Below are 56,743 nucleotides of genomic sequence, written 5' to 3' on the forward strand. Positions count from 1 at the left end.
CGCGTGGGGGCGCGGGCGGCGCGGGGCGCCCGGTGTCAGACGGCGAGCCGGCGTTCCAGGAACGCCACGCCCTGGTCGACGGCGAGCAGGCGCCAGGACTGCTTGGCCATGTCGTTGAGGGCGGACTCCCAGGCGCCGTCCCCCGCGTCGGGGGACAGGGAGGCGAGCAGGATGGTCGCGTACTCGTACCCGGTCCGTGCGGCGACGGCGGCCCATTCGGCGGCGCCGGCGCGGTCCGCCTGGACGGCGCGGGCGGCCCTGGCGAAGTGGTCGCGGCTCTGCTCGTCGAGCCGCAGGGCGTCGGCCAGCAGGCGTACGGTGTCCTGCCGCGGCCGTTCGACGCGCCCGTGTTCGAGGTCGCGGATGGCGCGCACGCTCAGCGCCGAGAAGTCGGCGAGCTGCTGCTGGGTGTACCCCTCCCGGATGCGGTGGAACTGGAGCAGAGATCCGAAGGGGCTGGTTCTGGTGGGCGTGGTCACGGTTCCTGTCCCCCGTCTCGTGCCTCGGTGCCTCGGTGTCTCGGTGTCTCGGTGTCTCGGTGTCTCGGTGCCTCGGTGCCTCGGTGCCTCGGTGCCTAGGTACTTCGGTGCCTAGGTACTTCGGTGTCTCGCGCCTCGGTACTTCGGCGCCTCGGCGCCTCGGTGCCTCGGCGTCTCGCGTTCCGCCGCCAGGGAGGGGCGCTCACTGCCAGCCGGTGGTGTCCTTGCCGGCGGTCGGGTCGGCGGAGGGGGTGGCGGTGGTCTCGTCGGCGACGACCCGCATGCCGGCGCCGGCGGACCCGGCGTGCGCGCCGACCGCGGCGAGGCCGACGGCGGGCACCGCGACGAGGGCGAGAGTGGCGGCGAACTTAGCGACAATGTTGGACATAGCGGACATGAAACGGCCTCCTGACCGACGGTGCGGCGAATGGATCGTGGGGATCTGCCGGGAGGCCGCGTGCGGGCCTCCGGGTCCCGGTGACGTCCGCCCCGTGGAGGGCTTCCGTCTTCCGGTGCCACCACTCTCGGCCCGGCGCCGAGCGTCTGTCAGCTCGCGGACGTGTCCTCATCCGGCAGCCGCATAGTCCGTCCATCGCCACCAGGGTGTTCCAGGAGGCGGTCGAAGTACACCCCCACGAGCGCCGCCGAGCAGCTGGTGATCCGGCTCCTGCGCAGCGCGGGCACGCGCGCGACGCTGCGCCGCGAGACCGCGAGCGCGGACTCCTCGGCGACCAGGAGGGACTCGGCGGTGACGTAGACCCCGACGGTCAGCGCCTGCCCGCCGCACGGGTGGACGCTCACGTGCTCGACACCCTCCGCGGACGTGGCCTGCGCGATGAACTGTGCGGCCAGATCGTCCGGCACCCGGAAGTCGCGGGGCGTGTGCAGGCGCACATGAATGAGATGCATCCTCCGACACTCGGCAAGCAACCCGGCACCGGCAAGCCGGAAAGCTGGACGCTTTCTGCCAGTGCCTGAAATGGCCACCTTCCCCGGCAATGGAACCCTCGGGATTTCTCCGGGAACTGGTGACACCCGGGTATGCGTGCTTGGATGTCCCCCGTTGTCGAACAGCCAACAGCCCGGGGGAGAGCATGGTTTTGGCTGCACTCGGTCTTGACCGGACCTGTGAATCCGTCTACCGCGCACTGCTCGCCCGGCCGCGGTCCGGCCTGGGCGAACTGCGGCGGGAGCTGGGCCTTTCGGACGCGGACCTGCGCGGCGCGCTCGACAAGCTCAGTGAACTGGCCCTGATCCGGACCTCCTCAGAGGCTCCGCACTCCTTTCGGGCCGTGGATCCGGAGATCGGTGTGCAGGCGCTCATCGCACGCCAGCAGGAACGTTTGGCCACCGAGCAGCAGCGCATCGAGCAACTCCGGCTCGCGGCCGCCCATCTGACGGCGGAGTTCTCGCTGGCCCGGCCGCGGCACCTCACCGAGGAGGTCGAACGCCTCGACAGCATCGAGGAGATACGCGACCGCATCAGCATCCTCGTCAAGGACGTCGCCTCGGACGTGATGACGCTGGCGCCGGACGGCGCCCAGACCACGGAGAACATGGAGGCGGCCCATCCCCAGGACCTGGAACTGCTCGGACGCGGGGTGCGGATGCGGACCGTCTATCTGGACAGCGTGCGCAACAGCCCCGCGACGAACGCCTACGCGAAGTGGCTCACCGGGCTGGGCGGCGAGGTGCGTACCGCCCCGTCCCTGCCCATCCGCCTGATGATCCTGGACCACCGCACGGCCATCGTGCCGACCGACGAGGAGGACAGCGGGGCCGGCGCGCTGGTGCTGACCGGGAGCGGCACCCTGACCGCCCTGAGCGCCCTCTTCGAGACCCTCTGGGAGAACGCCGTGCCGCTCGGGACGGCGGCCCGCGACCGCAACGAGCGCGGTCTGACGCCCCAGGAGGCGGAGGCTCTGCGCCTGTTGAGCCGCGGGCTGACCGACGAGGTGGTCGCCAAGCGGCTCGGGGTCTCCCCGCGCACCGCGCGGCGCATCGCGGCCGACCTGATGGAACTCCTGGGTGCCCGCAGCCGCTTCCAGGCCGGTTGCCGGGCCGTGGCGAGAGGGTGGCTCGATGGGGACGAATGACGGTGGAATAAGGGCGGCCGGTTCGTGGCGGCGGAACTTCCGGGCGGATATCGCGGCCCGATCGCGGCGCCCCGGGAATTCCCCCGCGGCCGGAAAGAAACCGGCCATTCCTGCACCCGCCGAGTTCCCTTCGGCCCCTGTAGGGCGGTGTTCTGCCGGTCGGCCGCCGCCGCAACTGCCGCCCGTGGCGCGACCGGGCGCCTAGCCTGCTGCCCTTGTGAGCGGCTGCGAATCCGTCGCGGCCGTGCGTGTCCGTCCAGGTGGTCTCGCGCCGTCCGACGGCGGTGCCCGGGACCGCTCCACAGTGAAGGAGTCGTCATGAAGAACTCGACCAGAACGGCTGCGGCGACCGGGGCCGCGGCCCTGCTCGCCGCCGGATTCCTCGCGGCGGGTGCCGGCGCGGCCGGCGCCGCCCCCGCCAAGGCCGAGCGCATCACCTCGGCGGCGCAGCTGACGGCGAGCATCCAGCAGGCCGCGGCGGCGGAGCTGGCGGACGGCGGCGCGGACCTGAGCACGAACCCCGTCGGCCGGGCCGCCGTGGCCCCCTTCTGACCCACGGAGGGCGGGAACCGTGGACGAGGACGAGGTCCCGACGAGCTGGTGTCCCAGCGGTGAGGCGCACGCGCCCGAGGCGGTCGTCCTCGGGGTGCGGTCCGGGCAGGACGGGGCGGTGGTCTACCTGGCCGACCCCGTGCCCGCGTCGCGGGTGCTGGGCGAGGTGCCCGAGGGGGTGGACCCGCGCCGCATCCTGCGGTTCGCCTCGCACTGCGTCAGCGGCTGCGTGAACCGCAGGGGCGACGACTGCACGCTGGTCGAGCGGGTGCTCGCGAAGCCTCCGGCCGGGGCGGCCGGGGTCCCGCGGTGCCATCTGCGCACCCGGTGCCAGTGGTGGAGCCAGAGCGGCGTCGACGCCTGCCGGCGCTGTCCGGCCGTCTCGACCCGGCACCGGGCCGACGACGAGCTGGCCGAGCTGATCGCGGATCCCGCGACGACCCGCGAGCAGTTGGACGCCTGGATCGCCGCCGAGGCGGGCTGAGTCCGCGGGGCCTTCGCCGGTTCCGCGGCGAAGGCCCACGTCCCGCGCGCGCGGCGCGGGGCGCTCAGCCCTCCCCGGGGAGCTCGAAGGTGCCGTACTCGGGGCGCCCTGCCAGGGCGTAGGAGTTGATGGCCACCCCCTTGCCCGTGACGCTGCCGCCGGTGTGCCGGAAGGCGGTGGGCCGGGCGCCCTCGGGGAACAGGCGGTGGCCGGTGCCGAGCACGACGGGGAACGTCAGCAGGTGCAGGGTGTCCACGAGGTCCAGCGCCAGCAGGGAGCGGACGAGGGCGCCGCTGCCGTGCACCTGGATCTCGCCGTCGGTGCGCTCCTTGAGGGCGCCCACCTCCTTGCCGAGGTCGCCCGCGAGCACCGTGGTGGACTCCCAGGCGGGGTCGGTGAGGGTGGCGGAGGGGACGTACTTCGGCAGGGTGTTCAGCTTGGCGGCGACCGGGTCGGCGGGATCGGTGACCTTCGGCCAGAACGAGGCGAAGATGTCGTACGTGCGGCGCCCGAGGAGGAAGGCGGCCGGACGGGTGAAGACCCCGCCGACGAAGCGGCCGAAGTCCTCGTCGTTGTAGGGGAAGCTCCAGCCGCCGTGCGGGAAGCCGCCGCGGGTGTCCTCCTCCGCGCCGCCGGGCGCCTGGTAGACGCCGTCGAGCGTGACGAAGAGGGTGGAGACGAGCGTGCCCATGGGGAGTGCCTCTTTTCCGGGGTGAGTCCTGCTGTCATCACCTCAGACCCCCCGGGCACCCGCAACTCATCGGTGGCGGGCCGGGGGACGCGGCGTCCGGTGGCCGCCGGTGGCGCGGTGCGGGCCGCGCGGGGACGCACGCGTGACGATGATCGAGGTGGCCTCCGCGGTCGCGCATCTCGCGGGGCGGGGTTCGTCACGGGTGCCGAGTTCACCGTCGACGGCCCTCACGCGGCGTGCGGGCCGTGGGGCGCGCCGGTGCTGTCCCGCCCGTCGCGCCCCACGGGTACCGCGCCCGCGGGGGGCTGTCAGCCGCCGAGCTCCTGGTGGCGGGCGGTGAGCCCGGCCGCGCCCGCCTCCGTCAGCGAGCCGTGCAGCCGCAGCCGGGAGATGCCGCCGTCGGGGAAGATGTCCACGCGCGCGTGCGTGCCGACGGCGGGGACCGGCAGGACGAAGCGGTGGTTGGTGTCGGGCTGGAGGCGGGTGCGTTCGAGGACGGGCGTCCACGCGCCGTCCTCGCCGTCGCGGACCGAGACGGCCGCCCAGCCGGCGCTGTTGCCCTTGAGGTACGCCGTGTCGATCTCGACCGCCCGGATCAGGCACTGCGCGGCCAGCCGGTAGTCGATCCAGTCGTTGCCCCGGTCGCGGCGCCTGCGGGTCTCCCAGCCGTCGTCCATCTTGCGCGAGCGGCCCGGCTGGATGGTGTGGGTGGCGGGCGAGTAGAAGAGGTCGGAGGCGTCCTCGACCCGGCCGCCGTTCTCCAGGGCGACCACGTCGAAGGTGCCGAGGACCTCCAGCCAGCGGGGGTCGGGCACGACCTCGCCGTGGACGCGCAGCCGGGCGATGCCGCCGTCGGGGTGCTGGCTGACCCGCAGATGGGTGAAGCGCGCCTCGGCCGCCACGGCGAACCCGTTCGCGGCGTGGCCGCCGACGGGTGTGCGCGGGACGAGGGTCGTCCACTTGACGTCGTCGGCGAGCAGTTCCTCCGGCGACGGGGCGCCGGCCACCGCCGTGGCCTCGACGGACACGGCCTGCGGGTAGTTGCCGCGGAAGTGGGCGGTGTCGACGACGATCCCGCGGATCACGCCGGGCGTGCCGAGGCGTATCAGCGCCCAGTCGTGGTCCTCGGCGGTCGGCCAGGGGTGGTCGGCGGAGGCGCCGCGCCGCCGGCGGGTCTCCCAGCCGTCCATGATCTTGCCCTTGTGCCCGAAGCGCTCGGGGTCGAACTCGGCCCGCTCGGGCACCAGCAGGTTCTCGCGCTGGGCGAAGAACTCGTCGTTGGCGGCGATGACTCCGGCGCCGAGGCGGCGGTCGGCGAGGTCGGCGTACCGGGTGAAGGGGAAGTCGGCGGTGCGGTAGTCCGCGTAGGGGTCGCCGCCGCTGTAGGGGTGGGCGTCGCCGGTGAACGTGGGGATCGCCGTCACGGTGATCAGGTCTGCCTTTCGGGCTCGATGGGTGGGATTCAGCTGGTGCGGGTGAGCAGCCGCCCCTTCGGGTCGGTGAACTCGCCGCCCGCGACGATGCGTTCGCCGCGCAGCCAGGTGGACTTCACGACGCCGTGCAGCGTCCTGCCCGCGTACGCCGTCACGCGGTTGCGGTGCTGGAGGGCGGCCGGGTCGACGGTGAACGCGGCGTCGGGTGCGAGGACGGCGAAGTCGGCGTCGCGGCCGGGGGCGATGGCGCCCTTGCGGTCGTCGAGTCCGACGAGTTCGGCGGTGCGCGTGGACATCCAGCGCACGACGTCCTCCAGGCCGTGGCCGCGCCTGCGGGCCTCGGTCCACACGGCCGCCAGGCTGAGCTGGAGTCCGGAGATCCCGCCCCAGGCGGTGGCGAAGTCGTCGGTCTTCAGGTCGGCGGTGGAGGGCGAGTGGTCGGTGACCACGCAGTCGATGGTGCCGTCGGCCAGCGCCTGCCAGAGCAGGTCCTGGTTGGCGGCCTCGCGGATCGGCGGGCAGCACTTGAACTCGCTGGCGCCGTCGGGGACTTCCTCGGCGGTGAGGGTGAGGTAGTGCGGGCAGGTCTCGACGCTGATCCGGACGCCCTCGCGCCGGGCCCGCGCGATCAGCGGCAGGGCGTCGCCGGAGGACAGGTGCAGGACGTGCACGCGGGCGTTCAGCCGGGCGGCCTGCGCGATCAGTTGGGCGATCGCGGTGTCCTCGGCGTCGCGCGGGCGCGAGGCGAGGAAGTCGGCGTACCGGGGGCCGCCGTGCCGCGGGGCCGCGTCGAGGTGGCGGGGGTCCTCGGCGTGCACGATGAGCAGGCCGCCGAAGGAGGTGATCTCGGCCAGGGAGCGGGCGAGCCCGTCCTGGTCGAGGTGCGGGAACTCCTCGACGCCGGACGGGGAGAGGAACGCCTTGAAGCCGAGGACGCCGGCCTCGTGCAGGGGGCGCAGGTCCTTGACGTTGCCGGGCAGGGCGCCGCCCCAGAAGCCGACGTCGATGTGGGCCTTGTCGGCGGCGACCTCGCGCTTGACGCGCAGGCCGTCGACGGTGGTGGTCGGCGGGAGGGAGTTGAGGGGCATGTCGACGAGGGTGGTGATGCCGCCGGCCGCCGCGGCGCGGGTGGCGGTCCAGAAGCCCTCCCACTCGGTGCGGCCGGGGTCGTTGACGTGCACGTGCGTGTCGACCAGGCCGGGCAGCAGGACGTCGTCGCCGAGTTCCTCCAGCCGGGCGCCGGGCGGGACGTCGGCGTCGTGGCCGAGTACGGCCGTGATCGTGCCGGCGGAGACGGCGACCGAGGCGGGCCGCGTCCCTTCCGGGGTGATGACGCGCGTGGAGCGCAGCACCAGTTCGGCGTCGGACACCCGTACCCCTCTCTGCCGCCCCGTTGCTTCCGCGAGGCGGAATTCAACTTTCTGTTGAAAGTCTCATCCCCCGCCCCCGCGCCGTCAAGGGCACACTTCTCCCCGGTGCACCCGCCACGGCACCTCTGGACGTTTCCACAAAGCGGAAATACAATTCCGACAGGTAGAACGTAGTGACGCACAAACGGGAAGTCGACCGACCCGCGGGTAGGCTTCTGCCTTCCCACCGGTCCCGAAAGGAACGCGCCGTGCCGACGTCCAGCGCCAGCACCACCGACTCCGCCAGGTCCAGCGGCGGCGGGGTCCAGTCACTAGAGCGCGCCTTCGACCTGCTGGAGCGGATGGCCGACGCGGGCGGCGAGGTCGGCCTGAGCGAGCTGTCCGCCAGCAGCGGGCTGCCGCTGCCCACCATCCACCGTCTCATGCGCACCCTGGTCGCGTGCGGGTACGTCCGCCAGCAGCCCAACCGCCGCTACGCCCTGGGCCCCCGGCTGATCCGCCTCGGCGAGTCCGCCTCCCGGCTGCTGGGCACCTGGGCCCGCCCGTACCTCGCCCGGCTGGTCGAGGAGACCGGCGAGACGGCGAACATGGCCCTGCTGGACGGCGACGAGATCGTCTACGTCGCGCAGGTGCCCTCCAAGCACTCCATGCGGATGTTCACCGAGGTCGGCCGGCGCGTCCTGCCGCACTCCACGGGCGTCGGCAAGGCCCTGCTCGCCGGGTTCCCGCCGCAGGAGGTGCGGGCGCTGCTGGCGCGCACCGGGATGCCGGCCGCCACGGAGCGGACGATCACCACGCCGGACGGCTTCCTCGCGGCGCTGGAGGACGTGCGGCGCACCGGTTACGCGGTCGACGACAACGAACAGGAGGTCGGGGTGCGCTGTCTCGCGGTGCCCGTCCCCGACTCCCCCACCGCCGCCGCCCTCTCGATCTCCGGCCCGGCCGGACGGGTGACCGAGGCGGCCACCGACAAGATCGTGCCGGTGCTCCTCCAGGTCGCCGCCGAACTGTCCGAGGCACTGGCCACCCAGAACAGCGCCTGACCCGCAGGGCGGCCGGCCCGGAAGGGACACGGGCGCCGCCGCCCGTGGCGCGGGCGAGCGGGCGGGGGCATCCGGGCCGGGCGGCCCCCGCCACCGGCCCTCCTCAGCCGCGTCCGCGCGCGGGCGGGCCGAACAATTCGACGGCGTCCCGCACCTGGGTGAGCCCCGGGGACAGCGCGCTCACCGATCCGATGGCCCCGGCGATCAGCAGCAGCGATCTGCGCAGCCGGGGCGGCTCGGGCCGCCCCGAGAGGGCCATCGCCGCGAGCGCCGCCAGTTCGTCCTCGGCGATCCCCCGGTCGGGGAACTCCGAAGGATGCGCGGCGAGTTCGCGGCGCAGCCGGGACACGGCCGTCCGCAGTCGCACCACCCTCGGGTCCTCGTCGCTGCCCGTCACCGGCCTCTGCCTCACGCTCCGCACCACAGCTCTCCCCCTCGCACGCCGTTGTGCGCCCGCGGTCGCGCAACCCCCTCCAAGCACCCCTCGCGGCAACTCGGGCGCCGGGACGCCGGTCAGTAAACGCCACCCGGTATCCGAGCACCACCACGCGGACGCAAATTCAGCCCCGCGGGGGGCGAGCACGCGCGCATGTGTCAGGTATGCAGGAGGCATGACGCAAGAACAGGCGCCCCAGGTGGCCGGAGTGCTCCTCGCGGCCGGGGGCGGTCGACGGCTCGGCGGACGGCCCAAGGCACTGCTCACCCACCGCGGCCGGCCACTGGTCGAGCACGCCGCGGGCGTGCTGCGGGCGGCGGGCTGCGCCCGGGTGCACGTGGTGCTCGGCGCGCGGGCCGAGGCGGTGCGCGCGCGGGCCCGGCTGGACGGCTGCGTCCTGGTGGACAACCCGGACTGGGCCGAGGGGATGGGCTCCTCGCTGCGCGCCGGGCTGCGCTCGCTGGCGGGCACCGGGGCACGGGCGGCGCTGGTGTCGCTCGTCGACCAGCCCGGCATCGGCGCGGCGGCCGTCGCGCGCGTGCTCGGCGCCTTCGAGGACGAGACGTCGCTCGTCTCGGCCGCCTACGACGGGGTACGCGGCCATCCGGTGCTGTTCGGCGCGGCCCACTGGGCGGGGATCGCGGCGGGCGCGACGGGCGACCAGGGGGCACGCGCGTATCTGCGGGCGCACGCCGGGACGCTCACGCTGATCGAGTGCGGGGACCTCGCCGAGCCGTACGACATCGACACACCGGACGATCTGGCCCACCTTGAGTGAGGGGGGTGGCACGGGGAGCCACCTTGCCTCGACCCGGAGAGTCTCGACATCAACAAACCATTGAACTTCCACCATGAGGAAACTAGTATCCACTGATCAGAAGCGCTCGTCCCCTCCACGGGCGCCGTCCGACGTATCCGCGCAGACTGGCACCCGGTGCCGGTCCGGCAGTTCGTCCTCGTAGCCCGCTGAAGGAAGTGACAGCTCATGTCCGCACCAGCGCCGTCCCCGCTGGCCATCGTCGGCGCCGAGCCCCTGCCCCGGCAGGAGGAGGTCCTCACGGACGCGGCCCTCGCCTTCGTGGCCGAGCTGCACCGCCGCTTCACGCCGCGCCGTGACGAACTCCTCGCCCGCCGCGCCGAGCGCCGCGCCGAGATCGCCCGCACGTCCACGCTCGACTTCCTCCCGGAGACGGCCGCCGTGCGCGCGGACGACTCCTGGCGGGTGGCGCCCTGCCCGCCCGCCCTGCTGGACCGCCGTGTCGAGATCACCGGTCCCACCGACCGCAAGATGACCGTCAACGCCCTCAACTCCGGCGCCCGCGTCTGGCTCGCCGACTTCGAGGACGCCTCCGCGCCCACCTGGGAGAACGTCGTCCTCGGCCAGCTCAACCTGAGCGACGCCCACACCCGCGCCATCGACTTCACCGACGCGGCGTCGGGCAAGTCGTACGCCCTCAAGGCCGACGCGGAGCTCGCCACGGTCGTGATGCGCCCGCGCGGCTGGCATCTGAACGAACGCCACCTCCAGCTCGGCGGGGAGCCGGTGCCGGGCGCCCTGGTCGACTTCGGCCTGTACTTCTTCCACAACGCCCGGCGCCTCGTCGACCTCGGCAGGGGACCGTACTTCTACCTGCCGAAGACGGAGTCACACCTGGAGGCCCGCCTGTGGAACGAGGTCTTCGTCTTCGCGCAGGACTACGTCGGCATCCCGCGGGGCACCGTCCGCGCCACCGTCCTGATCGAGACGATCACGGCCGCCTACGAGATGGAGGAGATCCTCTACGAACTGCGCGAGCACGCCTCCGGACTGAACGCGGGCCGCTGGGACTACCTGTTCTCCATCGTGAAGAACTTCCGTGACGGCGGGCCCAGGTTCGTCCTGCCGGACCGCAACGCGGTGACGATGACCGCCCCGTTCATGCGCGCCTACACCGAACTCCTCGTCCGCACCTGCCACAAGCGCGGCGCGCACGCGATCGGCGGCATGGCGGCCTTCATCCCCTCGCGCCGGGACGCCGAGGTGAACAAGGTCGCCTTCGAGAAGGTCCGCGCCGACAAGGACCGCGAGGCCGGCGACGGCTTCGACGGCTCCTGGGTCGCCCACCCCGACCTGGTCCCGATCGCCATGGAGTGCTTCGACAAGGTGCTCGGCGACCGGCCGCACCAGAAGGACCGGCTGCGCGAGGACGTCCGCGTGGCGGCCGCCGACCTCATCGCGATCGACTCCCTCGACGCCCGGCCCACGTACCCCGGGCTGGTCAACGCCGTCCAGGTGGGCATCCGTTACATCGAGGCGTGGCTGCGCGGACTGGGCGCGGTCGCCATCTTCAACCTGATGGAGGACGCGGCCACCGCCGAGATCTCCCGCTCCCAGATCTGGCAGTGGATCAACGCGGGCGTCGCGTTCGAGAACGGCGAACGGGCCACGCCCGAGCTGGCCCGCAAGGTCGCCGCCGAGGAACTGGCCGCGATCCGCGCCGAGATCGGCGAGGAGTCCTTCGCCGCCGGCCACTGGCAGCAGGCGCACGACCTGCTCCTGGAGGTCTCCCTCGACGACGACTACGCGGACTTCCTGACGCTGCCGGCGTACGAGCGGCTCACGGGCTGACGTCAGGGAGCGGGCGTGTCCGGGTGGCCCAGGGATCTGCCCGGGGCCACCCGGACACGCACGGCCCGCTTGACGGCCGTCGGCTCGGGGAACCCCTGCGCGCGGCGGTCCCACACCACCTCGCCGTCCACCCGGACCACGAACACCCCGCCCCTGCACGGCCGCAGGGCCAGTTCGGACAGCTCCGCCTCGAAGGTGGTGAGCAGTTCCTGCGCGAGCCAGGCCGCGCGCGGCAGCCGGCCGCACCGGGTGCAGTACTCGATCTCGACGCGGCCGCTCATCCCAGATGCCCCGACCAGTCCTGTTCCGCGGCCGGCCTGCCGTGCAGGTCGGGGACCTGCCGGAGCCAGGCGGGCCGGCCCCGCTGCGTCCTGGCCGCCCGCTGCGCCTCCTCGGCGGCGATCTCCTCCCGGGTGGGGAAGTCGGTGGGGAGCCACGCCGCGGAGGCCCGCACGCGCGCGTGCAGGTGGGCCACGTAGGCGGCGCGCTGCTCGTCGGGCGCGGTGAAGGCGGGCTCGTCCGCCAGCCAGGCGTCTGGGACCCGCGCCACGATCGAGCGCAGCAGCTCCTCGGTCACCCTCGGCGCCAGCTCGGCGTCCGCGGCGCGCACGTCGGGGGCGTAGTGGCCGAGGGCGTGGTGGCGGAAGTCGTAGGCCCGCTCCGGGTCCGAGCCGTCCCAGCGGTGGTGGAAGACCAGGGCCGCCCCGTGGTCGATCAGCCACAGGCGGGGCGGGACCGTGCCGAGCGTCGGCCAGACCATCAGGTTGGAGCTGTGGACCGTGCGGTCGACGTTCGCCGTCAGGGCGTCCAGCCAGACGATCCGGCCCGCCTCCGGCGATCCCACGGGGAAGGTGCGCGCGACCTCGGGCGTGAAGTCCCGCGCGCCCGGCAGGAAGTCCATGCCGAGGTTGACGCCCGCGCTGGCGGCGTGCAGCTCGCGCACCTCCTGGTGCGGCTCGCCGTCGGCGATGGCGGGATCGAAGTGCACCAGCACCAGTTCGGGGAAGCGCAGCCCCAGGGCGCGGGCCAGCTCACCGACGATCACCTCGGCGACCAGCGCCTTGCGGCCCTGCGCGGAGCCGGTGAACTTCACCACGTAGGTGCCGTCGTCGTCGGCCTCGACGACCGCGGGCACGGAGCCGCCGGACCGCAGCGGGGTCACGTATCGGACAGCAGTCACATCGCGCAGCACACCCGCCAGGGTAAGCCAGGACTCACCCGGCCAGCGGATTCGGCAGGGGCAGGTAGCGGGCGTCGGCGCCGTCCGCGCCGGTCCAGCGCAGCAGCAGGTTGGTCTTGCCGGGCAGGGTGGGCGACGCGAGGAGGGCCGGGATCTCGGGCAGGTCGTGGCGGGCCAGCTCCCGGCGGACGGCCGGCCAGGGGTCCAGGGCCGGGTTGCGGGCGCGCAGGGCGCCGGCGATCTCCAGGAGGTGGTTGACGACCAGGCAGTACACCAGCCGCTCCCAGCCCGCCGCGCGCGACACCTCGCCCAGCAGCTTCACGCCCTCGGCGTCCCGGAAGACCGCCCGCACCGGCATCCCGTCGCCGTCCACCGCGACCAGGGTGTTCTGCAGATGGGCCTCGACGACGACGCCGTGCTCGGCGAAGGCGGCCAGGGCGGGCGGTACGACCCGGGCGAGGTACGCCTCCCACCAGGCCGCGGGGTCTGCGGCGCCGTCGAGCGGACTGCCCTCGAAGCCCTCCGCGAGTCCGGCGGCGAGCAGCGCGGTCGCGCCCGGCGGCACGGCGTCCGCGAGCCCGTCGCGGACGAGGACCGCGAGCGCCTCGAAGGCGAAGCCCGCCGTGCGGTAGCCGCGGTCCCCGAGCCAGGCCGCGCCGCCCGGGGCCGCGAACGCGGCGGCCGCCGCCGCGTCCGTGCGGCGCAGTCGCAGCAGGTCGTGGCGCCACAGCCGGCGGATGTCGTTGGTGATGCGCACGTCCAGGCTGAACTTCAGGAAGAGATCGCGTCCGGGCACGTAGAGGGTGCGCACGGCCGCCGTGGGCCAGGTGTCGAAGGAGGTCGTGCCGAGCCGCACCAGCCGGCCGTCGGCGAACGCCGGGGCCAGTTCGGCGGCCGCGAGCTCCAGCTGCCAGGGGTGCGCGGGCAGCAGCCGGTAGCCGGGCGGGGCCTGCCCCAGCGCGTCCAGGGCGGCGGTGTCGCCCTCCTCGGCGACCAGGTCCTCGCGCAGCCCGAGCAGCGTCAGCGGGAAGCGGGCGTACGCCTCGGGGGCGTAGGGCAGCCAGCTCGCGGCCGGGCCGCCGCCGCGCGCCTTGGGGGCCGGATGGCAGGGGTGGCCGGTGAGCAGGCTCTGCTCCGAGCGCCGGTACGGGTCGTCCGGGAGCGCCGTGCGCGCGCGTGCCGTGAGCAGGGCGGCCAGGGTGTCGCGGCTCGCGGTGATCTCGGCGGGCAGTTCGTGGTTGGACAGACCGGTGTGGCGGCGCAGTTCGTCGGACACGAGCTTGACGGCCTCGGCGTGGCCGAGCCGCCGCCAGGCCCCGGACACCCGCAGCTCGGGCTCGGCGGGCCGGCGCTCGCCGAGGACCCGCAGCAGCCGTCCGGAGCCGCGCAGCCGGTGCACCCGCCGTACGCCGTCGGGCCCGGCCGTGCCGCTCTCCCGGGGCCCGTCGGCCGCGTCGGCCTCCGCCAGGGGGACGGCCGCCTCGCGCAGGAGGCAGTTGAGCAGCGGGGCGAGGGCGAGGGCGTCGGCGCGTTCGGCCACGCCGGCCGCGGTCGGGGGGGTGAGGTGCACGCGATCCATTCGTTCTCTGCGGTCCGTCCGGACAGGAGACGATCAGTATGTCTGTCGCCGGCACCGGTCCGGCGCCGCCCGCATCCGAGGAGTCCGCCCGTGCACCGTCCCTCCAGCGCCGAGACCGAGGTCGCCGCCGAACTGGCCGAGGTGCGTCCCGACCTCGCCGCGCGCTACGCGGCCGCGCTCCCAGGGGCCCGGACGGCCGTGCTGACCAGGCTGTGGCGGGCGCTCGCCCATGAGCCGCTGCCGTGGGTGGCGGGCCGCGAGCGGGGCCGGGACGGTCTCCTGCTGCGTCTTTCGGACGGCCGCCGGCTGTCCGGCCCGCCCGCGGACCCCTACGCCACCGGCGGGTACGTCACCCGCCTGCGGCTGGACGAGGCGTCCTACGGCGATCCCGCCGCGCTGGTGACCGCGCTGTCCGTACCGCACGGCACGTCCTTCGCGGCCGAACTCGGCCACAGCGTCGCCTCGTCGGCGCTGTCGCGGGCCGCGCGGGACCCGCTCCCGCACGAGTGGCCCGTGCACGACTGGGAGTGGGAGCAGCGGATCGTCGACGGCCATCCGTTCCACCCCAACTGCCGCTCCCGGCCCGGGTTCTCGGTCGCCGAGCAACTGGCCTACGGCCCCGAGCACGGGCCGGTGGTGCGGCTCGGGCTGGTGCCGGTGCGGGCCCGCGAGTGCCTGGTGAGCGGCGTCTGGCCGGCGGAACTGCGGGACGGGGAGCGGCTGCTGGTCCCGGTGCACCCCTGGCAGGCCGAGCATGTGCTGAAGCGGCCGCGCGACCCGTTCGAGGCGGGTGTCGACGCGCATCCGCTGATGTCCCTGCGCACGCTCGCCGTGCCCGGCGGGCCGCACCTCAAGACCGCGCTGAGCGCGCGCCTGACCTCGTCGGTCAGGGACATCTCGGTGTACTCCATCGGCATGTCGGCCACGCTGTCGGAGTTCGCGCAGACACTGGCGGCGCGCACGGACGGGCTGCTGCACATCACCCGCACCCTCGGGGCGGCCACCGCCCACTCGCCGGACCTCGCGGCGGTGGTCCGCGAGTCGCCCGCGGTGTACGCGCGCGAGGGCGAGCGGGTGGTGCCGGTGGCCGCGCTCGCCACGACCGCGCTGCCGCGCTCCGCCCCCTGGCTGGCCGCGTTCGCGGGGCTCGCGCTCACCGTGGGGCTGCGGCTGCTGGAACTGGGGGTGGCGCTGGAGGCGCACGGGCAGAACCTGCTCGTGGTGCTGGCGGCGGACGGCTCGCCGGTCCGGCTGGTCTACCGCGACCTCGCCGACATCCGGGTCAGTCCCCAGCGGCTCGCCCGGCACGGCGTCCCGCTGCCGGAGCTGACCGGGCGGATCGTCACCGACGACGAACCGGCCCTGCGCCGCAAGCTGTTCGGCTCCCTGGTGGCCGGGGCGCTCGCGGGCACGGCCGGCTCGGGCGCGGCGCTGCGCGAGGCGCTGGCGGCGGCCGTGCCGCTGCTGCCGCGGACCGCGGATCTGGCGGCGCTGCGCGGGGAGCCGCTGCCCGCGAAGGCGCTCACGCTGATGCGGCTGTCGCCGGACGCGCCCGGCGACCACTGGGCCGCACTGCCCAACCCCCTGCTCACGGAGGTGTTCTGACCTCGTTTGAAGCGGCACACCTCTGGTCAATAGGATCCGCCGATGATCAGAACACAACGGCTGGTGGCCGGGGTCTGCGCCCTGCTCGCCGCGCTCATGGCCGGGATCGCGTTCCCGGCCGGGGCGGTCGCCGACGAGACCGGTGCGAACGCGCCGCAGGTCGACCTCGTCCTCGACGTGAGCGGCTCGATGCGGACGAAGGACATCGACGGGAAGTCGCGGATGGCCGCGGCGAAGCAGGCGTTCAACGAGGTGCTCGACGCGACCCCGCCGGAGGTCCGGCTCGGCATCCGCACACTCGGGGCGAACTATCCGGGCGACGACCGCAAGACGGGCTGCAGGGACACCGCGCAGCTCTACCCGGTCGGCCCGCTCGACCGCACCGAGGCCAAGACGGCCGTCGCCACGCTGACGCCGACCGGCTGGACGCCGATCGGGCCCGCGCTGCTGAAGGCGGCGGACGACCTGGGCGGCGGCACGGGCTCGAAGCGGATCGTGCTGATCAGCGACGGCCAGGACACCTGCGCTCCGCTGGACCCGTGCGAGGTCGCCCGCGACATCGCCGCCAAGGGCATCGGCCTGACCATCGACACCCTGGGCCTGGTGCCCGACGTCACGCTGCGCCGGCAGCTCAGCTGTATCGCCGAGGCCACCGGAGGCACCTTCACCTCCGTCGAACGCACTGACCAACTCACCGACAAGGTGAACCAGTTGGTGGACCGTGCCGCCGATCCCGTGGTGACACCGGTCGCCGCGTCCGGCGCGGACGCGTGCGCGAAGGCGCCGACGCTCAAGTCCGGCCTGTACACCGACCGCGAGGCGTTCGGCGAGCAGCGCTGGTACCGCGTGGACGTGCGTCCCGGCCGGGAACTGCGGGCCGCGGTGAGCGTGTCGGCCGACCGGCCGGTCGATCCCTCGTACGGGGTGCTGCTGCGGGCCGTGACGGCCAAGGGGCGGGAGATCGTGCGCGGCGAGGCCGCGGGCACCGGGCGCACCGACGTGATATCGACCGGTCTGCGCTATCCGAAGGCGGAGTCGGACGACGACACCGCCCCCGCGGAGGCGGTGTGCCTCCAGGTGACGCACTCCTTCTCGGCGGCCTCCGGGGTCGAGGCCGGGCCCGGTCTGCCGCTGGAGCTGACCGTCGACGTCGTGGACGGGCCCTCGCGCCCGGCCGACGTGGCCTCCTTCGGCCTGGGGCGCGGCTGGTGGCTGCTGGGCGCGCTGATCCTGGCCGGCTTCCTCGCCGGTGCCGTCCGGGGCTGGCTCTCGCGCTGGCGCGTCGCGGTCTGGAGGACCAACTGATGGGTACAGCACGTGTGCTGGGCGCGGCGCTGATCGCGCTCGGGCTCGCGGCCGGGCCGGCCGCCGCCGACTCCTCGCCGTCCCCGAGCGCCTCGCAGGACGGGCGGGGGCCGACGCGTGCGGGCACCTCCTTCCGTACGGCGACCGAGATCGAGCAGGGGCAGCGGGCCACCGCGACCGCCTCGACGGGTGACTACCTGTACTGGTCGTTCCCGGCGGACGCCGGGCAGCGGCCCACCGTCAGGGCCACGGTGAAGCTGCCGGGGCGGCACGCGGCGCAGACCTGGCAGCTCGACGTGTACGACGGTCTGCGGCGCCGCCAGGCGTGCCAGTACGGGGCGCAGACGCGCACCGCCGCGCCGGGCGCCTCCTCGGTGGAGCTGGCCTGCGTGCTGCGTACCGTGCGCGCCTGGTCGGAGCCGTGGGCCGACGATCCGCTGCCGGGCACGTACTACGTCCGGCTGACGGCCGTGGGACTGCCCGCCGCGGACCGGGGGCTGCCGGTGGGCGCCGGGGTCCGGGCCGACTCGGCGGACGCCGGCGGCGCGGCGGCGGTGGACGGCTCGCTGGCGGCGCCGCTGGTGCCGGGCGTGGCCGCGAAGTCGGTGCAGGACGAGGGCGGTTCGCCGGACCCGGCGGTGCTCTCCAGCCTGGAGCCCGCGGACGGCTGGACCTCCGGGTGGTGGTCGGACCGCTGGGTGTGGACGGCGGCCGGCGGGCTGCTGGCCGCGCTCGCGGGCATCGGCGGCTACGCGCTGACCCGGGGCGCGGGACGGCCGGGCCGGGTGCCGCCCGGGGCCTGACCGCACACGGGAACGACCCGGTGGGGCCCGCCGTACCGCTCGGGTACGGCGGGCCTCACGGCGTCCGGGCCTCGCGCAGGGCCTCGGCGACGCTCCCGTCGCCGGTCACCCCGATCCGGCCGTCCCGCACCGCGTGCGCCAGGGTGGACTCGCCGCGCGCGAGGGTCTCGCAGGTCCCGGAGTCCGGTGTCAGCCGCGCGTCGGGCTCCCCCGGGGCCGGGCCGTCCCCGTAGGCCGGGCCTTCCTCGGCGCCGACGTGGAGATGGAACTCGCCCTCGTCCAGGCGTACTTCGACCAGCCCCTCGCCCTCCAGGGACCGCAGCAGGGGCAGCGCGAACCAGTGGGCGCGCACCGCGTCGGTGGGCCGCCGCGCGCCGAGCTCGGCCTCGCCCCAGGTGCCGAGCGCCTGGAGAACGGGCAGCAACTCTGTTCCCCTCCGGGTGAGTTCGTACACGAAGGCCGCGCCGGGGGGCGGCAGTCTGCGCCGGGTGGCCAGCCCGTCGCGCTCCATGTCCTTGAGCCGGGAGGCGAGTACGTCGGTGCTGACGCCGGGGAGGTCGGCGTGCAGGTCGGTGTAGCGCCGCGGTCCGCCCAGCAGTTCGCGGACGATCAGCAGGGTCCAGCGGTCGCCGACGAGGTCGAGCGCGCGGGCGGCGGAACAGTACTGGTCGTAGCTTCGGCGAGGTGGCATGCGACGCAGTCTAGACATGTTGTTGGACTTTCCAAGCTCGAACTTGGTAAAACCAAGCAACACACGAACCCGGAGGGGCGAGCGCGCATGGAGTTCCGGCAGTCGAGCAAGCTGAACGAGGTCTGTTACGAGATCCGCGGCCCGGTGATCGAGCACGCGAACGCGCTGGAGGAGGCGGGCCACAGCGTGCTGCGGCTGAACACCGGCAACCCGGCCCTCTTCGGCTTCGAGGCGCCGGAGGAGATCGTCCAGGACATGATCCGGATGCTCCCCCGGGCACACGGCTACACCGACTCCCGCGGTGTCCTCTCCGCCCGCCGCGCGGTCGCCCAGCGCTACCAGGCACTCGGCCTGGAAGTGGACGTCGACGACGTCCTCCTCGGCAACGGTGTCTCCGAACTGGTCTCGATGGCCGTCCAGGCGCTCCTGGAGGACGGTGACGAAGTCCTCATCCCCGCACCGGACTTCCCCCTGTGGACCGCGGTGACCACGCTCGCCGGCGGCAAGGCCGTGCACTACCTGTGCGACGAGCGCTCCGACTGGTACCCGGACCTGGCCGACATGGCGTCGAAGATCACGGACCGGACGAGGGCCGTGGTCCTCATCAACCCGAACAACCCCACCGGCGCGGTCTACCCCGAGGAGATCGTCGAGGGCGTCCTCGACCTCGCGCGCCGGCACGGCCTGATGGTGTTCGCCGACGAGATCTACGACCAGATCCTCTACGACGGCGCCGTGCACCACTCGGCCGCCGCGCTCGCCCCCGACCTCGTGGTCCTGACCTTCTGCGGGCTGTCCAAGACGTACCGGGTGGCGGGCTTCCGCTCGGGCTGGCTGGTGGTCACCGGGCCGCGCGGCCACGCGAAGGACTATCTGGAGGGCCTGACGATGCTCGCCTCCATGCGGCTGTGCGCCAACGCCCCCGCGCAGTACGCCATTCAGGCCGCGCTCGGCGGCCGGCAGTCCATCACCGACCTCACCGCGCCCGGCGGCCGGCTGCTCGAACAGCGCGACGTGGCCTGGGAGAAGCTCAACGAGATCCCCGGGGTGTCGTGCGCGAAGCCGAAGGGCGCGCTGTACGCCTTCCCCCGCCTCGACCCCAAGGTGCACCGCATCCACGACGACGAGCGGTTCGTCCTCGACCTGCTGCTGCGCGAGAAGATCCAGGTCGTGCAGGGCACCGGCTTCAACTGGCCCTCCCCCGACCACTTCCGGATCCTCACCCTGCCGCACGCGGACGACCTGGAGGCCGCGATCGGCCGGATCGGGCGGTTCCTGAGCGGATACCGGCAGTAGTCCGTGATGTTCGCGGATTCACCGTCGTCCGCAGGGGGGATGCCATAGAGTGCGGCCACTGAACCGCGGGACCGGGGGGACGGGGGAATCCCAGGTGAAGGTCGTTCGTGGGCGTGCCTCGCGCACGCCGTCGCTCTTACGCGGCCGGCTCGCGCTGTTCCTCCTGCTCCTGACCGCCGCCGGCAGCCCCTGGGCGCAGCGCCCGCTGCGCGAGTACTTCCTGATCCACTACATCGACGGCGAGCCGACCCGGTCGCTGCTGATGGCCGCGTTCACCCCGGCCTGGGAGTACCGCGCCTTCTACTACGGCGGCGCCGGCTATCTGTTCGGCAACCTCGTCGCCGCGCTGGTGCTGTTCACGGGGATCGCCCTGCTGCCCGCGCTGCTGCCGGCCCGGCTCCCGGTGTGGCTGCGCTGCCTCGCCGCGGGCGTGCTGGTGACCGAGGCGTGCGCCCTGTTCGCGTGGGCGGTGCCCGAGCTGTTCCGGCCCGACGCCCGCTACATCGACTTCTCCGGTGAGGTGCTCGCCGACCTGATGCGCTCGGGCCTGCTCTTCGGCCTCGCCGCCGGTCTGCTGCTGGCGCTGCTGAGCGCCGGGCCCGCCGGACCGTACGCCGCATCCTCCGCCGGGGCCGCGACGGCGCCGGCCCGTCGCAGGAGAGAGGGAGGGCCAGGCATGACGACTGCGCCGGTCCGCACGCCGGTCGGGAGCGAACCGGGCGACGTCACCCGGTACCTGTGCGCCGCGGCCCACCTCGACGAGGACTTCGCCGACCGGGTCGTGGACGAGGTCCTGGCGGACGAGGCGGGCGCGGTGGCCCCCTCCCCCGACGTGGACCTGGTGGCCGTGGTGCGCCACAGCCTGGCGGCCAGGGACCTGCGGCAGCGGCGCGACCTGCGGCTGGCGGCGGCGTTCGCCGCCGTGGCCGTCCTCGCGCCGCTGTGGCTCCTGGCCGTGGCGACGGTCCCGGCGGCCGCGCGGCGCGCCGCCTCGGACGCCCGGTCGGGCCTGGCCACCCGCGGCCACCGCCAGCCCGGGCACAGGGCGCTGGTCGCGGCGGGCGTCTCGGCCGCGCTGGCACTGCTGATCCTCTGCTCCCTCGCCGTCTCCCTCCCGGCCCTGTCCCCGCCCGGCTTCGCCGGCTGGCTGCTCGGCGCCTACCTGGGCGGGGTCCCCGCGGTGCTCGCGGCGGTCGGTGCGACGGCCTTCGCGTACGCGGCGGTCGTCCGGCACGACCTCGACACCGACCTGCTGCTGCGCACGACCATGACCCGGGAGGCGTTCCCGCGCCGACCGCGCCCGTCCGTGCCGCAGCGCAAGTGGATCGCCGAGCGGCTGAAGGCCGTCCGCGAGGCGCAGACCGGCAACGTCACCGTGTACAGCGGCTTCAGCCCGTTCGTCGGCTACGCGAACACCCGTTCCACGTGGTCGGTCGCCGTGCCGCTGCTGCCCGCCGGGGACCCGGCCGGGCAGCGGCGCGACGGTCCGCGGGCGTTCACCGTCCCGGAAATCGTCGACCACGTGCGCGAACGGCTGCGTTCGGTCGCCGCGCGCGGCGTCACCGGCGAGGCGGCCGGGGACGGCGGGGAGGCGCTCGGAGCGCTCGTCGTCGAGGACCGCGTCTTCGCGAGCGGCGTCGCGGTCGGGGACGACGAACGGTTCGTCAAGCCCGCCCGTCCGGCCCCGGCCGCCCGGCTGTCGCCCGAGGAGGTCGAGCGGATCATGCTCAGCCCGACCGGCGCGGTCCGCCACTACCTGTCGGTCCATGTGCCGCTGTGGGGCGGGGACGTGGTGCCCAGCGTCTTCCTGCACTTCTCGACCGCCGGCCGCACCCTGCACCTGCACTGCGACAACCATGCACTCGGCCCGGTGCGGGCCGCCTACCACGCCGTGGACCGCCTGCGCGGCCCCCTCGGCCCCGGGGCCCGGCGCGGGCTCCTGCTGGACGCGATGGCCCGCACGGGCGGGGCGCTCCTCGCCTCCCCGGTCCGGGTGCTGCGGTACGTCCGCTTCGAGACCCGGCACAGCCGGCGCGCGGCGGACGAGCTGAAGGCCAGGGAGCAGGACCCGGTGTACGACCACGGCGCGCGCGTGAGCATCCGGGAGATGGCACTGAGCCCGGACTACCACAACTACTTCCAGGTGGTGGACGCCGGCCGGGTCACCGCCCTCGCGGGACGCCACGCCCTCGCCGCGATCCGCGAGTTCCTCGACGCGCGCGGCTACGACACCACCGACTTCCGCGCCCAGCAGCAGACCATCCTCAACCAGGGGGTCATCCAGCAGGGCGGGACGAGCATCGTCGGCAACCAGGCGATCGGCTCGGGCGCGCACGCCACCCAGCACATCCCCCAGCAGTCCGGTCCGGCGGCCCAGAGCGCCGCCGCCGGCTCCGACACGTAGGAGAGCCCCATGCGCGACGACGACGGACGGCAGGAGCCGCCGGTCAACAACGGCCTCGTGATCAGCGGCGGCACCCACTACGTCGGCAACCAGGCCGTGGGGCGGGGAGCCCAGGCGTTCTCCGGCGCGACCTCCTTCCAGCAGGACCCGGGGCAGGCCGCCCGGACCGCCGAACTCCTCACACTCGTGGAGGAGTTGCTTCGGGAGCACCGCGCGGCGCTCGCCGACCCGGAGGCCACGGTGCGCGAACTGCGGCGGCTGCGCGAGGAACTGGACGAGGAGGAGCCGCAGCCCTCGGTGCTGCGCCGCGCACTGACCCGCCTGAACGACTTCGTGCAGCCCGTGGCACCGCTCGTCGTCGCGGTCGGGCAGCTCGCGCAGTCGGTGCAGGCCCTGCCGGGTCCCTGAGCCCGGCGGGCGGCGGCCGTCCGGCCCAGCCCGCCCTGCGGGCCCCGGCGGGGGTGTGGCAGGGTGCTCGCAGGCGAGCGGGAAGGGTGCGGGCGTGAGTGATCTCTTGCTGGTCAGGCACGGTGAGACGCAGTGGTCGCGGACGGGGCGGCACACCGGCTGGACGGATGTGCCGCTGACCGGGCACGGCCGCGACGAGGCGCGCGCACTGGCGCCGCTGCTCCGCGCGCACCGCATCGGGGCCGCGTTCGTCAGCCCCCTGGAGCGGGCCCGGGAGACGGCCGAGCTGATCGGGGTGCGCGAGGCGCGGACCGACGCCGATCTGCGGGAGTGGGACTACGGCGGCTACGAGGGCGTCACCACCGCCGAGATCCAGCAGGAGCGGCCGGACTGGTTCCTGTTCACCGACGGCGTCGAGCCGGGGCCGCCCGAGCACCCCGGGGAGAGCCCGGAGCAGGTCGGGCGGCGGGCCGACCGGATGCTGGCCAGGGCGGACGCCGCGCTCGGCGGCACCGGGGGCAGTGTGCTGCTGGTGGGCCACGGGCACTTCCTGCGGGTCCTGACCGCCCGGCGGCTCGGGCTGCCCGCCGCCGCCGGGGCGCTGTTCCAGCTCGCCACGGGAACGATGAGCCGGCTGAGCACCGAGCACGGCCGGCCGGTGATCGCCGGCTGGAATGTCAGTCCCGGGCCGTAGCCTTCCCGGCAGACGGCGCGCGTCCCGCCCTGCGGCGGGGCCCGTGCCCCGGCCCGCGGGAGGAGCACACCGTGACGCGACCACCGACCGCCGCCCAGCGGCGGGTCATCGACGCCGCCGACCCGGTCACGGGACGGCTGCGGGGCACACCCGCGCAGCTGACGGCGCTGGTGGCGCGGGGCCTCGCCTTCCGGCACCCGCGGCCCCCGCACGACCACTTCCTGACCCCGGCCGGACACCGCGTCCGGGAGGCGGAGCCCGCCGCCTCTCCCCCGGACACGCCCGCCCCGCCCCCGGAGCCCGCCGCGGGCGGTGTCTTCGCCGCGCGGGTCGGCGGGGAGGAGGGGCCCGCCGGGCCGTCCCGGGCCCGTGAGGTGCACAGCGCCTGGCAGGGCCTGCTGGAGCTGCGCCGGATGACCTCGCCGGACGGCGCCGTGGACCGGCCCTGCGCCTGGGAGCGGGCGCACCTGGTGCGGGCCGCGGCCCTCGCCCTGGAGGCCGCCGGGCACCCGCCGGCCGGGCCGGACCCCGCGGACGGCTACCGGGTGCGGGCCACGCCCCAGCCGGAGGCGGTCGCCGTGTACGAGGCGGACGGCGCGCGGCTGCGGGCCTGCGCGGACACCCTTCGGGAGGCGGGCTGGCAGGTGGGCGAGCACACCGGGCCCCGCACCGCGGCCCGCTATCTGCTGGCCTCCCCGCGCCGGGTGTGAGGGGCGTGCCAGGATCGGGGGCGTGATCGGTGCAGCGGGCACCGGCCGTGCGAAGGAGCACCGGTGAGCGAGCCGTTTTCCGTCCGGATCACCGTCCGCGGCTATGAGACGGACACCCAGGGACACGTCAACCAGAGCGTGTACCTCAACTACGCGGAGCACGCGCGGTGGTCGCTGCTCCAGGCCGCGGGCATCAGCCAGCAGGACCTGGTGGCCCGGGGCGTGGGTCCGGTGGCCCTGGAGACGACGATCCGCTACCGGCGGGAGCTGGTCGCCGGCGACGAGGTCGACGTGACGTGCGTCTTCGAGTGGACCGCGGGCAAGACGTTCCGCATCGTGCAGGTGATGCGCAGGGCCGACGGGACCGTGGCGGCCGAACTGACGGGTCTGGGCGGCCTGCTGGACCTCACCGCGCGCCGGATGGTGGACAGCCCGCAGGACTGCTTCCGGGAACTGGCCTCCGATCCGGGCCTGTTCGGACTCCGACCTGCCGACTCCCCCTCCGCGCAGGGTTGACGGGGCTGCACGCACCCGGCCTCCCGCGCGAATCCCCCTCGACCGGCACAACCATTCGCGGGACCCGCGGGTCACACCATGCAGGAACAACCACCCGCAATCGTCACCAGGGGGAAATATGCGATTGATCCGATCCGCCCTGTCCGTCACGGCCGTGGCGGCGCTGGCCGCCGGGGGTACGGCCGTGCTGGCCTCGCCCGCCTCCGCCGCGCCCAACACCACGGCGCAGAAGGTCTGCGGAAGCGGCTACAAGACGGTGAACTCGATGCCCGTCGGCTCGATGGGCACGGTGTACCTGACGTACAACGCCTCCAACGGCTTCAACTGCGTGACGACCATCCGCAACAGCCCGGGGACGGCCGTCGACATGGCGGCGTGGCTCTACGTCCCGGGCATCGACCAGTACGACCAGGACTACGGCCGGTTCACCTCGTACGCCGGTCCGACCTACGTCTACGGCAAGGGCGAGTGCGTGGACTGGGGCGGCCAGATCAAGAACGTCTACGTGCAGGTGACGGGCTCCAACTGCGGCGCCCTGAAGGAGCGGCGCGCGACCTTCACCCGCTGAACCGGCGCGGCGACGGGTGCGCCCCGGCAGGGCCTTCACGGTCCTGCCGGGGCGTTCCCGCGCACGGGGCGACGGGCGGAATCCGGGATGCGGGAGGCGTCCGCCGGCCGCAACGCTCGCGGTCCCTGGCGGCGCGACACGTCAGAGCCGGCCTCCGGATCTCCGTCGGCCCGGAGGCGGACGGGCCGCCCCCGGCCCCCACTCGACGCTGGGCCCGTGGCGGTCGCCGGGGCCCGGGACGCCGTCGCGCGGGCCAAGTGCCGGCGCGGCAGGGAGGGTTCACCCGTCAAGACGGGGCGAACGTCGCCTGCCGCGGCACTAGAAGGCTCATGACCTGCCGGGAGTTGATCCCGGCCGGGAGTGTGTTCGCGTTCCTGGCCGGGCATCGCGGTGCGCTGTTCCCGGCGGAGATGTTCGCGGACATGTACCCCTCGGCGAACGGGCGGCCGAGCATGCCGCCGCAGATCCTGGCCTCGGCGATCACGCTGCAGGCCCTTAACCTCGCGCTTTCATGAACCGGACTGTCCGATGGGTGGTCAGGAACGCAGAAAGTGCCTCTGACCAGCGAGAATGAGGATTGCCTAGGTCCCTGTTCCCGCCCCGGTCGGAGGCACTTTCCAGGTGAGGAAGCGTATCGGGTTCTATCCGCGTGTCCGCATCGAGGGCGATGGCCGGGCGGTGGTGTCCCAGGCAGGGAGCGTGCTGCTGGTCGAGACTGTCCGCAAAGCCGGCTTGGACACCGCGATATCCGCGGTGCCGGCACCCTGGCGGAAGGCTCGGGCGGTGCACGATCCGGGCAAGATCCTGCTGGATGTGGCCCTCGCGGTCGCACTGGGCGGGGACTGCCTGGCCGACGTGGGAATGCTGCGGGCCGAGCCGGCCGTGTTCGGCCCGGTCGCCCTCCGGCCCGACCGTCTCCCGCCTCATTGACACCCTGGCCGCAGCTGGCCCGAGGGCCCTGACCGCGATCCGGTCAGCACGGGCCGAAGCGCGCGAGCGCGTCTGGAAGTTGACCCGAGCCTCCTCGCCGGACACCGCCGGCCAAGTGATCGTGGACCTGGGGGACGGCCCCAGGGGATGCGGCTGATCGTCCGCAAAGAACGCCCGCACCCCGGCGCTCAGTTGCGGTTCACCGACGCAGACCGACTGCGGCTCACCGCGTTCGCGACCAACACCACCCACGCCCCGATCGCCGCAGTCGAACTGCGACACCGCCAGCGGGCACGCGCCGAGGACCGCGTCCGGGCCGCGCGCGCCCGGCCTGCGCAACCTGCCCCTGCACAAGACGGCACAGAACCAGATCTGGCTGGAGATCGTCCAGCTCGCCCTGGACGTGCCGGCCTGGATGCCCATGCTCGCCCTGACCGGCGAGACCCGCAGGTGGGAACCCCGCCGACTGCGGCTCCGCCTCTTCTCCGCCGCAGCCCAGCTCGTCACGACCGCCCGCCGCCGTCACCTGAGATTCGCACACCACTGGCCCTGGACCGACGTCGTCACGGACGCCACCAAGCGTCTCGACGCGCTCCCGAACCCGGGCTGACCAGCAGATCCACCCATCCGCGCGAGAGAACGTTCCATCCCGGAGCAGTGGAACCCGGCGTTCACCCGACACGACACTCGGGCCACCGGCCTGCCCAACCACAGTCATCGGCAACGAAATGGGCCACCGACTCCGTCGGCGGCCCATCACGAAAGATCGAGGCTGGCCTTTGGGCTATTGCTGGCGATGGAGTGCGATGGTCTTGAGCGGGTGTCTTCCCGGACTACAGCGAACTGGCTGCCCCCTCGGAGTTGCCTCCTTGAGCCAGATGTGTGAACGACGGCGATATTCCCCAGCTGCAGCGCCAGAGAATTCCCCATGGGGATCGGGGATCCCGGCGCTGCGTCTGCGTGACCAGGGGGATGCCGCTCCTCCCCCGGCCGCCCGACAGCCGCCGGATCTTGTGGGTCGTGGCGGGCTGTCAAGGATGAGCGCAGCTCACCGCGGTAGCGGCGCCGTAGGCGCCCTTGACCGGCCGTCAGGGCCCGCGACACTTTCCAGGCGGGCGGCCCGCCCTCGACCTCGCTACGCAATCGAACGCCCACCTGGGGAAAGTGGTGCCGCACCTGGGGAATCACGCGGTCGTCGACACCAGATGAGACCGTCGGTAGTTGGTGCCGTTGCGGGTCAGCTTTCCATGGTGTCCTTGATCTCGTCCCGGAGCCGCTCCTGCTCATTTGTGCTGAGCGAGTCACCCTCGACTACATGGAGGGCCCAGGGCGTATCGCACCAGCCTTCATGGCTCGGGTCTGGGCAGATGGTCTCGACGAAGCGGTCGGTAAGGGCTTCCACCTGCTCCGAGGTGGCCTCCAAGGCGATGACCACTTTCCAGAGCTGAGGCGTTTCATTCATTTCTCAGTCCTTCTGTTCAGAGACAGCGAACGGGATCGGCCGCCGACGGAACGGCGGCCGATCCCTTGCCTATCGGGCGTCAGTCGTCACCCTGATCACGGACCGCATCCGCACCAGCTGCCGTATGTACCACGCCAGACGGAGGAGTAGAACATAACGCCGCCGGTCCAGCGGTTCATCCGGCGCATCCAGTCGGGAGGGTTTGAACCGCCCCGGGTTCGGTAGAGGTCTCAGTTGGTGGTTGTGACCTGGGGTTTCGTGGTTGTCAGGTAGTAGTTGGTCTCGAACTCGACGGGTGGGACGTGGCCTGTCTCACCGTGCAGGCGTCGGTGGCAGTACCGGTCGATCCACTCGGCGGTGGCCAGCTCGACCTGGGAGAGGGTCTTCCAGGGCCGCTGCGGTTTGATCAGCCCGGTTTTGAACAGGCCGATCGTGCTCTCCGTCAGGGCGTTGTCGTATGCGTCGCCGCCGGATCCGATCGAGGCCGCGATGCCGGCCGCGTCCAGGTGCCCGGCCGGCTTGAAACTGGTGTACTGGCTGCCCGCATCACTGTGGTGTGTCAACTCTCCGCGCACGTGCGGGTGTTCATCGCGGTCGCGCTGCCACAGTGCCATCTCCAGAGCGTCCAGCACGAGCTGGGTCTCCTTCGATGCCGCGGCGACCAGCCGGCGATGCGGCGGGAGAAGGTGTCCACGACGAAGGCGGCGTAGACCACTCCGGCCCAGGTCCCGGTGCTCGTCGACGAACGCTACGAGCGCGTGTGTGGCCGGTCGAGCCCGGCCGCGAAGAAACTCGCCGCCGCCTTCAGGATCTCGTTCGCCCGCTTCAGCTCGGCGATCCCCTTCTTCAACGCCTTGAGCTGGGCCGATTCCTCCGTCGTCGTCCCCGGCCGCGTCCCCGCGTCGATCTCGTGCTGCTTCACCCAGTTCCGCAGCGTCTCGCGGGAGCCGATGCCGGGCTTGTCGGTGACCGCCTGCAGGACGGCCGTCTCGTCCGGGTAGTCGTCGCGCACCTCGACGACCATGCGCACCGCGCGCCGGCGGACCTCAAGCGGATTACGGGAAGGTCGTGCCATGACCCGATCCCTTCATGGAATCGAGCCTCCAGTCGACACGGGGCGGTTCAGACATCCGCGACTGGATCGCCCACTGGAACGAAGACCCCAAGCCGTTCACCTGGACCAAGTCCGCCGACGAGATCTTCGAACGTCTCGCCGGCTACCTGAACCGCCTACCGAACCCCAAACCCTAGAAATGTAGCTTTTCTAAGACTCAGGACACTAGAAACGTCCTGAAGATCTTGAAACGGCGCCCGGCTTGCCCTGGTTGACGACGATTGACATCTATCGGCAATCCAGGGCGAGTCGGGCGGCCGGAGCAAGATCTTCAGCGGTCTCCTACCCGTTCGCCGGCCTATGGAGTGGCGGGGGCCCGGTTCGCGCCGCCGATCTCCTCCCCCGCCTCCATCGGATGGGTCACGTCCCGGGCGTCGCTGCCCCTCCCGCCCAGGTGGTTGAAGATCAGGTTCAGCGCGACGGCCGCGAGGCACCCGGTGGAGATGCCGGAGTCCAGCACGATCTTGGCCGTCTCGGGGAAGGAGCGGTAGAACTCCGGCTCCGTGATGGGAACGATGCCCACGGCCAGCGAGACGGCCACGATCAGGACGTTGTTGTCCTTGTCGAGGCCGGCCCGGACCAGGGTCTGGATGCCGCTCGCGGCCACCGAGCCGAACAGGACGATCCCGGCGCCGCCGAGCACCGGCCGCGGCACGACGGCGATGAGCGAGGCGGCCATCGGGAACAGGCCCATCAGCACCAGGAATCCGCCGCCCACGGCGACGACGTAGCGGCTGCGGATCTTCGTCATCGCCACCAGGCCGACGTTCTGGGCGAAGGCGCTGCACATGAAGCCGTTGAAGAGCGGGCTGACCGCGGAGCCGAGGGTGTCGGCGCGCAGGCCCGCCGCGATGGTCTTCTCGTCGGCCGGACGGCCGACGATCTCACCGAGGGCGAGCATGTCGGCGGTCGACTCGGTCATCGAGACCACCATCACCACGCACATCGAGATGATCGCGGCCAGCTGGAACTGCGGGGCGCCGAAGTGGAACGGCGTGGGGAAGCCGATGATGTCGGCGTCGGCGACGGGGCTGAAGTCCGTGACCCCGAACGGGATCGCGACCAGCGTGCCGGCGACCAGGCCGAGCAGCACGGCGATCTGCTTGACGAAGCCGCGGGTGAAGCGGCGCAGGAGCAGCACGATGAGCAGGGTCACCGCGGCGAGGCCGAGGTTGGTCGTCGAACCGTAGTCGGAGGCCGCCGGGCTCGGGCCCTGCGCCCAGCCGAAGGCGACCGGGAGCAGGGATATGCCTATCAGGGTGATGACGGTGCCGGTGACGACCGGCGGGAAGAAGCGGACCGCCTTGCTGAAGAAGGGCGCGACGAGGAAGCCGAGCAGTCCGGCGACGATGACGGCGCCGAAGATGACGGGCAGGGCGTCGGACTTGTCGTCGGTGGAGGCGACGATCGCGGTCATCGGGGCGACGCCCGCGAAGGTGACGCCGTTGACGAAGGGCAGCCGGGCACCGATCTTCCAGATGCCGAGGGTCTGCAGCAGGGTCGCGATGCCGGCCGTGAACAGGCAGGCGCCGGTGAGGAAGGTGAGTTCGCTCGCGGAGAGGCCGATGGCCGCACCGACGATCAGGGGTGGGGCGACGACTCCCGCGTACATGGCAGCCACGTGTTGAAGGCCGGTGGCGGCCATTCTCGGCGCGGGAAGTTTCTCGTCGACGGGGTGGACGGACACAGACGGCTCCTCCGGTCGGGTACGTGCCGGTTCTGGCACGGGTTTCAGGGAGGTGGTGCGCGTGGTCGTGCGGGACCCGGACGGCCCGTTCCCGGAGAAACGGTGACCGCTCCGGGACGCCCGCGTGCGCGGGCGTCCCGGACACGGCCGCCATGGACCCCGCTCGGGTCCACGGCTGCCGACCGGGAGCCGTCCCTCCCGGCCGGAGACCTTGTGGTGCGGTGCCCGCGGCGCGCGCGGCGGGCACGGAGGCGGTCAGCGGGCGGCGATCTCCGCCAGCCGCCGGGCCTGCTCCCGTGTGGAGCGGGCGATCTCGTCCTCGTCGGCCGTGAGCAGCCGGCCGTCCTGCACGATCTGGCGGCCGTTGACGAAGGACGCGGTGACCGGCGCGGCGGCGCCGAACACGAGTGCGGTGACCGGGTCGGCGATGGAGGCGTGGGCGAGGGTGTCCAGCTTCCACAGGACCAGGTCGGCGAGCTTGCCCGGCTCCAGGGAGCCGATCTCGGCCGCGCGGCCGAGGACCTGCGCGCCGCCGAAGGTGCCCAGGCGCAGGGCCTGGCGGGCGTTGAGCGCGGCTTCGCGGTGCGCGCCGAGCCGGTTGATGAGCAGGGCGTTGCGCAGTTCGGTGTGGAGTTCGCCGGACTCGTTGGAGGCCGTGCCGTCGACGCCGAGGCCGACCGGGACACCGGCGGCGAGCATGTCGGGGACGCGGGCGATGCCTGCCGCGAGGCGGGCGTTGGACGAGGGGCAGTGGGCGACGCCGGTCCTCGTGCGGGCGAAGGCGGCGATGTCGGAGTCGTTCATGTGGACGCAGTGCGCCATCCACACGTCCTCGCCGAGCCAGCCGGTGGACTCGAAGTAGTCGGTGGGGCCCATGCCGAACAGCTCGTGGCAGAACTTCTCCTCCTCGACCGTCTCCGAGCCGTGGGTGTGCATCCGCACCCCGAGGCGGCGGGCCAGTTCGGCGCCCTGGCGGAGCAGTTCGGTGGAGATGGAGAACGGGGAGCAGGGGGCGACGGCGACCTGGGTCATCGCGTCGAAGGAGGTGTCGTGGTGGCGCTTCACGGTCTCCTCGGTCGCGGCCAGCGCGCCGTCGAGGCTCTCGACGGCGAAGTCCGGGGGCAGTCCGCCGTCCTTCTCGCTGCGGTCCATGGAGCCGCGGGCCAGCGTGAAGCGCACGCCCATGTCGCGGGCGGCGCCGACGATGGCGCCGGAGAGGTCGCCGGAGCCCCGCGGGTAGACGTAGTGGTGGTCCATGGCGGTGGTGACGCCGCCGCGGGCCATCATCGCCAGGGAGCCCCGCGCGGCCGAGCGCACCATCTCCTCGTCGATGCGCGCCCAGGTCGGGTAGAGGGCGACGAGCCAGTCGAAGAGGTTGTGGTCGGTGGCCAGCCCCCGGGTGATCCACTGGTAGAAGTGGTGATGGGTGTTGACCAGGCCGGGCGTGACCAGGTGGCCGGTGGCGTCGATACGGCGTACGACGTTCTCCAGGCCCTCGGGGGCGTCGCCCGCGCCGAGGGACTCGACGCGGCGGTCCGCGATCACGAGGTGGCCGGCCGCGTACTCGGTGTCGTCGGCGTCCACCGTGGCGATCGAACAGTTCTCGATGACGATGCGCTGGGCTGCTGCCATGGTTCGTCCTTTGCGCTGGTGTGGAGGGGCACGGCAGGACCCGGGTGGTTTGAGTACCGCGGCCGGCTGGCCCGTGCGGGCCGGCCCTCCGGCCGCGGGTGCCGAAGTGGAGCTGCTGGCTTACAGGTTGGTGAGATCCACGGGGATCAGCGCCTCGCAGCCGTCCCGCAGGACGGTGGCCTCGATCAGGCCGTAGGGGCGGTCGGCGGCGTAGTAGACCTCGTTGTCGTTCTTCAGTCCGAACGGCTCCAGGTCGACCAGGAAGTGGTGCTTGTTCGGGAGGGAGAAGCGGACCTCGTCGATCTCGCCGCGGTGGTTGATGATGCGCGAGCCCATCTGGTACAGGGTCTGCTGGAGCGAGAGGGAGTAGGTCTCCGCGAATGCCTGGAGCATGTGCTTCCTGGTCTGCTCGTAGGACTTCTCCCAGTTCGGCATCCGCTGCTCGTCGTCGGTCCAGTTGAACCGCCAGCGGCCGGAGACCTCGGTGGCCAGGATGCGGTCGTGGGCCTCCTTGAGCGTCGTGTACTTGTCCTTGACGTAGCCCCAGAACTCGGAGTTGGTCGAGTTCATCACGACGAGGTCCTTGAGGCCGGATATGACCTCCCAGCTGTCGCCGTCGTAGGTGACCTGGGTCAGCCGGGTCTCCTGGCCCTTGCGGACGAAGGAGTGCCTGACGTCGTCGGCGCCGATGAAGCGCGAGGTGGCGTCGGAGGAGGCGATGCGCTCCCAGGCGTACTCCTCGATGCGGATGCGCGCCCGGTGGATGGGCTCCTGGGAGGTGACGAAGTGCCGGGCGAGGTGGATGCCGAACTGCTCGGCGGAGTCGATGCCGTGCTCCTTGGCGAACGCGAACACCGTGTTCTTGGTGGTGTCGGTCGGCAGGACGTTGGCGTTGGAGCCGGAGTAGTGGACCTCCTCCATGTCGCCGGAGAGGGCGACCGAGACGTTGAGGTCCTTGATGTGGTGGGTGGCGCCGTCCCGCGTGATCCTCACGACTCGGTTCTCGGCCTTGCCGTACTGGTTCTGTCCCAGCATCACAGGGCGGGCAGGGCGGGAAAAGTCGGTCATGTGTCTGCTAGCTCCCTCGGTATACGGAGTAGCCGAACGGGTTGAGCAGCAGCGGCACGTGGTAGTGCTCCCCGGGCCGTACGGCGAAGGTGATCGCCACCTCGGGGAAGAACACGGCACCGCTGTCCCGATTCGCGGGGGCGTCCTGCTGCGCATCGGCTTGCTTCTTCTCGAAGTACGCCTCGACCGCGAAGTCGAGCCGTACGTGGGTGGTCCCCTCCGGCAGCGCCGGGAGGTCCTTGCACCGCCCGTCCGCGTCGGTCGCCGAACCGCCGAGCTCCCGCCACCGCGCGTCCCGGCCCGGTCGGGCAAAGAGGCGGACGGCGACGGACCCGGCGGGGCGGCCGGCGCTGGTGTCCAGGATGTGGGTGGACACGGAGGCGGTGGTGCTGGCGCTCATGGTCAGGCGTCCTCTTCGACGAGTCGGGCGAGCCGGATGCGGTTGATCTTGCCCAGCTCGGTGCGGACGATCTCCCGCTCCCGCTCCGGCGCGTTGCCGATCCGCTCCCGGACGGCGTCGCGCATCTGCTCGCCGGTCCTGCCGGTGGCGCAGATCAGGAAGACGTGGCCGAACCGCTCCTGGTAGGCCAGGTTCAGTGCGAGCATCTCCTCCCTGAGCTCCTCGGAGGCGCCGGCCATGCCGCGCTGCTCCCGCGCGGAGGTGGGGTCGCCCGGCGCGGGGCGGCCGATCGGCGGGTGGCCGGCCATGGCCTCGGCGAGGTCCCCGGCGCTCAGCGCGGCCGTGGCCGCGTCGCTCGCCGCGTAGAGATCGCCGGTCCCGGCGAAGGGCCGGGCGGCGACCAGCAGCCGGGCCCACGCCGTGGAGGCGCACGCCTCGTGGAGGGCGGCGTGGGCCGCGTGCTCCTCCAGAGCGTTGAACCGGGCCAGGCCCGGGGGCGTGGAATTCGACGTCACGGGAGCCTCCGTGGCCGCGAACGGCCTTCGTGCTGAACGGGCGTGCCGATAGCTAAGGCCCTGCGACGACAGACGTCAACACTTTGTTGAAAATTCCCGGTTACGAAATCGGGCGGCCCCCGAGGACCGCCCCGGCCCCAGCGTCAGGCCGGCTCAGGCGCCCTTTTCACGGTTGAGGTAGTTGTAGACGGTGAAGCGGCTCACACCGAGCGCGCTCGCCACGGTCTCCACGCCGTGCCGCACGGAGAAGGCGCCACGCGCCTCCAGCGTCCGTACGACCTCCTGCTTGGCCTTGCGGTCGAGGTCGGCGAGCGGTCTGCCCTTGCGGCGCTCCATGGCCGCGAGGATGTGGTCGAGGGAGTCGGCGAGCTGGGGCAGCCGCACGGCGACGACGTCGGCACCCTCCCAGGAGAGCACGACATCCTCAGGTCCGGCCTCGTCGGGCGGGAGCATCTCGCCGCCCATGGCGTCGACCAGCGGTTTCACGGCCGCGATGAAGGGCTCGTCGCCGCCGCTCACGCCTCGCCCTCCCCTACCACGTTGACCTGGAGGGAGATCCGGGTGGCTCCGGCCGCGAGGCTCCTGCGCAGCAGGGCGTCCACGGCCGTCAGCACGGCGTCGGCGCCGCCCTCGGCGGTGTTGCCGAAGGGGCCGACGTCGACCGCGTCGAGCGCGGCGGCCTCGATGACGTCACGCGCGGCCACCGCGTGCGCGGGCGCCTCGTCGAGGTCGAAGGGCTCGGTCGTGAACTCCACTCTCAATCGCACACGCTCAACCTAACGCGCGGCGGCACCATCCGCCGATCCCTCTTGACAAGCCCGGACACCCGACGGCAATCTTCCAATAAGCAGAAACAAAATTCCGCAATACGGAATCTTGACACGGAAGGGAGCGCCGGCGACATGGGATTCGCAGAGCAGCGCTTCAACGTCAACCTGTCGATCCTCTTCACGGAACTCCCGCTCCTGGAGCGCCCCGCGGCCGCCGCGGCGGCCGGCTTCTCCGCGGTCGAGCTGTGGTGGCCCTGGATCGACTCGCCCACGCCCGAGCGGTCCGCACTCGACGCCCTGAGGAAGGCCGTCGAGGACGCGGGGGTCCGGCTCACCGGGCTCAACTTCTACGCCGGCCGGCTCCCCGGCCCCGACCGCGGCGCCCTGTCGGTGCCCGGCGAGGAGTCGGAGCGGTTCCGCGCCAACGTGGACGTGGCCGCGGACTTCGCGGCCTCCGTCGGCTGCACGGCGCTCAACGCCCTGTACGGCAACCGCGTCGAGGGCGTGGACCCGGCCGAGCAGGACGCGCTCGCGCTGGAGAACCTGGCGCTCGCGGCCCGCGCGGCCGACCGCGCCGGCGCCGTCCTGCTGATCGAGGCCCTGAACGCGCCCGAGTCGCCGCTGTACCCGCTGGTGTCGGCACCGGCCGCCGTCGCGGTCGTCGACCGGGTCAACGAGGCGACGGGACTGGACAACGCCCGGTTCCTGATGGACCTCTACCACCTGTCCATGAACGGCGAGGACCTGCCCGCCGTGATCGAGCGGTACGCCGCGGTGACCGGCCATGTGCAGATCGCCGACAACCCGGGCCGGGGCGCCCCGGGCACCGGCTCGCTTCCTCTGGAAGACCTCCTCGGCCGGCTGGCGAAGGCGGGCTACGACGGCTGGGTCGGCCTGGAGTACAAGCCGGGCGACCGCCCGAGCGCCGCGGCCTTCGACTGGCTGTCCCGCTGACCTCCGCACCCGAAAGGCACCCCCTCATGAGCAACCTCCCCAAGATCGCGTGGATCGGCCTCGGCATCATGGGCTCCCCCATGTCCGAGAACCTGGTCAAGGCGGGCTACGCCGTCACCGGCTACACGCTGGAGCAGGACAAGCTGGACCGCCTGACCGCCGCCGGCGGCACGGCCGCGGGCTCGATCGCCGAGGCCGTCGCCGACGCGGACGTCGTGATCACGATGGTCCCGGCCTCCCCGCAGGTCGAGGCCATCGCCTACGGCCCGGACGGCATCCTGGAGAACGCGCGCTCCGGCGCGCTGCTGATCGACATGTCCTCCATCACCCCGCAGACCTCGGTCGACCTGGCCAGGGCGGCGAAGGACAAGGGCATACGTGTCCTGGACGCCCCCGTCTCCGGCGGCGAGGCCGGCGCGATCGAGGCCGTACTGTCCATCATGGTCGGCGGCGAGCAGGCCGACTTCGACGAGGCCGAGCCGCTCTTCGACGCCCTCGGCCGGACCATCGTGCTGTGCGGCCCGCACGGCTCGGGCCAGACCGTGAAGGCCGCCAACCAGCTGATCGTGGCCGTCAACATCCAGGCGTGCGCCGAGGCCGTGGTCTTCCTGGAGAAGTCCGGCGTGGACCTCGCGGCCGCGCTCGACGTCCTCAACGGCGGCCTCGCCGGCTCGACCGTGCTGACCCGCAAGAAGGACAACTTCCTGAACCGGGACTTCAAGCCGGGCTTCCGCATCGACCTGCACCACAAGGACATGGGCATCGTCACGGACGCCGCCCGCACCGTCGGCGCCGCCCTCCCCGTCGGTGCCGTGGTCGCCCAGCTCGTCGCCTCGCTGCGCGCCCAGGGCGACGGCGGCCTGGACCACTCGGCGCTGCTGCGGGCCGTGGAGCGCCTCTCCGGCGCCCGGGTCTGAGCGGGCCCCGCCCCAGACTTCCGGGTCGCGGCGCCGCTGACATCTGTCCTGTCGCGCCCAGGCGTCGCCGCGGCCCGGAATCCCCCCGCTCCGAAGCAGCCGATTGACTTCAACAAACCGTTGACGCCCAGATCGCCCACTTCTAGGCTCCACGAAGCGGAAACAGTTTTCCGCTGACACCCGCACGGAAGGTCCACGATGTCGAAGCGCGTGCTCACCACCGAGTCCGGCGCCCCGGTCGCCGACAACCAGAACTCCGCCTCCGCCGGCGCCGGCGGCCCGCTCCTGCTCCAGGACCAGCACCTGCTGGAGAAGCTGGCGCGCTTCAACCGCGAGCGCATCCCGGAGCGCGTGGTGCACGCCCGGGGCTCCGGCGCGTACGGCCACTTCGAGGTGACCGACGACGTCACCGGGTTCACGCACGCCGACTTCCTGGGCGAGGTGGGCAGGCGCACCGAGGTGTTCCTGCGGTTCTCCACCGTGGCCGACAGCCTCGGCGGCGCGGACGCGGTCCGCGACCCGCGCGGCTTCGCGGTCAAGTTCTACACCGCCGAGGGCAATTACGACCTCGTCGGCAACAACACCCCGGTGTTCTTCATCAAGGACCCGGTGAAGTTCCCCGACTTCATCCACTCGCAGAAGCGCGACCCGTTCACCGGGCGCCAGGAGCCGGACAACGTCTGGGACTTCTGGGCGCACGCCCCGGAGGCCACGCACCAGATCACCTGGCTGATGGGCGACCGCGGCATCCCGGCGTCGTACCGGCACATGAACGGCTACGGCTCGCACACCTACCGGTGGACGAACGCCGACGGCGAGGCGTTCTTCGTCAAGTACCACTTCAGGACCAACCAGGGCATCCGCTGCCTGAGCGCCGAGCAGGGCGCCGAACTCGCGGGCAGGGACGCCTCCTCGCACCAGACGGACCTGCTCCAGGCCATCGAGCGGGGCGTGCACCCCTCGTGGACGCTCCACGTGCAGATCATGCCGGCGGCCGAGGCGGCCGCGTACCGCTTCAACCCGTTCGACCTGACGAAGGTCTGGCCCCACCAGGACTATCCGCTGCGGCGCGTGGGCCGGCTGGTCCTGGACCGCAACCCCGACAACGTCTTCGCGGAGGTCGAGCAGGCCGCGTTCTCGCCGAACAACTTCGTGCCGGGCATCGGACCCTCCCCCGACAAGATGCTCCAGGGCCGGCTGTTCGCCTACGCGGACGCCCAGCGCTACCGCCTGGGCGTCAACCACACGCAGCTCGCCGTGAACGCCCCGAGGGCCACGACCGCCCAGAACTACGGCCGCGACGGCCTCATGGCGGTCAACGGCCAGGGGCGCGGCGCGAAGAACTACGAGCCGAACTCCTACGGCGGCCCGGTGGAGACCGGACGCCCCCTGTCGGCCCCGCTGGCGGTGGGCGGCCACACCGGCACCCACGAGGCCCCGCCGCACACCAAGGACGACGACTTCTTCCAGGCGGGCGAGCTGTACCGGCTGATGTCGGCCGAGGAGAGGTCCCGGCTGGTCGCCAACATCGCCGGCGGCCTCGCGCAGGTCTCCCGCGACGACGTGATCGAGAGGAACCTCGCCCACTTCCACGCCGCCGACCCCGAGTACGGCAGGCGCGTGGCGGAGGCGGTCCACGCCCTGCGCGAGGACTGAGCGACCGCCAACCCCCATGCTGCGTGCGGCTCCTGACGGGAGGTCATGAGCCGCACGCACCGCCCGCGCCCCGTCACCGGCCGACCCGGATGAGGGGTGGTCGCCCGAGGACGGGCGCGGGCGACGCGAGGACCGCGGCGGCGTGCGAGCCAGTGCGGTGGTGAAGGTCCGGCCTCCTTCTACGACCTGAGGGAAGGAGCCCCGGTTCCGTCGCCGCCGCCGCGGTCCTGACCCCCTCCCGGCCCCGTCCGGCGGCGCGAACGTCCTGTCGCGCCCGGCCTCGCCCCGCCGGACGGCCACAACCGCACAGCCCACCGGCCAGGAGCGCCGGGTACGGACGGTCCCGTACCCGGCGCTCCTCGGCGTCCCGCCGCCCTCCGGGGCGGTCCGGCGTGCGGACCGGGCGCTTTCGCAGCAGGCTGGAAGGCATGGCAGCGCAACCGGCCGGCCGTCCGCGCATCGTCGTGCACGCGCCCGCCCTGGACGGCTCCCGGCGGGTCACCGAGGGCGACGAGACCCTGGGCATCGCCACGCACGCGGACGACGTCGCCGAGATCCTGCGGCTCGCCGACCACTACGTCACGGACCTGGCGCACAGCGGCTTCATCGACTGGCAGGGCGGCGGCCCCGACGACTGGCCCGGCCTGTCGGAGGAGCACGAACGGCCCTGACCGCTCCCTCGACCGCCCGCGGGCACCCCCGGACAACGCAGGAGGGCGGCCCCACCGCCGGGTGGGGCCGCCCTCCTGCGCCGGACGCGGCGCCGGTCAGACCTTCAGCGTCCTGATCGACGTCGGCGCGTGCGCGGGCTCGGTCGCGATCTCCTCGAACTCCACGACGTTGCCGATGTCGTTCGTGGTCGACATGGAGATGTTGGTGACGCGCTCCAGGACGGCCTCCACGACCACCGGGACCCGGTACTCCTGCGCGAGCTTCCTGGCCCGCTCCAGCGCCGCGCCCAGCTCCGCCGGGTCGGTCACCCGGATCGCCTTGCAGCCGAGGCCCTCGGCGACCTTGACGTGGTCCACGCCGTAGACGCCCAGCTCGGGCGAGTTGATGTTCTCGAACTCCAGGTTGACCTGGAAGTCGATGTCGAACGCCCGCTGCGCCTGGCGGATCAGGCCCAGGTAGGAGTTGTTCACCAGGACATGGACGTACGGGATGCGGTGCTGCGCGCCGACCGCCAGCTCCTCGATCATGAACTGGAAGTCGTAGTCGCCGGAGAGCGCCACGACCTGGGCCTCCGGGTCCGCCTTGGCGATCCCCAGCGCGGCCGGGACGGTCCAGCCCAGCGGGCCCGCCTGGCCGCAGTTGATCCAGTGCCGCGGCCTGAAGACGTGCAGCATCTGCGCGCCGGCGATCTGCGAGAGGCCGATGGTGGAGACGTACCGGGTCTCCGGGCCGAAGACCTTGTTCATCTCCTCGTAGACGCGCTGCGGCTTGATCGGGATGTCGTCGAAGTGCGTACGGCGCTGGAGGGTCGCCCTCCGCTCCTGCGCGGACGCCGCCCACGCGGAGCGGTCGGGCAGCCGGCCGGCCGCCCTCAGCTCCCGCGCCACCTCGACGAACAGCTCCAGGGCGGCCTTCGCGTCGGAGGCGATGCCGTAGTCCGGGGCGAAGATCCTGCCGATCTGGGTGGGTTCGACGTCGACGTGGACGAAGGTGCGCCCGGCGGTGTAGACGTCCAGTCTGCCGGTGTGGCGGTTGGCCCAGCGGTTGCCGATGCCGAGGACGAAGTCGGACTCCAGGAAGGTCGCGTTGCCGTAGCGGTGCGAGGTCTGCAGGCCCACCATGCCGGCGTTCAGCTCGTGGTCGTCGGGCAGCACACCCCAGCCCATCAGGGTGGGGATCACCGGGGTGCCGGTCAACTCGGCGAACTCGACGAGCAGTTCGGCCGCGTCGGCGTTGATGACACCGCCGCCGGCGACGATCAGCGGGCGCTCGGAGGCGTTCAGCATCGCGAGCGCCTTCTCGATCTGGGCGCGGCTCGCGGCGGGCTTGTAGACCGGCAGCGGCTGGTAGGTCTCCGGGTCGAACTCGATCTCGGTCAGCTGGACGTCGATCGGCAGGTCGATGAGGACCGGGCCGGGGCGGCCGGAGCGCATCAGGTGGAACGCCTGCTGGAAGACGCCGGGGACCTGCGCGGCCTCCAGGACGGTCACCGCCATCTTGGTGACCGGCTTGGCGATCGAGGCGATGTCGACGGCCTGGAAGTCCTCCTTGTGGATCACGGCGGTCGGCGCCTGGCCCGTGATGCACAGGATCGGGACGGAGTCACCGGACGCGGAGTACAGGCCGGTGATCATGTCGGTGCCCGCGGGGCCCGAGGTGCCGACGCAGACGCCGATGTTGCCCGCGCGGGTGCGGGTGTAGCCCTCGGCCATGTGCGAGGCACCCTCCACATGGCGGGCGAGGGTGTGGTGGATGCCGCCGGACGCCTTGAGCGCCGCGTAGAAGGGGTTGATCGCCGCTCCCGGCACGCCGAACGCGTCGCTGACGCCCTCGCGCTTGAGGATCTCGACTGCCGCGCGGGCAGCGGTCATACGAGCCATGGGGTACTCCTGCTTCGGCCGTCGGATTCGCACTCCCGTCGCGCCCCGCGGTGAGCAATTCCGTGACGATGTCGACTCCGCCTGTGATTTCCACATTGCGGAAATTACTTTCTACTATCTGGAAGCAATGTAGGTCGACGGGCGAAGACCGTCAAGAGGGGGACAACCGGGCGCCGGGTGGAGCACGATGGGACCGCTGTCCGATGCCAGGCGTCCTGGAGTGGGCCATGCCCGAGAGCCTGTCGGTACGCTGCCCGGCCTGCCGCCGCGAGCAGCTCTACGAACCACCCGTCTGCCCCTGCGCGTGCGGCGCGCACCTCGCGCCGCCGCTCGACCCCCACGCGCCCGCCACGCCCGTCACCCACCGCTCCTGGGACGACGAGTGGGTGACCGTGCACTGCGCGGCGTGCGGGCGCGACAGCGAGTGGCCCCGGCCCGAACTGGGCTGCCCCTGCGGCACGGTGCTGCTGCTGCCGATGGCGCGCACCGAGGCCGGGGAGGCGGCCCGGCGCGGGGCGCCCGCCGCGCCCCGCACCTTCGGGCCGGTCACCATCCGCACGGCCCGCGACGCCGTCACGGCCGCCGCCGTCTATCTGCGCCGGCTCGGCTACCGCGACATCCGCCGCGCCGACCAGCGCCCGACCGCGGGCATCGGCATCGCCGCGCACGGCCTGCTCGCCCAGGTCGACCCGACGGTCGGCCCGGCGTCCCCCCGGGACGTGGAGTGCCTGTGGCTGACGGCGATGACGGAGTCCGCCGACTGCGTCTACTTCTCCCTCGCCGGGTACGCGCCCGAGGCCCGCACCACCGCCGACTCCCTCGGCGTCCCCCTGTTCGTCCTGGACCTCACGGGCACTCCGCGCCCGGTCAACGACCTCGCCGCCGACCTGGACGCCACCGGCGCCCGGTAGCGCCCGCGGGCCGGACTCAGACCGGGGCCGCGTACGCCTCGCGCAGCCCCGCCTGGCGCACCTCGGCGGACACGGTCATCAGGAACGGGGCGGGGACGCGCAGCCGGCCCCCGCGGATCGGCGACCCGGCGCTGCGCGCGGAACTGCTGCACGCCTGCGGCCAGTTGGGCGCCTGAGGTCAGTTGGGCACCTGAGGCCAGTCGGGCGCCTGCGGTCCGTTGGCGGCAGGGTCCGCGCGGGGCGGGGTGCGGCTCGCGCGGACCCCGTCGCGCGCCAGCTGGACGTGCTACGCCGCGTCGCCGCCGGGGCGACCGACGCGGCGGTCGCGGCGCGGCCGGGGCTGTGGGCGGAGACGGTCAAGGGCTCTCCGCGCCCGGCCATGCGCGAGCTGGGCGCCCACACGCGGGGAGGCGGTCGCGGCGGCTCGGCGGACGGGATTGCTGCCGTAGCCGCGCGGGCACGACAGGAGAGACACCGGGCCGCGTGGGAGGGCCGCCGCGGTGGTCCGGCGCGGAGCTGTCGCCCGGTGGTCCCGCCCGCGCGGACGAGGTGCCATTCATTCGACCGTTCGCTGAATTTCTCCATGCGGACCCGTTGTTATCCGCCTCACCTTCCCGTAGGTCCGAATTTCAAAGACCCGTTGCCTAATATTGGCCCGAACACGACACACGGAGGGGAGCGGTGACCGTGCGACGGGACTTCAAGGAGCCTCAGAGCTGCCGCCCCGACCAGGTCATCGGCAGGGAGGAGCTGTTCACCGCGGCACGCGGGCAGCTCGGGCGCGGCGGCAGCGTCCTGCTCCACGGCCCTGCCGGAATCGGGAAGTCGACCGTCCTGCGGGCATTGGCCGCGGAATACGGCGGGCAGGCCCGTACGGTCGTGCGCTGCTCCCCCACCGAGTCCGAATCGCACCTCCCCTTCCTGGCCCTGGCCGACCTCCTCGGCCTCGTGCTCGACGGCGTCTCCGACCGGCTCCCGGCCGCCCAGCGCACCGCCCTGGAGTCCGCGCTCACCGGGCGCGGCGAGTCCTCCCTCCAGCGCGACGGCCTCGCCCTGCGCCTCGCGGTGCTGTCCGCGCTGCGCGCCCTCGCCGAGGCGGGCCCCGTCCTCGTCGTCGTCGACGACCTCCAGTGGCTCGACCCGGCCAGCGCCGAACTCCTCGGCTTCGCCGCCCGCCGCCTGGGCGAGACCCCGGTGCGGATGCTGTGCGCGGTGCGCACCGAGGGCGAGGAGTACGACCGCCATCTGCGCGCCTCCCCGCCGGACACCCTCGCCGTGCGGCTCGGCCCGCTCTCGCGCGCCCAGATGTCGGTGCTGCTCGGCCACCGCGGCTACACCGACCTGCCCCGCTCCACGGTCCGCGACATCCACCGCACCAGCGGCGGCAACGCCCTGTTCGCGCTGGAGCTGAGCCGCGCCCTCGCCGAGAACGCCACCCAGCCGCGCCCCGGCGAGCCCCTGCCGGTGCCCACCTCGCTGCGGGCGCTGGTGCTCAACCGCCTGGAGATGCTGTCGGAGGAGGCCCGCCGCACCCTCCTCGTCGCGAGCGCGGGCGCCCGCCCCACGCTCGCCCTGCTGCACGCGGCCGGACGCGGCAACGCCGAGGCCGAGACGGCCCAGGCCGCCGAACTCGGGCTGCTGGCCACCGAACCGGAGGGCCCGGCCGTCCGGTTCGCCCACCCGATGATCTCGGCCGCGCTGTACGCGGAGGCGCCCGCCCAGGAGCGCCGGGCCGCGCACGCCGCCCTGTCCACGGCCGCCTCCGACCCCATCGAGCGCGCCCGGCACCTGGCCCTCGCGACCAGCGGCACCGACCCCGAGGTCGCGGCCCGCCTCGCCGGGGCCGCCGCTCTGGCCCGGGACCGCGGCGCGCCCTCGATGGCCGCGCAGCTGTCCCTGCTGGCCGCCCGGCACACGCCCGCCGAGGGCGGACTCAGCCCGGAGGTGCTGCGTCTGGAGGCCGCCGAGGACGCCATCACCGCGGGCGAACTGGACCTCGCCCGGGACATCGCCCGCGAGGTGCTCTCCCGTACGTCCGTCCCCGCGGACCGGGTGCGGGCGTGGATCGCGGTGATCGAGACGGCGGGCCACGCCATGACGGAGGTCGACGCGATCTTCCCGCAGGCCCTGGCCGACGCGGGCGAGGACCCGAGGCTGCTGGCGCTGGTGCACTACCAGCTGACTTGGCGCGCCCTGCTGGTCAAGGGCGACTTCGACGAGGCGCGCGGGGAGGTCGCCTACGCGGCGGAGCTGGCCGCGCGCGCGGGCGACCGCTACACGGAGCTGATGGCGCTCGCCTTCCAGGCCCAGATCGAGACCCTCATGGGACATCCGGACGCCCCCGCCACCATCCGGCGCGCCCTCCAGGAGCCGCAGGACCCGAGGGTGGCCTGCCACCACAACGGGGCCGGCTACTCGCGCTTCCGGTGGCTGATCATGAGCGACCAGCTGCCCGAGGCCCGCGCCGCGGTGACCGGGCTGCTGCGCGAGGTGCGCCGGCACGGCTGGGTGGAGAGCGAGGTGCACTTCCTGCGGGGGGTGGCCGAGACCGAACTGCACTCCGGGTACTGCGGGCGCGCCCTGGACCTGGCCCGCGAGAGCCTGCGGCTGGCCCGCGACACCGGGATCGGCGAGGTCGCCTCCGCCGTGCTGGCCTCGCTCGCGGAGGCCGCGGGCGGGGAGGTGGACCGGGCGCTGGCGCTGGCCCGCGAGGCGCGGGAGCACGCCGAGGAGGACGGCGACCAGATGTACGTCTCCCGGGCCCTCGCGGCCCTGGGCCACGCCCAGTTGGTGGCCGGGGACGCCCCGGAGGCGGTGCGTTCGCTGCGCCGGGCGCGGGAGGTGGAGCAGGGCCTCGGCATCACCGACCCGGCACGCGGGCGGTGGCACGGCGACCTCGCCGAGGCGCTGGTGCGCAGCGGGGAGCTCGCGGAGGCGCAGGAGCTCATCGACGTCACCCGCGAGCAGGCGCTGCGGCTGGACCGCGAGAGCGTCCTCGCCGTCCTGGACCGGGCGGAGGCGCTGGTGCGCGCGGCGCGCGGTGAACAGGAGGCCGCGCTCGCCCAGTTGACGTCGGCGCAGGACCGGCTCGGCAAACTCGGCTACGGGCTGGAGGAGGCGCGGGCCGCCTTCGCCCTGGCCCGGCTGCGCGCCGGGGCGGCGGGTCCGGCGTCGTTCGACGAGGCGGCCCGGCTGTTCCGGCGCTGCCGGGCACTGCCCTGGCTGCGGCAGGCCGAGGCCGCCGCCGAGGCCCGCGGCGCGCAGCCGGCCGCCGCCCCGGCCCCCGTCCCGCAGGGTCTCGACGGCCTGGACGGGCTCGCGGCGATGGAGCGCCAGGTCGCCGCGCTCGTGATGGAGGGCGCCACGAACCGGGAGATCGCCGGCCGGCTGTTCATCAGCGTCAAGACGGTGGAGGCGACGCTCACCCGCGTGTACCGCAAGCTCGGAATCCGCTCGCGGGTCGACATCGTCAGGCTGGCGGCGGGCCGCCGTACGCCCTGAACCGGGGGGCGCGGAGGCGGCGTGGTGCGCCTGGGGGCGCCCGCGGGGTGAGCGGGGGGCGCCCGGAGACTGGGGTCGCGCTGTTCCGCGGCGGTGGATGACGCGGGTTCACCCGGATTGACCTGCGCCGGGGGTTTGGTGTCCACGACCGAGGGTTTTCCCTGCCCAACTCCCTTAGGGGGTTCCCTCATTGGGCAGGGTGCGTGCGGGACCTACCGTGTGGATGTGCCGTTCGCCCAGGGCACCACGGCAGTCGGTCCCACGGCATCCGTGACCCCCCACCCCTGGCGACCCCCCACCGGCCACCCACCGAGGAGTCTCATGTTCGGGCTCACCCGCTCCAGACGGACCGCGGCCGTCGCGCTGGCGGCCGCCGCTGCCGCCGCCGCGCTGCTCACGGCACCCGCCGCCCAGGCCGACTCCTCGCGGATCGTGGGCGGTACGACGACCACCACGCGCGCCTATCCCTTCATGATGCAGATCACGGACGCCTCCCAGAACCAGTTCTGCGGCGGCACACTGGTCTCCCCGACGAAGGTGGTCACCGCCGCCCACTGCATGGCGGGCGAGTCCGCCTCCGCGGTCCGGGTCGTCGGCGGACGCACCCTCCTCGGCGGGAGCGGCGGCACGGTGGGCCGGGTCGCCGGGATCTGGGTGCACCCCGGCTACCGGACCGCCACCGCGGGCGACGACGTGGCCGTACTGACCCTGTCGGCCCCGATGCCGTACACCCCGGCACCGTACGTCGGCGCCGGGCAGACGGGGGTGTACGCGGCCGGCACCACCGCCCGGATCCTCGGCTGGGGCACGACCTCCGAGGGCGGCGGCTCCTCCGCCCGGCTGCGCACGGCGACCGTGCCCACGGTCGCGGACGCCGACTGCGCGCGCTCCTACGGCTCGGACTTCGTCCGGTCCGACATGGTCTGCGCCGGATACCCCTCCGGCGCCGTCGACACCTGCCAGGGCGACAGCGGCGGCCCCCTGCTCGTCGGGGGCGTCCTGGCGGGGATCACCTCCTGGGGCGAGGGGTGCGCCCAACCCGGCCGGCCGGGTGTCTACACCCGGCTGACCACCTTCTCGGACGAGGTGACCGCACAGGTCGCAATCCGGCCGGGACGGAAGTCGAACCAGGTCTCCTGAGTACACCTCAGGTGCAAGACCGGGGGGCGTTGCGGGCCTCCACGAGCGGCTCGCAGCGCCCCCTTTCCACGCCCGCGTCCCCGGCCGCCGCCCGGCCGCCACCCGTCCGCGACCCCGGCCGCCGCCCGTCCGCCGCCCGTCCGCGACCCCGGTCGCCGCCCGTCCGCCGCGGCTCACCCGGGGAGGAGGGTCCCGAAGCGGACGCCGCGGGAGCCGTCCGGGTGCAGCACCCCCATCACCCGCTCCGCCTCCTCGGCCACCTCCGCGCGCCGAGCCCGGGTCAGTTCGGTGAACGGCTCGACGACCAGGGCGTCGTCGACGACCCGCCACACCCCCGCGAGGAAGCCGTCGACGAGGAGCGGGCAGTAGAAGGTGTTCACCTGCCACGTCCGGCCGTGGCGGGCGGGCGGGACGACCCGGCTGCGGTCGGCGTGGGAGAGCAGCAGGTTGTCGAACTCCGGCAGCAGCCGGGGCGGGGCCGGGGTGTCCGGGTCGGGGCGGGGCGCGTCGGGGAGGTCGAAGAGTTCGACGCCCTTCTCGTCGCGGAAGGTGAGCAGCCGGGGCCGCAGCCGTTCGAAGACGGGCCGCATCCGGGTCAGTCCGGCCCAGGTCTGCAGGTCCTTCACCGACGCCGGCCCGAAGGCGGCCAGATAGCGCAGGACCACGTCGTCCGCGGGAGTGCCGGGGTTCTCCGGGCGGTCCAGCCAGTGTTCGACGGTCGTCAGGGCGACCTGTCCGCTCAGACCCCACTGCCCGCGCGGGGTGACCTGGACCAGGGGCAGCCGGCAGCGGGCGGCGACGGCCAGGGACTGCGGGTCGGCGTCCGGCCATTCGGCGCCCAGGGCCTCACGCAACTGCCTCATGGTGCGCGGCCCGGCCTCGACGAGCGCGCGGGCGAGGTCGGCGAGCCGGTCGAGGTCGACGCCGACGAGTCCCTTGCGGAAGTGGGTGATCTCGCGCTCCCGGGCGGGCTGCACCAGCGGGCGCAGGGAGAGGCCGTCCTCGGCCGAGTGGAGATGGATCGTGGAGCGCAGCGTGACCATCCGCACGACCGCCCGCTCCCCGAGGAGCCGGGACAGCTCCTCGGGGGCGAACCCCTCCAGCCGGGCGGCGAGCGCGTAGTACGGCGGCTTGACCTCCTGGGCCTGGAGCCCGACCAGGTGCTCCACGGCCGCGAGGGCGGTCATCGGGGCCCGGCTCAGCAGCAGCTGCCGGGCCAGGGTGGCCCGGCTGAGGGCACGGGTGCCGAGCACGGGCTGGGGTTCGGTCCGGTTCATCGTGTCAGCCGCCTGCCTTCGTCCCCGCCCCGCCGCCGTCTTCGGCGGGGCCGCCGGGTCCTGCTCCGCACGCTACTGAGGATGGAGGACACCGGCTGTCCGCGATTCCCGGGCTCGGGGGCGTTCTCCTCGCCACTCGTCCCTCCCGGTCCGGGAGCGTACAAGGTGGTCGCGGACTCCCCCGGGCCCCCTCACCAAGGTCACGTGGCGCGGTGAGTGCTGACCGTCCCGAGCGCGGCGTGAGCACGGTCAGGGGCCGGCACGGCCGCTTTCGCCTGCGGGGCGGCGGGGTTGCCCGCGGCACCGGCCTCACGAGACATAGGTGAACTCCCCTTACTCCTGAGCCGTGTCCCCGGTGGCGGGCGGGTCGTGTGCGAAGAGTTCCCCGGCCAGTTCCAGGCAGCGCAGGCGGGCCGGGGAGAAGTCGTAGGGCATCATGCCGACGGCTTCGAACGCGCTCATGGAGCCGGCCTCGCGCCTGCCGGGGCCGGCGTCGCCGTCATCGGCTCCGGGAGGGTGCGCGGTGTCCCAGGCGTCGAAGAGGGCATCGTCGTCCTTGCCCAGGCCGGACTCCTCGATGACGTCATGCAGAGCGAATTCGAAAGCGTGCCGCAAGGCGGCCACTTGAGCCACCCGTGGATCATCGACGGCGACACTGTCGTCGAGTGCCTCCTCGGCGTCATCGACGCGGTCGGACTCCTCCCGCAGACGGGGATGCATCGCCAGGGCGACGAAACGGGTCGCCTGGACGGCCGCGCCGAGAGGTCCGAAGATCCGCTCGGTGACCAGCAGACCGTCCAGGTCCTTCTGGCGCAGGGAGCCCTCCGGCACGCGCTTGAGACGGTCGGTGACGAGGTCGGAGAGCAGGCCCATCCGGCTGCCTTCGCTCCGCATCCGCTGCACGGCGGTCCGCTGCCGCCGCAACTCCGCCTCCTGCCCGGCGAGACTCTCCTCCAGCCGCTCCAGGACGCCCGCGAGGGCTTCGCCGCCGTGGACACCGGAGACGGCCGAACCGGTGGCGAAGGCGTCACGGATGTCGTCCAGGGCGATCCCCGCGTCGGCCGTCCTGCGAATCCACAGCAGACGGATCATGTCCTCGTACCCGTAGCGGCGCCGGCCGTCACCGCCCCGCTCGGGCTCGGGGAGCAGGCCGATCTCGTGGTAGTGGCGAATCGCGCGCGGCGTGACGCCGACGAAGGCCGCCGCGTCACCGATCTTGACCTGGCGGGGTGGCACGAACGAGGAGCGCATGAGCAGGGACCCTTCCTCAGGGCGTCGGAACGTACGTCCACCCGACCACATGCCGCTACGGAAGGTGCAACCCCGCACGCACCCGCCCCGCCCCGTGCCACGGGAGGCGCCCTTGCTCCGCGATGACCGCGGGACCGCCCGCGCCCGCGGCGGCATCCGCGTGAGGGACAGTCAGTCGTACGCAGTGTGGGTGCGCTGCACCGGAGCGGCCCCATGGGCGACGGGCGTCCAGTACGGTGGCCTTCGACCGATCGGGAACGCCCGGCCGTGCTGCGGCGGGCGGGTGCGAGGGCGAGGGCGGGTACCCATGGGCGTGGCGGACGGTCCGGAAGCCTCCTCGCAGCCGACCGTGCGGAACAGCATCGCGGGCGGCACCGTTCACGGGCCGACGGTCATGGCGGGCGCCGTCCATGGCGGAGTCGCGTTCAACTACCACGTCACCAACGCGCCCGTGCTGCGTGGCGGCAAGCCGGACCAGGTGCCGAGGCCGCCGCGCAGATACGTCAACCACGAAAGCGTCCTGACCCGGATCGACGCCCTGTTCCGGACGAGAGCGGCCGACGGCGCGGACGACTGCCCCATCGGCGTGCTCAGCGGGCTGCCCGGGATCGGCAAGTCCGCGACGGCCTCCCAGGTGGCGCACCGAAGCCGCGAGCACTTCCCCGACGGGCAGTTGTTCGTGGACTTCGCGGCCGTGCGCAACGGAGCCGAGGCCGGCGTGTCGGAGGCCCTGGCCATGCTCCTTCGCGCACTCGGGGAGGAGGACGCGGCCATTCCCCGGCTGCCCGCCGAACGCGCGACCCGCTATCGCACCCTGTCCGCGGACAAGCGGCTGCTGGTGGTGCTGGACGACGTCAGCAGGGCCGCACAGGTCACGGCGCTCGTACCGCACGGGCCCGGCAGCGCCGTGCTCGCGACCAGTACGACGCGGCTGAGTGAACTCGTACTGGACGGAGCCGAGTTGATGCACCTGGACGCTCTGGACGGTGACAGTTCCGTGCAGTTGCTCGTCGCGCTCTGCGGTGCGGAGCGGATCGCGGGCGATGCCGCAGCCGCCGCCGAACTGGCGCGACTGTGCGAGGGCATGCCCATCGCGCTGCGGGTCATGGCCACGCGGCTCATGACCCACCGGGGCCTGACAGTGAGGGAGTTGGCCGAGGAACTCGCCGAGGAGCAACGCAGACCGAGCCGTGTTGCCGGGGCCGCCGGTCCCGAGGAACGCGGCGTCATGGCAGCTTTCGACCTCGTCCACCGGGAGCTTCCCGCACCGGCTGCCCACCTCTACCGCGTTCTGGGCTGCCTCCCCGTCCGCGTCTTCGACACGGGGTTGGCGGCGCTCGCCGCGCAGAGCGACGTGCGGGACGCCCGGGTGCAACTGGACGTGCTGCACGAAGCCAGCGTGCTCACCGCGACGGACGACGGCCGGCACCGGTTCCACAGCGTCGTCGCCCGGCACGCGCGGGCGGCGGCCGACGCGGGCGAACCCGTGGGTTTCGAAAGGCTCGTCGTGCGGCGCGCGGTGGGCCACTACCTCGCGCTGGCCCTGCTGGCCGACCTGTCGATCCGCGAGGACCGCTTGCGGATTCTGAGCCCGGACGACGTCCTCGCCGACCCGAGTGGCGAGCGGGCCGCGAACCCCTTCGCCCGCAGCGAGGACCCCGGAGCGGAAGCCCTCAGCTGGCTGGTGGCGGAGCGTCCCAACCTCATGGCGGTCGTGCGGTCGGCAGCGCACTTCGGTCTGCACCGGCAGGTCTGGCAGCTCGCGGAGGTGCTGACCGTGCTCTTCCTGCACCACCGCCATGTCACCGACTGGCGCGAGTGCCTCGAACTCGGCATCGAGGCCGCGGCTCAGGACCGGCATCCGGCCGCCGAGGCCCGGCTGCGCAGCCTGCTCTCCCGCCCGCTGCTCGACTTCGGCCGCGACGAGGCCGCCCACACCGAGCTGGTGGCCGCCGAACGGCTCGCCGTGGAGTCGGGCCACCGCGTCCTCCAGGCTTCGGTCCAGGAATTCCTCGGGCGCTACTGGAGCCGGCGCGATCCGGTGCTGGCTGTTGACGCGTACCGGCAGTCGCTGTCGCTCAACATCGAGGCCGGGGAGGTGCGCGGCGAGGTGCTCGCCGCATACTTCCTCGGCTGCGCGTTGAGCGCGGCCGGCGACCACCGGTCCGCGCTGGACGCGGTCAGTGAGGCCCGGAGCAGGCTGCTCCACCTCGGCGACCGGCGGATGGCCGCGCGGGCACTGGCGGATGTGGGCCGTATCCGTGGCCGTCTGGGCCAACGGGTCGAGGCCCGGGACGCCTTGGCCGAGGCCGCCGCCGAGCTGGCCCGGCAGGAGGCGCTGGAGTACCGGGCGCAGGCCCTGGTGGATCTGGCGGACCTCCAGGATCGGCAGGAGGAGGCGCTGAGCCACCTGCGGGCCGCGCTCACTCTCTTCGAGAAGCTCGGGAGCCCCCGCGCCGCCGAGGTCAGGGCCCGGCTGGCCGGCTGAGTGACGCGTTCAGGCCCGCCCGACCGGCGGACCTGCGCGGCCGGGCGTCGAGCGGAGGGTCAGCTCCTGCCGTCGCGGGCCGAGGCGCACCACCACCGTGGCGGCGTCCAGCTCTGTCCCGTGCCGCAGGAGCCCGTACACGGCGGCCGCCGCGATCGCCGGGTCCGGACGGCTGCCGTCCGAGGGCCGGGCCGTCACGGTGCGGCGGTCCCGCAGGCGGATCAGGCAGGCGTCGTCGACGGCCGCCGCCGTGAGGCGGGCGCCCGGGAAGTCGGCGAGGGTGCGGCGCAGCAGCTCGGCCGCGTCGTCCGAGGCGGCGTGCGGCGCGGTGTGCAGCAGGACCGACGCCCCCTCGCTCAGACGGGTGTCCGGCTCGTCCACGTCGCAGGCGAGGTGCCAGTACCTTCCGTCGCCTTCCTGTCCCTCCCGGGCCACCGGGGCGGGGAGCCGCCGGACGTCCACGGACACTCGCCCGTCCGGGGCTGTCCGGACGGCGGTCTCCACCAGGGTGGAGGTCAGGCGCTCCTCGACCGCGGCGGCGGGGGCGAAAGCCCGAGCGCCGCGCGGTCGGGACGACTCCTTCGGCGGGGCCAGGTCGAGCAGTTCGTAGACGAGCCGGCGCAGTCGCGGCAGGGCAGCGCCGGGTTCGGCGAAGGCCCCTTCGGCGATCGCCGAGAACCGCCCCGGCCGGTGTTCCTCCTGCGCCGCCCGGAGTTGGGGGTCCAGTGGCGCATCCGCGTCGAGCCACCCGGCCGTGGAGCGAAGCGCGTACCCGGCCGTGCCGGGGACCGCCTCCGAACCGAACGCGGCGAGCAGCACCGGCCTGTCGAGCGCCGCGGCGTACAGCGTCACCGAGCCGTTGTCCCCGATCACCACGTCGGCCGCCAGCAGGGTCTGCTGCCAGCCGTCCGTCGGATCGACCAGCAGCAGGCCGGCTTCCCTCGCCGACCGCTGCATCGTGCGTACCTGCCAGGCGCCGTGACCGGACCACACGTTGGGGTGCATGACCAGCGCCACCCGGGCCTCGTCGACCGGGAGCTGTGACAGCAGTCTGGTGGGCAGGTCCGGGATGCGGCCGATCAGCGACTCGCCGCCCCAGGTGGAGGTGACCATGACGAGGCGTTGTTCCGCCCGTACCCCGAGGGCGGAGCGGTAGCGCTGCCTCCAGCGCACGCTGGCCCGCAGCCGGTCGAAGCACGGGTCGCCGACGAGCACGGTTCGGCCGGCCGTCTCCGGGCGTGCGCAGGCCAGTTGGCGCTCCTGGTCGGGGTGCGACACGGCGAGCCACGCCCGCCGGTCCTTCAGCAACCCGTCGGACACCAGTCCTGACAGCCGGGTGCCGGACGTGGCGGAATCCGGCACGAGCTTCTGGAACCCCACTCCGTGGGGCAGGACGAGTACCGGGTACGAACCCTCGGGTACGCCGATGTTCTCACTGGCCGAGATCAGCAGGTCGGGGGTGATCTCGCCCAGGCGGCCCCAGGGGATCGTCCGGCAGCGCAGCGAGCGCAGCAGGTCCAGGACGCCGTCGTTGAAGGCCGAGGAGGGGTCGTAGGCGAAGACAACGGCGACCCGAGCGTCGTCGTGGACGATTTCCGGCACCACGTCGAGCAGCCGCACCAGGGACGTGACGGTGCGCGCCGCCACCACGATGGTGCGCCCGGCGCAGAACGTGCGCCACCGGGGTGCGTCCGGACCGACCGGAACGAGGATGCGCCTGTCGGGCTCCACGGGGCACCTCCGCACGACCAAGTGGACGGCGACAGTCTGTCAGAGAGGCACGGTGCGCGGTTCACGCCGATTTTCCGTCCTCTGCCACCGCGCTCGACCGTGAGATCTGGCACCACGCTACCCCGGGTCGGAGCGCCGCGCGGGCCGTGGCCCGGCCCGGACCGGTCAGTTCGGGCGGTCGCCGCGGACGTGGAACGTGAGGTTCGAGAAGTCCCCGCCCTGGATCACCGTCTCCTGTGTTCCGCCGCTGATCTCGTTGTGCACCTGCGCCTGCGAGGCCGCCTCCTCGGCCGACGGCCGCCACTCGGCCAGGCCCGTGCGGAACTCGGCGTCCAGCGCGGCGCGCATTCCCAGCGCGACGGCCAGGGCCTGCGCCCTGAGGGGGTCGGCGGGCGCCTGCGCGAGCAGTTCCAGTTCGGCCTCCCCCGAGCTGATCTCCACCTCTTCGGGGGCCGCGCTCCGCTGGAACGGGCGCCGCACCATGGTGGTGAGCGCTAGCCACGCCTGGCGTCCGACCTCTCCGCCCACGCCGCCCGCCAGGGCTGCCAGCACTGCCGCCGAGATCGGATCCATGACTCTGCTCCCCGGGTCGTCGTATGACCACACTCTAGAAGCGGCAGGCGAGCCGGCGGGGGCGGTTCGACCGATCAGCAGCTCGGACGCGGACGGCGGGTGCGGACGCGGGCGCGGACGGCGGGTGCGGACGGGGACGCGGACGGCGGGTGCGGACGGGGACGCGGACGGCGGGTGCGGATCCCGCCACACGCGCCGCGGGGCCGACGGCTGCCTGCCCGGCCCTGCCGACCGGTGGCGACCGGGGACATCGGCCGCGCCCGGTGGCCCGGGAGTGCACCGCCTCCGACGCGCCGGGCACCGAAGCCGGTACCGCCTTCCGCGGCTGCCCCGGAGTCGGCCGCGAGCCGGGGAAGTACGCCTGTCCGCAGGTGAGGGCGGTCGCGTCGGCCGAGTACGGCGCTCATGCCGTCTCCGCGGCCGAGGCCGGACCAGCGGCGGTCCCCGCAGGCAGCGGCGGCCATCGGGCCCGGCATCGTCCGCGCCCGGGATCAGGAGGGGTTGCAGAGTGGTGTCCGGCCGGACGCAACGGTACGGGGTCGGCGAAGAGCCCCCCACCCCCACCGCCAGCGCTTGGAAACCTGGTACGCGACAGCGGCGGCCCGCCACGGATACCGGTCGGCTGTCGTACCCAGGACCGCGGCACGCTCGGCGGGGGAAGCGACGGACTGCCTTCCGGATCTGCGCGAGCCTGTCGCCAACGCCCGGACGACTGGGAAACCGACCGGCTCGGCGGATGTCCCCACGCGTGGGGCGCGGGCCGGACGGCCCCGCCGAGGCGCCGCATCGCCACTCGCCACGGCACCCTGCGAGCGCTTGCACCGGCTTGGTTAGGCTGCGCTCACGCACGGGGCGCCATGCGCGCCAGGAGGAGGCAGGGTGAGCGAGGGACGGACCGGATGGCTCCGCGTGCCGGTGGGGCGCGGATCGACCGGATGGGCGACTCGCGGGCACTGCCGGAAAGTGCTGCTGATCGTCCACAACGTGACCTCGGCCACCCGCTTGCTGGACGTGCTGCCGCTGTTCCGTGACGACCTGCGTGTGCAACTCCTCGCGACCTGCACCGGCTCCTCGCCGTTCCAGTCGGGAGTGAACGACTTGCTGACGCGCGTGGGGGTGCCGGTACTGCCCTGGGACCAGGCATTGCGCACTCCGGTCGATCTGGCGCTGGCCGCCAGTTTCGGCGGCGAAATGCAGGACATCCAGGGCGAATTGACAATAATTTCCCATGGAGTTGGCTACAATAAAATACTCCGCCAGCCGGGCAGCCGGGCAGCCGGGCAGCCGGGCAGCCGGGCAGCCGGGCAGCCGGGCAGCCGGGCCGGTTTTCGGGCTTTCCTCCGAGTGGCTGCTGGCAGCGGACGGCGTCCCTGTCGCGGACGTGCTGGTGCTCTCGCATCCCGAACAGATCGAGCGGTTGCGAAACGCCTGCCCGCAAGCAGGCCCGACAGCGGTGCTCGCGGGAGATCCCTGCTTCGACAGGATGCTGGCGGCGCGCCCGTACCGGGAGCGCTTCCGCAGGGCGTTGGGTGTGAGACGCGGGCAGCGGCTGGTGGTGCTCAACTCAACGTGGAACCCCGAGTCGTTGTTCGGGGACGGTGGCGGCGAGGACGTACTGCCCCTTCTCCTGCCGAAGTTGACCGCCGAACTCGCCGCGGACGAGCACCGGACAGCGGCAGTACTGCATCCCAACATCTGGCACGGCCACGGGCCCGGACAAATCCGGTCGTGGCTGGACAGGGCGCAACGCGGCGGCCTGACGCTCGTCGATCCGCTGGAGGGGTGGCAGCAGGCACTGCTGGCGGCGGACGCCGTGCTGGGCGACTTCGGGTCGGTCTCGTACTATGCCGCGGCCCTCGGCATCCCCGTCCTGCTCGGAACCGCGGCACTCACCGGTCTGGCCGCCGATTCACCGGTGGCCGACTTCGTGCGGAAAGCACCGCGGCTGGACCCGCACGCGCCGCTGCGGCCCCAGTTGGACACTCTGCTGGCCGCGCACCAACCGATGCGCGGGCCCGCCGAGTTCACGACTTCCGCCCCGGGTGAGGCGGCCGCCCGGCTGCGCCGCGTCTTCTACGACGTCATGGGGATGCCCGAGCCCCCGGCCCCGGCACTGCTCGACCCGCTGCCACTGCCCTCCTACGACCCACCGGTGCGCACGGCTCCGCTGCGGGTGCTGACGTCCGTGGTGGGTGCGACCGAGGTGTCGGTCACCCGCTACGCCGATCCGCGCCACGAACCGCAGGACCCGGGCGAAGCGCACACGGCGGTGCACGAGGACACCCTGGACCCCGGTCACCTGGCCACCGCCGATGTCATCTTCAGACACGGCTCACCCGACGACCCCAGGCTGGGCCCGCCCGAGTACTGGACCGCCGAGGTGCTGGAACGCCACCCCGGCTGCGCACTCGCCGCGTACGTCACCACCGCAGGCCGCTGCGTGGTGCGGACGAGGGACGGAGCGCTCCTGCACCTCGACGCCGAGGCGCAGGGAGCCGACCCGGCCGTCTACGCCTCCGCGTTGCACGCCTGGCTCGCCCTCGGCAAGGACCCCGCGGACCTGGCGGGCGGACTGACCGTGCGGACCGGCCGGACCGCCCATCGGGTGTCGGTCACCCGGGGGCGGGCCCCGGCTCGTTGACACAGCGATCACGCAGCGCTCGAAGGTGACGGACGTGGTAGCGGGCGTTCTCGCCCGCGAGCGCGTCGATCGCCTCGTCGATCAGCGGCAACGCCTCCGCCTGCCGCCCGGCACCGCGGTACGTCTCCGCCAGATCGGTGAGCGTGCGGGCCGTGTTGTACGGCTCCCTCTCGCGGAAGAACCCGAGAGCCGCCACCAGCAACTCCTCGGCCTCGTCCGGACGATGAAGGCCGTTCAGCGCGCGCCCCCGGTGCCGCTTCAGAAGGGCACGAGCACGGGGCTTGTCACGGTAGCCGTCGTCGCCGGGGCCGATCCGCTCCCAGATGCCGTCCGACTCGACGAACAGGTCGTGGGCATCGGGGAATCCCCACTGCCCCAGCCGCACAAGTCCCAGCGTCTCCACGGCGGTTGCCAGACCCCGCAGGTGTCCCGCCTGCCGCTCGGCCGCCGCAGCCGCCTCCGCCTGGATCCCGGCCTCGTCGAACCGTCGCGACTCGATCAGGGCCATCGCGTGCAGGGTGTGCATGCGCCCCGCCATCCGGGTGCCGGGACAGACGTCGTCAGCGACCCTCGTACCCACCCGAAGCGCCGGGAGGATCTCCTCGTGGCGCCCGTCCTTCAA

At 73.2% G+C, this 56,743-nt stretch carries 50 protein-coding genes and 5 pseudogenes (1 of these 55 cut by a window edge); 29 read left to right on the forward strand and 26 right to left on the reverse strand.

Going from position 1 to position 56,743, the window contains the following annotated elements; all coding sequences use genetic code 11:
• Positions 1–35 precede the first annotated feature (35 nt).
• From SZN_RS43465 to SZN_RS11540, 3 genes are all read right to left on the reverse strand, one after another.
• Positions 36–479, reverse strand: a complete 444-nt coding sequence (locus SZN_RS43465; RefSeq protein WP_007494491.1) for a helix-turn-helix domain-containing protein — start codon at positions 477–479, stop codon at positions 36–38.
• A 202-nt stretch (positions 480–681) separates the two neighbouring features.
• The gene (locus tag SZN_RS11535; RefSeq protein ID WP_007494493.1) at positions 682–867 is read right to left on the reverse strand and encodes a hypothetical protein; all 186 of its coding nucleotides are present in this window, start codon (positions 865–867) and stop codon (positions 682–684) included.
• 158 nt (positions 868–1,025) lie between these two features.
• Positions 1,026–1,388 (reverse strand): hypothetical protein, encoded by a 363-nt coding sequence (locus SZN_RS11540; RefSeq protein ID WP_139063547.1) that lies wholly within the window; start codon positions 1,386–1,388, stop codon positions 1,026–1,028.
• Positions 1,389–1,573: 185 nt separating this feature from the next.
• Between SZN_RS11540 and SZN_RS11545 the strand changes: the two genes are divergently transcribed.
• The 3 genes from SZN_RS11545 (at position 1,574) to SZN_RS11555 (ending at position 3,611) form a co-directional block, all read left to right on the forward strand.
• Entirely contained in the window at positions 1,574–2,575 is a 1,002-nt protein-coding gene (locus SZN_RS11545; RefSeq protein ID WP_043730055.1) for a helix-turn-helix transcriptional regulator, read from the forward strand.
• 318 nt (positions 2,576–2,893) lie between these two features.
• Positions 2,894–3,127, forward strand: coding sequence for a hypothetical protein (locus SZN_RS11550; protein ID WP_007494499.1), 234 nt, complete (start codon positions 2,894–2,896; stop codon positions 3,125–3,127).
• A gap of 19 nt (positions 3,128–3,146) precedes the next feature.
• Positions 3,147–3,611: a hypothetical protein gene (locus SZN_RS11555; protein ID WP_007494501.1), complete on the forward strand. Its 465-nt coding sequence runs from the start codon at positions 3,147–3,149 to the stop codon at positions 3,609–3,611.
• Positions 3,612–3,675: 64 nt separating this feature from the next.
• Here the strand turns inward: SZN_RS11555 and SZN_RS11560 are convergent, their stop codons facing one another.
• From SZN_RS11560 to allB, 3 genes are all read right to left on the reverse strand, one after another.
• On the reverse strand, positions 3,676–4,302 hold the full coding sequence (locus SZN_RS11560) for a dihydrofolate reductase family protein (RefSeq protein ID WP_007494503.1): 627 nt from the start codon (positions 4,300–4,302) through the stop codon (positions 3,676–3,678).
• A gap of 308 nt (positions 4,303–4,610) precedes the next feature.
• Positions 4,611–5,726, reverse strand: coding sequence for an allantoicase (alc, locus tag SZN_RS11565; protein ID WP_007494506.1), 1,116 nt, complete (start codon positions 5,724–5,726; stop codon positions 4,611–4,613).
• 38 nt (positions 5,727–5,764) lie between these two features.
• Complete coding sequence (gene allB / locus SZN_RS11570) at positions 5,765–7,105, reverse strand: allantoinase AllB (protein ID WP_007494508.1); 1,341 nt, start codon at positions 7,103–7,105, stop codon at positions 5,765–5,767.
• Positions 7,106–7,353: 248 nt separating this feature from the next.
• Here allB and SZN_RS11575 point away from each other — a divergent pair, with 248 nt between their 5' ends.
• Positions 7,354–8,148: an IclR family transcriptional regulator gene (locus SZN_RS11575; RefSeq protein ID WP_007494510.1), complete on the forward strand. Its 795-nt coding sequence runs from the start codon at positions 7,354–7,356 to the stop codon at positions 8,146–8,148.
• A gap of 103 nt (positions 8,149–8,251) precedes the next feature.
• On the opposite strand, the gene SZN_RS11580 is transcribed toward SZN_RS11575, so the two are convergent.
• Positions 8,252–8,572, reverse strand: a complete 321-nt coding sequence (locus SZN_RS11580; RefSeq protein ID WP_043730059.1) for a DUF5955 family protein — start codon at positions 8,570–8,572, stop codon at positions 8,252–8,254.
• A 187-nt stretch (positions 8,573–8,759) separates the two neighbouring features.
• Between SZN_RS11580 and SZN_RS11585 the strand changes: the two genes are divergently transcribed.
• The gene (locus tag SZN_RS11585; protein WP_007494514.1) at positions 8,760–9,362 is read left to right on the forward strand and encodes a nucleotidyltransferase family protein; all 603 of its coding nucleotides are present in this window, start codon (positions 8,760–8,762) and stop codon (positions 9,360–9,362) included.
• A gap of 207 nt (positions 9,363–9,569) precedes the next feature.
• Entirely contained in the window at positions 9,570–11,192 is a 1,623-nt protein-coding gene (aceB, locus tag SZN_RS11590; protein ID WP_007494516.1) for a malate synthase A, read from the forward strand.
• Positions 11,193–11,194: 2 nt separating this feature from the next.
• On the opposite strand, the gene SZN_RS11595 is transcribed toward aceB, so the two are convergent.
• Genes SZN_RS11595 through SZN_RS37650 form a run of 3 tightly spaced genes read right to left on the reverse strand, consistent with a single transcriptional unit; the run spans position 11,195 to position 13,951 of the window.
• Complete coding sequence (locus SZN_RS11595; protein WP_007494519.1) at positions 11,195–11,473, reverse strand: Rdx family protein; 279 nt, start codon at positions 11,471–11,473, stop codon at positions 11,195–11,197.
• Positions 11,470–12,384, reverse strand: a complete 915-nt coding sequence (locus SZN_RS11600) for a HipA family kinase (RefSeq protein ID WP_063741748.1) — start codon at positions 12,382–12,384, stop codon at positions 11,470–11,472. Before SZN_RS11600 ends, SZN_RS11595 begins: the two co-directional genes overlap by 4 nt.
• Before the next feature lie 22 nt (positions 12,385–12,406).
• Positions 12,407–13,951, reverse strand: a complete 1,545-nt coding sequence (locus SZN_RS37650) for an IucA/IucC family protein (RefSeq protein ID WP_007494523.1) — start codon at positions 13,949–13,951, stop codon at positions 12,407–12,409.
• 90 nt (positions 13,952–14,041) lie between these two features.
• Here SZN_RS37650 and SZN_RS11610 point away from each other — a divergent pair, with 90 nt between their 5' ends.
• The 3 genes from SZN_RS11610 to SZN_RS11620 are packed head-to-tail and all read left to right on the forward strand — an operon-like array spanning position 14,042 to position 17,664.
• On the forward strand, positions 14,042–15,556 hold the full coding sequence (locus SZN_RS11610) for an IucA/IucC family protein (RefSeq protein ID WP_007494525.1): 1,515 nt from the start codon (positions 14,042–14,044) through the stop codon (positions 15,554–15,556).
• A gap of 42 nt (positions 15,557–15,598) precedes the next feature.
• Complete coding sequence (locus SZN_RS11615; RefSeq protein ID WP_043730062.1) at positions 15,599–16,861, forward strand: VWA domain-containing protein; 1,263 nt, start codon at positions 15,599–15,601, stop codon at positions 16,859–16,861.
• Positions 16,861–17,664 carry a hypothetical protein gene (locus SZN_RS11620; RefSeq protein ID WP_007494529.1) on the forward strand — a complete coding sequence of 268 codons (804 nt, stop codon included), beginning with the start codon at positions 16,861–16,863 and terminating at the stop codon, positions 17,662–17,664. The genes SZN_RS11615 and SZN_RS11620 overlap by 1 nt, the downstream gene beginning before the upstream one ends.
• A 55-nt stretch (positions 17,665–17,719) precedes the next feature.
• On the opposite strand, the gene SZN_RS11625 is transcribed toward SZN_RS11620, so the two are convergent.
• Positions 17,720–18,355 carry a winged helix-turn-helix transcriptional regulator gene (locus SZN_RS11625; protein ID WP_007494532.1) on the reverse strand — a complete coding sequence of 212 codons (636 nt, stop codon included), beginning with the start codon at positions 18,353–18,355 and terminating at the stop codon, positions 17,720–17,722.
• Positions 18,356–18,442: 87 nt separating this feature from the next.
• Between SZN_RS11625 and SZN_RS11630 the strand changes: the two genes are divergently transcribed.
• The 9 genes and pseudogenes from SZN_RS11630 (at position 18,443) to SZN_RS11670 (ending at position 26,491) form a co-directional block, all read left to right on the forward strand.
• Positions 18,443–19,651, forward strand: a complete 1,209-nt coding sequence (locus SZN_RS11630; protein WP_007494534.1) for a pyridoxal phosphate-dependent aminotransferase — start codon at positions 18,443–18,445, stop codon at positions 19,649–19,651.
• A gap of 94 nt (positions 19,652–19,745) precedes the next feature.
• Positions 19,746–22,055, forward strand: coding sequence for a hypothetical protein (locus tag SZN_RS11635; protein ID WP_007494536.1), 2,310 nt, complete (start codon positions 19,746–19,748; stop codon positions 22,053–22,055).
• Positions 22,056–22,064: 9 nt separating this feature from the next.
• Entirely contained in the window at positions 22,065–22,463 is a 399-nt protein-coding gene (locus tag SZN_RS11640; protein ID WP_007494538.1) for a DUF5955 family protein, read from the forward strand.
• Positions 22,464–22,557: 94 nt separating this feature from the next.
• The gene (locus tag SZN_RS11645) at positions 22,558–23,157 is read left to right on the forward strand and encodes a histidine phosphatase family protein (protein ID WP_043730065.1); all 600 of its coding nucleotides are present in this window, start codon (positions 22,558–22,560) and stop codon (positions 23,155–23,157) included.
• Positions 23,158–23,228: 71 nt separating this feature from the next.
• Positions 23,229–23,867 (forward strand): hypothetical protein, encoded by a 639-nt coding sequence (locus SZN_RS11650; RefSeq protein ID WP_007494542.1) that lies wholly within the window; start codon positions 23,229–23,231, stop codon positions 23,865–23,867.
• 63 nt (positions 23,868–23,930) lie between these two features.
• Entirely contained in the window at positions 23,931–24,383 is a 453-nt protein-coding gene (locus tag SZN_RS11655) for an acyl-CoA thioesterase (RefSeq protein ID WP_007494544.1), read from the forward strand.
• Between the two features lie 118 nt (positions 24,384–24,501).
• Positions 24,502–24,951 (forward strand): hypothetical protein, encoded by a 450-nt coding sequence (locus tag SZN_RS11660; protein ID WP_043730069.1) that lies wholly within the window; start codon positions 24,502–24,504, stop codon positions 24,949–24,951.
• A gap of 329 nt (positions 24,952–25,280) precedes the next feature.
• Positions 25,281–25,451 (forward strand): annotated as a pseudogene (locus SZN_RS11665) (IS5/IS1182 family transposase); the annotation flags it as partial.
• 121 nt (positions 25,452–25,572) lie between these two features.
• Positions 25,573–26,491, forward strand: a pseudogene (locus SZN_RS11670) (transposase).
• A gap of 627 nt (positions 26,492–27,118) precedes the next feature.
• Here SZN_RS11670 and SZN_RS11675 read toward each other — a convergent pair.
• Together SZN_RS11675 and SZN_RS38485 are read right to left on the reverse strand one after the other, a co-directional pair.
• Entirely contained in the window at positions 27,119–27,343 is a 225-nt protein-coding gene (locus tag SZN_RS11675) for a hypothetical protein (protein WP_007494551.1), read from the reverse strand.
• Between the two features lie 230 nt (positions 27,344–27,573).
• Positions 27,574–28,418 (reverse strand): annotated as a pseudogene (locus SZN_RS38485) (transposase).
• Between the two features lie 50 nt (positions 28,419–28,468).
• Between SZN_RS38485 and SZN_RS40025 the strand changes: the two are divergent.
• Positions 28,469–28,594 (forward strand): annotated as a pseudogene (locus SZN_RS40025) (IS630 family transposase); the annotation flags it as partial.
• A 161-nt stretch (positions 28,595–28,755) separates the two neighbouring features.
• Here SZN_RS40025 and SZN_RS11695 read toward each other — a convergent pair.
• From SZN_RS11695 to SZN_RS11725, 7 genes are all read right to left on the reverse strand, one after another.
• On the reverse strand, positions 28,756–30,144 hold the full coding sequence (locus SZN_RS11695) for a nucleobase:cation symporter-2 family protein (RefSeq protein WP_007494560.1): 1,389 nt from the start codon (positions 30,142–30,144) through the stop codon (positions 28,756–28,758).
• A gap of 255 nt (positions 30,145–30,399) precedes the next feature.
• Positions 30,400–31,776, reverse strand: coding sequence for an 8-oxoguanine deaminase (locus SZN_RS11700; protein WP_007494561.1), 1,377 nt, complete (start codon positions 31,774–31,776; stop codon positions 30,400–30,402).
• A 120-nt stretch (positions 31,777–31,896) separates the two neighbouring features.
• Positions 31,897–32,844, reverse strand: coding sequence for a factor-independent urate hydroxylase (gene pucL / locus SZN_RS11705; RefSeq protein WP_007494565.1), 948 nt, complete (start codon positions 32,842–32,844; stop codon positions 31,897–31,899).
• Positions 32,845–32,851: 7 nt separating this feature from the next.
• On the reverse strand, positions 32,852–33,244 hold the full coding sequence (uraH, locus tag SZN_RS11710; protein ID WP_007494567.1) for a hydroxyisourate hydrolase: 393 nt from the start codon (positions 33,242–33,244) through the stop codon (positions 32,852–32,854).
• Between the two features lie 2 nt (positions 33,245–33,246).
• A complete protein-coding gene (uraD, locus tag SZN_RS11715; RefSeq protein ID WP_007494569.1) occupies positions 33,247–33,759 on the reverse strand; it encodes a 2-oxo-4-hydroxy-4-carboxy-5-ureidoimidazoline decarboxylase in 513 nt (170 codons plus the stop codon).
• 153 nt (positions 33,760–33,912) lie between these two features.
• On the reverse strand, positions 33,913–34,224 hold the full coding sequence (locus SZN_RS11720) for a helix-turn-helix domain-containing protein (protein WP_425274426.1): 312 nt from the start codon (positions 34,222–34,224) through the stop codon (positions 33,913–33,915).
• 50 nt (positions 34,225–34,274) lie between these two features.
• Positions 34,275–34,526, reverse strand: coding sequence for a hypothetical protein (locus SZN_RS11725; protein ID WP_078508537.1), 252 nt, complete (start codon positions 34,524–34,526; stop codon positions 34,275–34,277).
• Between the two features lie 135 nt (positions 34,527–34,661).
• Between SZN_RS11725 and SZN_RS11730 the strand changes: the two genes are divergently transcribed.
• The 4 genes from SZN_RS11730 (at position 34,662) to SZN_RS11745 (ending at position 38,727) form a co-directional block, all read left to right on the forward strand.
• The gene (locus SZN_RS11730) at positions 34,662–35,483 is read left to right on the forward strand and encodes a TIM barrel protein (protein ID WP_007494574.1); all 822 of its coding nucleotides are present in this window, start codon (positions 34,662–34,664) and stop codon (positions 35,481–35,483) included.
• A gap of 26 nt (positions 35,484–35,509) precedes the next feature.
• The gene (locus SZN_RS11735; protein ID WP_007494576.1) at positions 35,510–36,400 is read left to right on the forward strand and encodes a 2-hydroxy-3-oxopropionate reductase; all 891 of its coding nucleotides are present in this window, start codon (positions 35,510–35,512) and stop codon (positions 36,398–36,400) included.
• Positions 36,401–36,598: 198 nt separating this feature from the next.
• Positions 36,599–38,056 (forward strand): catalase, encoded by a 1,458-nt coding sequence (locus SZN_RS11740; protein ID WP_007494577.1) that lies wholly within the window; start codon positions 36,599–36,601, stop codon positions 38,054–38,056.
• Between the two features lie 428 nt (positions 38,057–38,484).
• Positions 38,485–38,727, forward strand: coding sequence for a hypothetical protein (locus SZN_RS11745; RefSeq protein WP_007494578.1), 243 nt, complete (start codon positions 38,485–38,487; stop codon positions 38,725–38,727).
• A gap of 96 nt (positions 38,728–38,823) precedes the next feature.
• Here the strand turns inward: SZN_RS11745 and gcl are convergent, their stop codons facing one another.
• Positions 38,824–40,608 (reverse strand): glyoxylate carboligase, encoded by a 1,785-nt coding sequence (gene gcl, locus SZN_RS11750; protein WP_007494579.1) that lies wholly within the window; start codon positions 40,606–40,608, stop codon positions 38,824–38,826.
• A gap of 227 nt (positions 40,609–40,835) precedes the next feature.
• On the opposite strand from gcl, the gene SZN_RS11755 reads away from it, so the two are divergent.
• The 4 genes and pseudogenes from SZN_RS11755 (at position 40,836) to SZN_RS11765 (ending at position 46,160) form a co-directional block, all read left to right on the forward strand.
• Positions 40,836–41,519, forward strand: coding sequence for a hypothetical protein (locus tag SZN_RS11755; protein WP_043730080.1), 684 nt, complete (start codon positions 40,836–40,838; stop codon positions 41,517–41,519).
• Positions 41,520–41,608: 89 nt separating this feature from the next.
• A pseudogene (locus SZN_RS42465) lies at positions 41,609–41,968 on the forward strand (helix-turn-helix transcriptional regulator); the annotation flags it as partial.
• Between the two features lie 232 nt (positions 41,969–42,200).
• The gene (locus SZN_RS11760) at positions 42,201–45,020 is read left to right on the forward strand and encodes a helix-turn-helix transcriptional regulator (RefSeq protein WP_007494582.1); all 2,820 of its coding nucleotides are present in this window, start codon (positions 42,201–42,203) and stop codon (positions 45,018–45,020) included.
• Positions 45,021–45,341: 321 nt separating this feature from the next.
• Positions 45,342–46,160, forward strand: a complete 819-nt coding sequence (locus tag SZN_RS11765; protein ID WP_007494585.1) for a S1 family peptidase — start codon at positions 45,342–45,344, stop codon at positions 46,158–46,160.
• 173 nt (positions 46,161–46,333) lie between these two features.
• Here the strand turns inward: SZN_RS11765 and SZN_RS11770 are convergent, their stop codons facing one another.
• Both SZN_RS11770 and SZN_RS11775 read right to left on the reverse strand, forming a co-directional pair.
• Entirely contained in the window at positions 46,334–47,437 is a 1,104-nt protein-coding gene (locus SZN_RS11770; RefSeq protein WP_007494587.1) for a winged helix DNA-binding domain-containing protein, read from the reverse strand.
• 333 nt (positions 47,438–47,770) lie between these two features.
• Entirely contained in the window at positions 47,771–48,688 is a 918-nt protein-coding gene (locus SZN_RS11775; protein WP_007494588.1) for a MerR family transcriptional regulator, read from the reverse strand.
• Positions 48,689–48,995: 307 nt separating this feature from the next.
• Here SZN_RS11775 and SZN_RS11780 point away from each other — a divergent pair, with 307 nt between their 5' ends.
• Positions 48,996–51,176, forward strand: coding sequence for an NB-ARC domain-containing protein (locus tag SZN_RS11780; RefSeq protein ID WP_007494589.1), 2,181 nt, complete (start codon positions 48,996–48,998; stop codon positions 51,174–51,176).
• Positions 51,177–51,185: 9 nt separating this feature from the next.
• On the opposite strand, the gene SZN_RS11785 is transcribed toward SZN_RS11780, so the two are convergent.
• Both SZN_RS11785 and SZN_RS11790 read right to left on the reverse strand, forming a co-directional pair.
• Positions 51,186–52,907 carry a CDP-glycerol glycerophosphotransferase family protein gene (locus SZN_RS11785; RefSeq protein ID WP_007494590.1) on the reverse strand — a complete coding sequence of 574 codons (1,722 nt, stop codon included), beginning with the start codon at positions 52,905–52,907 and terminating at the stop codon, positions 51,186–51,188.
• A 165-nt stretch (positions 52,908–53,072) separates the two neighbouring features.
• On the reverse strand, positions 53,073–53,480 hold the full coding sequence (locus tag SZN_RS11790; protein WP_007494591.1) for a hypothetical protein: 408 nt from the start codon (positions 53,478–53,480) through the stop codon (positions 53,073–53,075).
• 1,228 nt (positions 53,481–54,708) lie between these two features.
• Here SZN_RS11790 and SZN_RS11795 point away from each other — a divergent pair.
• Positions 54,709–56,121 (forward strand): hypothetical protein, encoded by a 1,413-nt coding sequence (locus SZN_RS11795; RefSeq protein ID WP_244313336.1) that lies wholly within the window; start codon positions 54,709–54,711, stop codon positions 56,119–56,121.
• On the opposite strand, the gene SZN_RS11800 is transcribed toward SZN_RS11795, so the two are convergent.
• Positions 56,093–56,743 carry the final stretch of a tetratricopeptide repeat protein gene (locus SZN_RS11800; RefSeq protein WP_007494593.1) on the reverse strand. 1,488 nt of this gene lie beyond the right edge of the window, so 651 of the gene's 2,139 nt are visible here — the last part of the coding sequence; the start codon falls outside the window, past its right edge; it ends in the stop codon at positions 56,093–56,095. The genes SZN_RS11795 and SZN_RS11800 overlap by 29 nt on opposite strands.

The organism is Streptomyces zinciresistens K42, from assembly GCF_000225525.1.
Lineage (GTDB): Bacteria > Actinomycetota > Actinomycetes > Streptomycetales > Streptomycetaceae > Streptomyces > Streptomyces zinciresistens.

What these genes read in the sequence shown, in the direction of transcription:
- SZN_RS11675 (WP_007494551.1), bottom strand. Translation starts at nt 27,343, where the DNA reads ATGAATGAAACGCCTCAGCTCTGGAAAGTGGTCATCGCCTTGGAGGCC.
- SZN_RS11780 (WP_007494589.1), top strand. Translation starts at nt 48,996, where the DNA reads ATGGGCGTGGCGGACGGTCCGGAAGCCTCCTCGCAGCCGACCGTGCGG.
- SZN_RS11730 (WP_007494574.1), top strand. Translation starts at nt 34,662, where the DNA reads ATGGGATTCGCAGAGCAGCGCTTCAACGTCAACCTGTCGATCCTCTTC.
- SZN_RS11535 (WP_007494493.1), bottom strand. Translation starts at nt 867, where the DNA reads ATGTCCAACATTGTCGCTAAGTTCGCCGCCACTCTCGCCCTCGTCGCG.
- SZN_RS37650 (WP_007494523.1), bottom strand. Translation starts at nt 13,951, where the DNA reads ATGGATCGCGTGCACCTCACCCCCCCGACCGCGGCCGGCGTGGCCGAA.
- SZN_RS11720 (WP_425274426.1), bottom strand. Translation starts at nt 34,224, where the DNA reads ATGGGCGGCGAGATGCTCCCGCCCGACGAGGCCGGACCTGAGGATGTC.
- SZN_RS11700 (WP_007494561.1), bottom strand. Translation starts at nt 31,776, where the DNA reads ATGGCAGCAGCCCAGCGCATCGTCATCGAGAACTGTTCGATCGCCACG.
- SZN_RS11615 (WP_043730062.1), top strand. Translation starts at nt 15,599, where the DNA reads ATGATCAGAACACAACGGCTGGTGGCCGGGGTCTGCGCCCTGCTCGCC.
- SZN_RS11740 (WP_007494577.1), top strand. Translation starts at nt 36,599, where the DNA reads ATGTCGAAGCGCGTGCTCACCACCGAGTCCGGCGCCCCGGTCGCCGAC.
- SZN_RS11770 (WP_007494587.1), bottom strand. Translation starts at nt 47,437, where the DNA reads ATGAACCGGACCGAACCCCAGCCCGTGCTCGGCACCCGTGCCCTCAGC.
- SZN_RS11560 (WP_007494503.1), bottom strand. Translation starts at nt 4,302, where the DNA reads ATGGGCACGCTCGTCTCCACCCTCTTCGTCACGCTCGACGGCGTCTAC.
- SZN_RS11620 (WP_007494529.1), top strand. Translation starts at nt 16,861, where the DNA reads ATGGGTACAGCACGTGTGCTGGGCGCGGCGCTGATCGCGCTCGGGCTC.
- SZN_RS11630 (WP_007494534.1), top strand. Translation starts at nt 18,443, where the DNA reads ATGGAGTTCCGGCAGTCGAGCAAGCTGAACGAGGTCTGTTACGAGATC.
- SZN_RS11735 (WP_007494576.1), top strand. Translation starts at nt 35,510, where the DNA reads ATGAGCAACCTCCCCAAGATCGCGTGGATCGGCCTCGGCATCATGGGC.
- SZN_RS11595 (WP_007494519.1), bottom strand. Translation starts at nt 11,473, where the DNA reads ATGAGCGGCCGCGTCGAGATCGAGTACTGCACCCGGTGCGGCCGGCTG.
- pucL (WP_007494565.1), bottom strand. Translation starts at nt 32,844, where the DNA reads ATGACCGACTTTTCCCGCCCTGCCCGCCCTGTGATGCTGGGACAGAAC.
- SZN_RS11765 (WP_007494585.1), top strand. Translation starts at nt 45,342, where the DNA reads ATGTTCGGGCTCACCCGCTCCAGACGGACCGCGGCCGTCGCGCTGGCG.
- SZN_RS11625 (WP_007494532.1), bottom strand. Translation starts at nt 18,355, where the DNA reads ATGCCACCTCGCCGAAGCTACGACCAGTACTGTTCCGCCGCCCGCGCG.
- SZN_RS11545 (WP_043730055.1), top strand. Translation starts at nt 1,574, where the DNA reads ATGGTTTTGGCTGCACTCGGTCTTGACCGGACCTGTGAATCCGTCTAC.
- SZN_RS11745 (WP_007494578.1), top strand. Translation starts at nt 38,485, where the DNA reads ATGGCAGCGCAACCGGCCGGCCGTCCGCGCATCGTCGTGCACGCGCCC.
- gcl (WP_007494579.1), bottom strand. Translation starts at nt 40,608, where the DNA reads ATGGCTCGTATGACCGCTGCCCGCGCGGCAGTCGAGATCCTCAAGCGC.
- SZN_RS11755 (WP_043730080.1), top strand. Translation starts at nt 40,836, where the DNA reads ATGCCCGAGAGCCTGTCGGTACGCTGCCCGGCCTGCCGCCGCGAGCAG.
- aceB (WP_007494516.1), top strand. Translation starts at nt 9,570, where the DNA reads ATGTCCGCACCAGCGCCGTCCCCGCTGGCCATCGTCGGCGCCGAGCCC.
- SZN_RS11790 (WP_007494591.1), bottom strand. Translation starts at nt 53,480, where the DNA reads ATGGATCCGATCTCGGCGGCAGTGCTGGCAGCCCTGGCGGGCGGCGTG.
- SZN_RS11550 (WP_007494499.1), top strand. Translation starts at nt 2,894, where the DNA reads ATGAAGAACTCGACCAGAACGGCTGCGGCGACCGGGGCCGCGGCCCTG.
- uraH (WP_007494567.1), bottom strand. Translation starts at nt 33,244, where the DNA reads ATGAGCGCCAGCACCACCGCCTCCGTGTCCACCCACATCCTGGACACC.
- SZN_RS11585 (WP_007494514.1), top strand. Translation starts at nt 8,760, where the DNA reads ATGACGCAAGAACAGGCGCCCCAGGTGGCCGGAGTGCTCCTCGCGGCC.
- SZN_RS11660 (WP_043730069.1), top strand. Translation starts at nt 24,502, where the DNA reads ATGCGATTGATCCGATCCGCCCTGTCCGTCACGGCCGTGGCGGCGCTG.
- SZN_RS11795 (WP_244313336.1), top strand. Translation starts at nt 54,709, where the DNA reads ATGGAGTTGGCTACAATAAAATACTCCGCCAGCCGGGCAGCCGGGCAG.
- SZN_RS11540 (WP_139063547.1), bottom strand. Translation starts at nt 1,388, where the DNA reads ATGCATCTCATTCATGTGCGCCTGCACACGCCCCGCGACTTCCGGGTG.
- SZN_RS11775 (WP_007494588.1), bottom strand. Translation starts at nt 48,688, where the DNA reads ATGCGCTCCTCGTTCGTGCCACCCCGCCAGGTCAAGATCGGTGACGCG.
- SZN_RS11640 (WP_007494538.1), top strand. Translation starts at nt 22,065, where the DNA reads ATGCGCGACGACGACGGACGGCAGGAGCCGCCGGTCAACAACGGCCTC.